The organism is Streptomyces sp. 2A115 (assembly GCF_052245575.1).
In the GTDB taxonomy this organism is placed as follows: Bacteria; Actinomycetota; Actinomycetes; order Streptomycetales; family Streptomycetaceae; genus Streptomyces.
In genome coordinates, this window is sequence record NZ_JBQQCG010000012.1 from 113439 (window position 1) to 171109 (window position 57671).

General features: G+C 69.8%; 47 protein-coding genes and 5 tRNA genes (1 of these 52 only partly in view). 38 read left to right on the forward strand and 14 right to left on the reverse strand.

The window, feature by feature from the left end:
* On the reverse strand, positions 1 to 1946 hold the 5' portion of the coding sequence (locus tag ACTWQR_RS13580; RefSeq protein ID WP_443227273.1) for a nitrate- and nitrite sensing domain-containing protein. The gene continues 1861 nt to the left of window position 1, outside the view; 1946 of the gene's 3807 nt are visible here — the first part of the coding sequence; its start codon is at positions 1944 to 1946; its stop codon lies off the left edge, out of view.
* Between the two features lie 600 nt (positions 1947 to 2546).
* On the opposite strand from ACTWQR_RS13580, the gene ACTWQR_RS13585 reads away from it, so the two are divergent.
* The 9 genes from ACTWQR_RS13585 to ACTWQR_RS13625 all read left to right on the forward strand — a co-directional run bounded on the left by ACTWQR_RS13585 (position 2547) and on the right by ACTWQR_RS13625 (position 6950).
* A complete protein-coding gene (locus ACTWQR_RS13585) occupies positions 2547 to 2744 on the forward strand; it encodes a hypothetical protein (protein WP_443227274.1) in 198 nt (65 codons plus the stop codon).
* A 172-nt stretch (positions 2745 to 2916) separates the two neighbouring features.
* The gene (locus ACTWQR_RS13590) at positions 2917 to 3717 is read left to right on the forward strand and encodes a fumarylacetoacetate hydrolase family protein (protein ID WP_443227275.1); all 801 of its coding nucleotides are present in this window, start codon (positions 2917 to 2919) and stop codon (positions 3715 to 3717) included.
* Positions 3710 to 5185, forward strand: coding sequence for a glutamate--tRNA ligase (gltX, locus tag ACTWQR_RS13595; protein ID WP_443227276.1), 1476 nt, complete (start codon positions 3710 to 3712; stop codon positions 5183 to 5185). Before ACTWQR_RS13590 ends, gltX begins: the two co-directional genes overlap by 8 nt.
* Positions 5186 to 5577: 392 nt before the next feature.
* Positions 5578 to 6348 carry an HAD family hydrolase gene (locus tag ACTWQR_RS13600; RefSeq protein WP_443227277.1) on the forward strand — a complete coding sequence of 257 codons (771 nt, stop codon included), beginning with the start codon at positions 5578 to 5580 and terminating at the stop codon, positions 6346 to 6348.
* Positions 6349 to 6439: 91 nt separating this feature from the next.
* Positions 6440 to 6511, forward strand: a tRNA-Gln gene (locus ACTWQR_RS13605).
* Between the two features lie 42 nt (positions 6512 to 6553).
* Positions 6554 to 6626 (forward strand) — tRNA-Glu (locus tag ACTWQR_RS13610).
* Positions 6627 to 6689: 63 nt separating this feature from the next.
* A tRNA-Glu gene (locus tag ACTWQR_RS13615) sits at positions 6690 to 6762 on the forward strand.
* A 23-nt stretch (positions 6763 to 6785) separates the two neighbouring features.
* A tRNA-Gln gene (locus ACTWQR_RS13620) sits at positions 6786 to 6857 on the forward strand.
* Positions 6858 to 6877: 20 nt separating this feature from the next.
* A tRNA-Glu gene (locus tag ACTWQR_RS13625) sits at positions 6878 to 6950 on the forward strand.
* A gap of 131 nt (positions 6951 to 7081) precedes the next feature.
* Here ACTWQR_RS13625 and ndgR read toward each other — a convergent pair.
* Positions 7082 to 7798: an IclR family transcriptional regulator NdgR gene (ndgR, locus tag ACTWQR_RS13630; protein WP_067027029.1), complete on the reverse strand. Its 717-nt coding sequence runs from the start codon at positions 7796 to 7798 to the stop codon at positions 7082 to 7084.
* 229 nt (positions 7799 to 8027) lie between these two features.
* Here ndgR and leuC point away from each other — a divergent pair, with 229 nt between their 5' ends.
* From leuC to ACTWQR_RS13650, 4 genes are all read left to right on the forward strand, one after another.
* A complete protein-coding gene (gene leuC, locus ACTWQR_RS13635; protein WP_443227278.1) occupies positions 8028 to 9458 on the forward strand; it encodes a 3-isopropylmalate dehydratase large subunit in 1431 nt (476 codons plus the stop codon).
* Between the two features lie 6 nt (positions 9459 to 9464).
* A complete protein-coding gene (gene leuD, locus ACTWQR_RS13640; RefSeq protein WP_443227279.1) occupies positions 9465 to 10058 on the forward strand; it encodes a 3-isopropylmalate dehydratase small subunit in 594 nt (197 codons plus the stop codon).
* A gap of 315 nt (positions 10059 to 10373) precedes the next feature.
* Positions 10374 to 10604, forward strand: coding sequence for a hypothetical protein (locus tag ACTWQR_RS13645; protein ID WP_055614012.1), 231 nt, complete (start codon positions 10374 to 10376; stop codon positions 10602 to 10604).
* 138 nt (positions 10605 to 10742) lie between these two features.
* On the forward strand, positions 10743 to 11381 hold the full coding sequence (locus ACTWQR_RS13650) for an HU family DNA-binding protein (protein WP_443227280.1): 639 nt from the start codon (positions 10743 to 10745) through the stop codon (positions 11379 to 11381).
* A gap of 93 nt (positions 11382 to 11474) precedes the next feature.
* Here the strand turns inward: ACTWQR_RS13650 and ACTWQR_RS13655 are convergent, their stop codons facing one another.
* Together ACTWQR_RS13655 and cofC are read right to left on the reverse strand one after the other, a co-directional pair.
* Positions 11475 to 11678: a hypothetical protein gene (locus tag ACTWQR_RS13655; protein ID WP_443227281.1), complete on the reverse strand. Its 204-nt coding sequence runs from the start codon at positions 11676 to 11678 to the stop codon at positions 11475 to 11477.
* A gap of 193 nt (positions 11679 to 11871) precedes the next feature.
* Positions 11872 to 12504, reverse strand: a complete 633-nt coding sequence (gene cofC, locus ACTWQR_RS13660; RefSeq protein ID WP_443227282.1) for a 2-phospho-L-lactate guanylyltransferase — start codon at positions 12502 to 12504, stop codon at positions 11872 to 11874.
* A 192-nt stretch (positions 12505 to 12696) separates the two neighbouring features.
* On the opposite strand from cofC, the gene ACTWQR_RS13665 reads away from it, so the two are divergent.
* From ACTWQR_RS13665 to ACTWQR_RS13675, 3 genes are all read left to right on the forward strand, one after another.
* Positions 12697 to 13536: a lysophospholipid acyltransferase family protein gene (locus ACTWQR_RS13665; protein WP_443227330.1), complete on the forward strand. Its 840-nt coding sequence runs from the start codon at positions 12697 to 12699 to the stop codon at positions 13534 to 13536.
* Positions 13533 to 14552, forward strand: a complete 1020-nt coding sequence (locus tag ACTWQR_RS13670) for an NAD(P)H-dependent glycerol-3-phosphate dehydrogenase (protein WP_443227283.1) — start codon at positions 13533 to 13535, stop codon at positions 14550 to 14552. Before ACTWQR_RS13665 ends, ACTWQR_RS13670 begins: the two co-directional genes overlap by 4 nt.
* Positions 14553 to 14688: 136 nt before the next feature.
* Complete coding sequence (locus tag ACTWQR_RS13675; protein WP_443227284.1) at positions 14689 to 15846, forward strand: D-alanine--D-alanine ligase family protein; 1158 nt, start codon at positions 14689 to 14691, stop codon at positions 15844 to 15846.
* A gap of 104 nt (positions 15847 to 15950) precedes the next feature.
* Here the strand turns inward: ACTWQR_RS13675 and ACTWQR_RS13680 are convergent, their stop codons facing one another.
* Both ACTWQR_RS13680 and ACTWQR_RS13685 read right to left on the reverse strand, forming a co-directional pair.
* Positions 15951 to 16460, reverse strand: coding sequence for a DUF3515 domain-containing protein (locus ACTWQR_RS13680; RefSeq protein ID WP_443227285.1), 510 nt, complete (start codon positions 16458 to 16460; stop codon positions 15951 to 15953).
* 20 nt (positions 16461 to 16480) lie between these two features.
* A complete protein-coding gene (locus ACTWQR_RS13685) occupies positions 16481 to 16714 on the reverse strand; it encodes an Lrp/AsnC ligand binding domain-containing protein (protein WP_443227286.1) in 234 nt (77 codons plus the stop codon).
* Positions 16715 to 16920: 206 nt separating this feature from the next.
* Here ACTWQR_RS13685 and ACTWQR_RS13690 point away from each other — a divergent pair, with 206 nt between their 5' ends.
* Positions 16921 to 17886, forward strand: coding sequence for a thiamine-phosphate kinase (locus ACTWQR_RS13690; protein WP_443227287.1), 966 nt, complete (start codon positions 16921 to 16923; stop codon positions 17884 to 17886).
* The gene (thiD, locus tag ACTWQR_RS13695; protein WP_443227288.1) at positions 17883 to 18719 is read left to right on the forward strand and encodes a bifunctional hydroxymethylpyrimidine kinase/phosphomethylpyrimidine kinase; all 837 of its coding nucleotides are present in this window, start codon (positions 17883 to 17885) and stop codon (positions 18717 to 18719) included. The genes ACTWQR_RS13690 and thiD overlap by 4 nt, the downstream gene beginning before the upstream one ends.
* A gap of 115 nt (positions 18720 to 18834) precedes the next feature.
* Here thiD and rpmB read toward each other — a convergent pair whose 3' ends face one another.
* Positions 18835 to 19020 carry a 50S ribosomal protein L28 gene (rpmB, locus tag ACTWQR_RS13700; protein WP_079164833.1) on the reverse strand — a complete coding sequence of 62 codons (186 nt, stop codon included), beginning with the start codon at positions 19018 to 19020 and terminating at the stop codon, positions 18835 to 18837.
* Between the two features lie 248 nt (positions 19021 to 19268).
* Here rpmB and ACTWQR_RS13705 point away from each other — a divergent pair, with 248 nt between their 5' ends.
* On the forward strand, positions 19269 to 21080 hold the full coding sequence (locus ACTWQR_RS13705; protein WP_443227289.1) for a DAK2 domain-containing protein: 1812 nt from the start codon (positions 19269 to 19271) through the stop codon (positions 21078 to 21080).
* A 69-nt stretch (positions 21081 to 21149) separates the two neighbouring features.
* Here the strand turns inward: ACTWQR_RS13705 and ACTWQR_RS13710 are convergent, their stop codons facing one another.
* Together ACTWQR_RS13710 and ACTWQR_RS13715 are read right to left on the reverse strand one after the other, a co-directional pair.
* Positions 21150 to 24155, reverse strand: coding sequence for a tetratricopeptide repeat protein (locus ACTWQR_RS13710; protein WP_443227290.1), 3006 nt, complete (start codon positions 24153 to 24155; stop codon positions 21150 to 21152).
* Positions 24152 to 25990 (reverse strand): HSP90 family protein, encoded by a 1839-nt coding sequence (locus tag ACTWQR_RS13715; RefSeq protein ID WP_443227291.1) that lies wholly within the window; start codon positions 25988 to 25990, stop codon positions 24152 to 24154. Before ACTWQR_RS13715 ends, ACTWQR_RS13710 begins: the two co-directional genes overlap by 4 nt.
* A 163-nt stretch (positions 25991 to 26153) precedes the next feature.
* On the opposite strand from ACTWQR_RS13715, the gene ACTWQR_RS13720 reads away from it, so the two are divergent.
* The 8 genes from ACTWQR_RS13720 to mutM all read left to right on the forward strand — a co-directional run bounded on the left by ACTWQR_RS13720 (position 26154) and on the right by mutM (position 34914).
* The gene (locus ACTWQR_RS13720; RefSeq protein ID WP_443227292.1) at positions 26154 to 29387 is read left to right on the forward strand and encodes a helicase-related protein; all 3234 of its coding nucleotides are present in this window, start codon (positions 26154 to 26156) and stop codon (positions 29385 to 29387) included.
* A 221-nt stretch (positions 29388 to 29608) separates the two neighbouring features.
* Positions 29609 to 30196, forward strand: coding sequence for a 16S rRNA (guanine(966)-N(2))-methyltransferase RsmD (gene rsmD / locus ACTWQR_RS13725; RefSeq protein ID WP_443227293.1), 588 nt, complete (start codon positions 29609 to 29611; stop codon positions 30194 to 30196).
* 26 nt (positions 30197 to 30222) lie between these two features.
* Positions 30223 to 30702, forward strand: coding sequence for a pantetheine-phosphate adenylyltransferase (gene coaD, locus ACTWQR_RS13730; protein ID WP_443227331.1), 480 nt, complete (start codon positions 30223 to 30225; stop codon positions 30700 to 30702).
* A 110-nt stretch (positions 30703 to 30812) separates the two neighbouring features.
* Positions 30813 to 31937: an ATP synthase F0 subunit B gene (locus ACTWQR_RS13735; protein ID WP_443227294.1), complete on the forward strand. Its 1125-nt coding sequence runs from the start codon at positions 30813 to 30815 to the stop codon at positions 31935 to 31937.
* Between the two features lie 166 nt (positions 31938 to 32103).
* Positions 32104 to 32748: a YceD family protein gene (locus ACTWQR_RS13740; RefSeq protein ID WP_443227295.1), complete on the forward strand. Its 645-nt coding sequence runs from the start codon at positions 32104 to 32106 to the stop codon at positions 32746 to 32748.
* A 2-nt stretch (positions 32749 to 32750) separates the two neighbouring features.
* Entirely contained in the window at positions 32751 to 32924 is a 174-nt protein-coding gene (rpmF, locus tag ACTWQR_RS13745) for a 50S ribosomal protein L32 (protein WP_033321093.1), read from the forward strand.
* Between the two features lie 19 nt (positions 32925 to 32943).
* Positions 32944 to 33846 carry a ribonuclease III gene (gene rnc, locus ACTWQR_RS13750; RefSeq protein WP_443227296.1) on the forward strand — a complete coding sequence of 301 codons (903 nt, stop codon included), beginning with the start codon at positions 32944 to 32946 and terminating at the stop codon, positions 33844 to 33846.
* A gap of 156 nt (positions 33847 to 34002) precedes the next feature.
* Entirely contained in the window at positions 34003 to 34914 is a 912-nt protein-coding gene (mutM, locus tag ACTWQR_RS13755) for a bifunctional DNA-formamidopyrimidine glycosylase/DNA-(apurinic or apyrimidinic site) lyase (protein WP_443227297.1), read from the forward strand.
* 160 nt (positions 34915 to 35074) lie between these two features.
* Here the strand turns inward: mutM and ACTWQR_RS13760 are convergent, their stop codons facing one another.
* On the reverse strand, positions 35075 to 35494 hold the full coding sequence (locus ACTWQR_RS13760) for a winged helix-turn-helix transcriptional regulator (RefSeq protein WP_443227332.1): 420 nt from the start codon (positions 35492 to 35494) through the stop codon (positions 35075 to 35077).
* Positions 35495 to 35588: 94 nt separating this feature from the next.
* Positions 35589 to 36677, reverse strand: a complete 1089-nt coding sequence (locus ACTWQR_RS13765; RefSeq protein WP_443227298.1) for a CAP domain-containing protein — start codon at positions 36675 to 36677, stop codon at positions 35589 to 35591.
* Between the two features lie 132 nt (positions 36678 to 36809).
* On the opposite strand from ACTWQR_RS13765, the gene ACTWQR_RS13770 reads away from it, so the two are divergent.
* From ACTWQR_RS13770 to ACTWQR_RS13785, 4 genes are all read left to right on the forward strand, one after another.
* Complete coding sequence (locus ACTWQR_RS13770; protein ID WP_443227299.1) at positions 36810 to 37091, forward strand: acylphosphatase; 282 nt, start codon at positions 36810 to 36812, stop codon at positions 37089 to 37091.
* Between the two features lie 403 nt (positions 37092 to 37494).
* On the forward strand, positions 37495 to 37695 hold the full coding sequence (locus tag ACTWQR_RS13775) for a hypothetical protein (RefSeq protein ID WP_121406195.1): 201 nt from the start codon (positions 37495 to 37497) through the stop codon (positions 37693 to 37695).
* 210 nt (positions 37696 to 37905) lie between these two features.
* Positions 37906 to 41556 (forward strand): AAA family ATPase, encoded by a 3651-nt coding sequence (locus ACTWQR_RS13780; RefSeq protein WP_443227300.1) that lies wholly within the window; start codon positions 37906 to 37908, stop codon positions 41554 to 41556.
* Between the two features lie 237 nt (positions 41557 to 41793).
* Entirely contained in the window at positions 41794 to 43212 is a 1419-nt protein-coding gene (locus ACTWQR_RS13785; protein ID WP_443227301.1) for a sugar porter family MFS transporter, read from the forward strand.
* Between the two features lie 101 nt (positions 43213 to 43313).
* Here the strand turns inward: ACTWQR_RS13785 and ACTWQR_RS13790 are convergent, their stop codons facing one another.
* Positions 43314 to 44288, reverse strand: coding sequence for an LLM class flavin-dependent oxidoreductase (locus tag ACTWQR_RS13790; RefSeq protein WP_443227302.1), 975 nt, complete (start codon positions 44286 to 44288; stop codon positions 43314 to 43316).
* 531 nt (positions 44289 to 44819) lie between these two features.
* Here ACTWQR_RS13790 and ftsY point away from each other — a divergent pair.
* Positions 44820 to 46028, forward strand: a complete 1209-nt coding sequence (gene ftsY / locus ACTWQR_RS13795; protein WP_443227303.1) for a signal recognition particle-docking protein FtsY — start codon at positions 44820 to 44822, stop codon at positions 46026 to 46028.
* A 92-nt stretch (positions 46029 to 46120) separates the two neighbouring features.
* Here ftsY and ACTWQR_RS13800 read toward each other — a convergent pair whose 3' ends face one another.
* The gene (locus tag ACTWQR_RS13800; protein WP_443227304.1) at positions 46121 to 46774 is read right to left on the reverse strand and encodes a bifunctional DNA primase/polymerase; all 654 of its coding nucleotides are present in this window, start codon (positions 46772 to 46774) and stop codon (positions 46121 to 46123) included.
* Positions 46775 to 47212: 438 nt separating this feature from the next.
* Between ACTWQR_RS13800 and nsdA the strand changes: the two genes are divergently transcribed.
* The 5 genes from nsdA to ffh all read left to right on the forward strand — a co-directional run bounded on the left by nsdA (position 47213) and on the right by ffh (position 54951).
* Positions 47213 to 48688 carry a transcriptional repressor NsdA gene (gene nsdA, locus ACTWQR_RS13805; RefSeq protein ID WP_443227305.1) on the forward strand — a complete coding sequence of 492 codons (1476 nt, stop codon included), beginning with the start codon at positions 47213 to 47215 and terminating at the stop codon, positions 48686 to 48688.
* Between the two features lie 395 nt (positions 48689 to 49083).
* Complete coding sequence (locus ACTWQR_RS13810) at positions 49084 to 50427, forward strand: ammonium transporter (RefSeq protein WP_443227306.1); 1344 nt, start codon at positions 49084 to 49086, stop codon at positions 50425 to 50427.
* The gene (locus ACTWQR_RS13815; RefSeq protein ID WP_443227307.1) at positions 50424 to 50762 is read left to right on the forward strand and encodes a P-II family nitrogen regulator; all 339 of its coding nucleotides are present in this window, start codon (positions 50424 to 50426) and stop codon (positions 50760 to 50762) included. The genes ACTWQR_RS13810 and ACTWQR_RS13815 overlap by 4 nt, the downstream gene beginning before the upstream one ends.
* A 25-nt stretch (positions 50763 to 50787) precedes the next feature.
* The gene (locus ACTWQR_RS13820) at positions 50788 to 53235 is read left to right on the forward strand and encodes a [protein-PII] uridylyltransferase (protein WP_443227308.1); all 2448 of its coding nucleotides are present in this window, start codon (positions 50788 to 50790) and stop codon (positions 53233 to 53235) included.
* Positions 53236 to 53397: 162 nt separating this feature from the next.
* A complete protein-coding gene (gene ffh / locus ACTWQR_RS13825) occupies positions 53398 to 54951 on the forward strand; it encodes a signal recognition particle protein (protein WP_443227309.1) in 1554 nt (517 codons plus the stop codon).
* A 128-nt stretch (positions 54952 to 55079) separates the two neighbouring features.
* Here ffh and ACTWQR_RS13830 read toward each other — a convergent pair whose 3' ends face one another.
* On the reverse strand, positions 55080 to 55946 hold the full coding sequence (locus ACTWQR_RS13830) for an SAM-dependent methyltransferase (RefSeq protein ID WP_443227310.1): 867 nt from the start codon (positions 55944 to 55946) through the stop codon (positions 55080 to 55082).
* 197 nt (positions 55947 to 56143) lie between these two features.
* Between ACTWQR_RS13830 and proS the strand changes: the two genes are divergently transcribed.
* Complete coding sequence (gene proS / locus ACTWQR_RS13835; protein ID WP_443227311.1) at positions 56144 to 57559, forward strand: proline--tRNA ligase; 1416 nt, start codon at positions 56144 to 56146, stop codon at positions 57557 to 57559.
* Positions 57560 to 57671 lie beyond the last annotated feature (112 nt).

Below are 57671 nucleotides of genomic sequence, written 5' to 3' on the forward strand. Positions count from 1 at the left end.
AGTACGCGGCCGTCGGGCAGCGCGTGTCCGGTGACCTTGACCTTGGTCTGCGGCGAGGAGAACGAGGTGGCGTTCTCCAGCAGCTCGGCGAGGAGGTGCACGAGGTCGTTGACGACCCGGCCGGCGACCTCGGTGGTCGGGACCGAGGACAGCTCGATCCGCTCGTACTGCTCCACCTCGGAGGCGGCGGCACGGAGCACGTCGACCAGCGGGACCGGGCGGGTCCAGCGGCGGCCGGGCTCTTCACCGGCGAGAACGAGGAGGTTCTCACCGTTACGGCGCATGCGGGTCGCGAGGTGGTCGAGCTTGAAGAGCGAGGACAGCTGGTCCGGGTCGGCCTCGCGGGACTCCAGTTCGGAGATCAGCGACAGCTGGCGCTGGATCAGGCCCTGGGAGCGGCGCGAGAGGTTGGTGAACATCGCGTTGACGTTGCCTCGCAGGAGGGCCTGCTCGGCGGCCAGTCGTACGGCCTCGCGGTGCACGTCGTCGAAGGCCGCGGCGACCTGGCCGATCTCGTCCTTGGAGTGCACACCGACCGACTCGACGGACGTGTCGACGTCCTGCGGGTCGGACTCGGACAGCTGCTTGACCAGCTCGGGCAGACGCTCCTGGGCGACCTTGGTCGCGGTGTCCTGGAGCCGGCGCAGCGAGCGGATCATGGAGCGGGCCACCACGAAGGCGCCGACCAGCGAGACACCGAGCACCAGCAGGATCAGCGCACCGGAGATGATCGCTTCCTGCTGGGCCTCGTTGCGCAGCTCACGGGCCTTCTGCTCCATCTGGTCGAGGAGCGTGAGCTCGATCTTCGACATTTCCTGGTACTTGGGGGTGTCGGCGTCCACCCAGTCCAGGTACGAGCGCTTGCCGCGCAGCTCGAGACCGCCCTCACGCCTGAGCACGCGCTCCGCGTAGTCGTCGGCCGCCTTGATGGTCGGGCTCGGCTCGTCGAGCGGCTTCGTCAGCTCGGTCGAGTTGCCCTCGTAGATGCTGGAGAAGCTGGTCAGTTCGGCCTTCTGGTTCTCGAAGGCCGAGAAACCGTACTGCCGGTCGTTCTCGGAGAGGTTGCCGTACGTGGCGTTGGTCTCCGGCAGGGCCGCCGCGATGACGGCACGCTGGATGGACGCGTACTCCTTGGCGGTGGAGAAGGCCGCCAGGGCACGTGTGCGCTGGATCATCTCCGGGTTGCTGGTCGCCTGGGCCATGTCCTGGGAGAGGCCGAGCAGCTGCTCGATGAGCCGGTGGTACGCCTCGACCGTCTGGGAGGAGTTGTCCTCGTCCTGGTAGGCGTTGTTGCGGACGCCGCTGAGCGTGTTCAGCTGGGTTGCGATGGCCACGACGTTGTCACGGACGCCGTCGAGGTTCTCGTCGTTGTCCGCGTCGTCGAACTGGTGGGTGCCCTCCATGAAGACGGCACGCGCGCGGTCCGTCTTGTCCCGGGCGCCCTTGACCGTGTAGTTGGACGCCGTCGCGCCGTGGGCGAGGGGACCGGCCGACTTGTCGCGCTCGTCCTGGAGCGCGGCGGCGAGCCTGGTCGCCTGCTTGGTCATGTCGGTCAGCAGCTTCATGTTCTCGAGCTGCTGGATCTCGTCCATGGTGTCGCTGATGCGCAGCGCGCCCAGCGAGGTCGCGGCGACGACGGGCAGCGCGAGCAGCGAGACCAGACGCGTGGAGATGCGCCAGTTGCGCAGGGCTATTCGCGAGCCTGGGCCGCTGCGGCCCTTCGCCTTCGGTGGCGCGGCGGGCGGGGTGCCGGGAGCACCGTTCACCGCGCTCGGGGCACCGTTGGTGCCCTTGGGCGCGCCGGGGCGCGAGGAGCGCTCACCGCTGTCGCCGGCCTGCGCCGGTCCCGGGTTCTGGGCGTGCTGGGGCGAGGAACCGCGGTCGGTCCCGCCGCGCGGCTCCGGCTCCGCCGAAGCGCTGCCATCCCTCTTGAAACGTCCCTGCACTAGCGTCGCAACCTCTGGACCAGGCGCCCCTCCGCGTGAACGGTGGGACGGTGTCGGCGTCTTGGGGGCGCCTTGAACGCGCCCCCATGGTGGTCTTGAGTGACCGGCGCAGATTCCCCTTTCCGCCGCCACTCGGCGCTGCGTTGCGCCCCCTGCGCGCCGGTTCGTTCCCGCGGCGGTCCGTGGAATTCCAGCACAGTGCAGGATCTCCAACAAGGCCCATTGGCCATGCTGTGACCACCGTGACACTTTGTGAGGGCTGAGTTACCACATGTAGAAAGTGATCCGACCCATAACGGATACATGGGTGCGAGTCGCCCGGGGGTAACCGGTGTCCCAGTCGAGATGATCAGGAGCGGAATGGTTGCTTCAGGGGGGCAATGTCCGTTTCGGTAGGGGTACTTGATGGTCAGAAATGACCGATTTGCCTATTAGTAAGTGAGAAAACTCACACGGTGATCACGGCGTCTTCACGGCTTCGACAGGGAATCACGCGTTTAGCCTGACGCTTTACATGTATGGCAAATCCGACAACCCGTGCCCGCGCGACGGTTATCCCCGACCCCGCGGCGCCCGTACCGACAGGATCCAAAACCGCAGATGAAGACGACGATGATGTTCCGCAACATAGCCAATCCGGAGCGCACCACGCTGGCGCACCTCGAGGACGCCGAGGAGCTGCGTACACCGGAGTGGCAGGAGCAGCCCGCCGAGTTCACCGCGCTTCCCGCCCAGACCGCCAACCCCCGCCGCACGGTCCTGATGGACATCCCGGTCGCGGCCACCCCCGCGGACTGATCTTCCCACGCCCCACCCGGCACAGTCCCGCGAGGCCGGGCCCTGAGGCGTGTGCCCGAGGATCCGGGCCGGGCCGGATCGGCGAGCGGCGTCCGGATCCTCGGGGCACCCTTCCCCGCGCTAGCCTGGAGCGTCAGACTCCGGCCAGTTCAGTGAGGGGCGCAAGGATCCCGTGCGCATCGCCAGGTTCTCCATCGACGGCAACGTCGCGTTCGGCGCGGTCGAGGGCGAGGGCCCTCCTGGATCGACGGACGGGCTCGTCCTCGACATCATCAAGGGCATCCCGTTCTCGGACTTCGAGCTCTCCGGTACGAAGGTCCCGCTGAGCAAGGTCCGGCTGCTGCCGCCCGTGCTCCCCAACAAGGTCGTGGCCTTCGGCCGCAACTACGCGGAGCACGCGAAGGAACTCGGCAACGAGGTGCCCGACGCCCCCTTCGCCTTCTTCAAGCCGTCCACCTCGGTGATCGGCTCCGGCGACGAGATCGCGTACCCCTCCTTCTCGAACGAGCTGCACCACGAGGCCGAGCTGGCCGTGGTCATCGGCCGTATGTGCCGTGAGGTCCCGCGTGAGCGCGTCAAGGACGTCATCCTCGGCTACACCTGCGCCAACGACGTCACCGCGCGCGACGTCCAGAAGCGCGAGAAGCAGTGGGCCCGGGCCAAGGGCTTCGACAACTCCTGCCCGCTCGGCCCCTGGGTGGAGACGGACCTCGACCTGGCCGCGATCGCCGAGGGCATCACCATCCAGTGCACGGTCAACGGCCTGCAGCGACAACTGGGCAGTACCAGCGAGATGATCCACTCCATCGAGGATCTGATCGTGAACATCACCGAGGCCATGACGCTGCTCCCCGGCGACGTGATCCTCACGGGCACCCCGGCAGGGGTCGGCCCGCTCAGTGCCGGCGACGAGGTCGCCGTCACCATCGAAGGCATCGGCACTCTCACCAACAAGGTGATCAAGCGTGGCTAACGCGAACGTCCGCGTACGTTTCTGTCCGTCCCCGACCGGCAATCCCCACGTGGGCCTGGTCCGCACCGCCCTGTTCAACTGGGCGTTCGCCCGGCACAACGAAGGCACCCTGGTCTTCCGCATCGAGGACACCGACGCGGCCCGCGACTCCGAGGAGTCGTACGACCAGCTGCTCGACGCGATGCGCTGGCTGGGCTTCGACTGGGACGAGGGGCCCGAGATCGGCGGCCCGCACGCCCCGTACCGCCAGTCGCAGCGGATGGACATCTACCAGGACGTCGCCCGCAAGCTCCTGGACGCCGGCCACGCGTACTACTGCTACTGCTCGACGGCGGAGCTCGACGCCCGCCGCGACGCGGCCCGCGCCGCGGGCAAGCCGTCCGGCTACGACGGCCACTGCCGCGTGCTGACCGACGAGCAGATCGCGACGTACAAGACGGAGGACCGCGAGCCCATCGTCCGCTTCCGCATGCCCGACGAGGCGATCACCTTCACGGACCTGGTCCGCGGCGAGTTGACCTTCACGCCGGAGAACGTGCCGGACTTCGGGATCGTACGAGCCAACGGAGCCCCGCTCTACACGCTGGTCAACCCGGTCGACGACGCCCTGATGGAGATCACCCACGTCCTGCGCGGCGAGGACCTGCTCTCCTCCACCCCCCGCCAGATCGCCCTCTACAAGGCGCTGACGGAGCTGGGCATCGCCAAGCGGACCCCTGCCTTCGGTCACCTCCCGTACGTCATGGGCGAGGGCAACAAGAAGCTCTCCAAGCGCGACCCGCAGTCCTCGCTGAACCTCTACAGGGAGCGCGGTTTCCTCCCCGAGGGCCTGCTCAACTACCTCTCCCTGCTCGGCTGGTCGCTCTCCGCCGACCAGGACATCTTCACGATGGACGAGATGGTCGCGGCCTTCGACGTGACGGACGTGAACCCCAACCCGGCCCGCTTCGACCTCAAGAAGTGCGAAGCGATCAACGCCGACCACATCCGCCTGCTCGACGCGAAGGACTTCGCCGAGCGCTGCACCCCCTGGCTGAAGGCCCCCTTCGCCCCATGGGAGCCGGAGGCCTTCGACGAGTCGAAGTGGACGGCCATCGCCCCGCACGCCCAGACCCGCCTCAAGGTCCTCTCCGAGATCACGGACAACGTCGACTTCCTGTTCCTCCCGGAGCCGGTCTTCGACGAGGCGTCCTGGACGAAGGCGATGAAGGAGGGGTCGGACGCCCTCCTCCGCACGGCGAGGGAAAAGCTGGAGACGGCGGACTGGACCTCACCCGAGTCCCTGAAGGAGGCCGTCCTGGCCGCCGGCGAGGCCCACGGCCTCAAGCTCGGCAAGGCCCAGGCCCCGGTCCGTGTCGCCGTCACCGGCCGCACGATCGGCCTGCCGCTCTTCGAGTCCCTGGAGATCCTGGGCAAGGAGCAGACACTGGCCCGTATCGACGCGGCGCTGGCGAAGCTGGCCGCGTAGTCGCACGGCACACGTACAGAGGGGCGGCGTCCGGTTCGGACGCCGCCCCTCCGGCATGGGTTCGGACCGTGTCGTTCTCGTCGACCAGGCAGTGGCTCTCGTCGAAGATTTCCAGCACGAGGATGACCAGGATCGCTTCGGCCGCCATGTACTCCAGCGTCACGCCAGGGGCCACGTACGCCTTGCGCAGATGCTCGTTCGGGTCCAGCCGGGCGGTCGAGTTCGCGGAACGGGTCACGCGCCAGGACGCGTACAGCCTTGTCCAACTGGGTTCGGCGTTCTTCGGGCGTCGTACGCCCCGCGACGCCAGGGCCCGGCCGACGCCGACCGGCGACCGGCAGACACCCGACGATCGACAGACACGGCCGAGGGCCCGGCGTTACCGTCGAGCCATGACGATCAAAGCCGTGGTGTGGGACGTCGACGACACGATCTTCGACTACACGACGGCCGACCGGGCCGGAATGCGCGGACATCTCGCCGCCGAGGGCCTGCTCGACGGGTACGCGTCCGTCGAGCAGGCCCTCGCCCGCTGGCGGGAACTCACCGACCAGCAGTGGGCGAGGTTCGCGTCGGGGGAGACGACGGACTGGGAGGAAGCGCGCCGGGACCGCGTACGGGCCTTTCTGGACGCGCCCCTGACCCACGAGGAAGCCGAAGCCTGGTTCCACCGGTACATGGGGCACTACGAAGCGGCCTGGGCGCTGTTCCCGGACGTCCTGCCCGTCCTCGACACGCTGGCCGGCAGCCACCGCCACGCGGTCCTCTCCAACTCCAGCATCCGAGTCCAGGACCGCAAGCTGAGCGTCCTCGGCGTACGCGACCGCTTCGAGTCGGTGCTGTGCGCGGCCGAGCTGGGCGTCTCCAAGCCCGCGGCCGAGGCGTTCCACGCGGCCTGCGACGCTCTGGCACTGCCGCCCCACGAGGTCGCGTACGTCGGGGATCACCCGGAGATCGACGGGCAGGGCGCGGCCGACGCCGGGTTGTTCTCGGTCTGGATCGACCGCGCGGGCGGGAGCGCCGTCGCGGTCCCGGGCGGGGACGCCGCGCCGGGCCGGCCGACGGATCGGCTCGTTGGCCTGCGCCGGATCGTCTCGCTCGGCGAACTTCCTGGGATCCTCCGGCCCGATACCCGTTTTGGAGCGCCGTCCACCTTCAGGTAATGTTCTTCCTGCGCCGCCGGAGAGTCGACCGTAAGGACAGGCCTCGAAGGCGCATACTAGAACAAGATCCCCAACAGGGGTTGCGTTTCAGTGGCCTATGGTGTAATTGGCAGCACGACGGTTTCTGGTTCCGTTAGTCTAGGTTCGAGTCCTGGTAGGCCAGCTCGCAGAGCTCATCTGCAACCGCGGAGATCCATTCCGCAAAGCCCCCGTTGTGTAGCGGCCTAGCACGCCGCCCTCTCAAGGCGGTAGCGCCGGTTCGAATCCGGTCGGGGGTACAGATCCTTCCCAGGGGGGACAGTCCGGGTCGCACCCGCTGACTCTCATGCAGGATCGCTAGGGCCCCCGTTGTGTAGCGGCCTAGCACGCCGCCCTCTCAAGGCGGTAGCGCCGGTTCGAATCCGGTCGGGGGTACTCAGGGTGGTCTAGACCACCATTGGGCTATGGTGTAATTGGCAACACGACGGTTTCTGGTTCCGTTGTTCTAGGTTCGAGTCCTGGTAGCCCAGCTGGATCACTTGTGGTCCTTGCCCCCGTTGTGTAGCGGCCTAGCACGCCGCCCTCTCAAGGCGGTAGCGCCGGTTCGAATCCGGTCGGGGGTACACGAAGAAGAAGCCCTCCCCAGTTGGGGAGGGCTTCTTCGTGCTGAGCTGGTTGAGCTGAGGGACAACGTCAACTCCAGCCGATCGCTGCGGCGTTGAAGCGACCGGCCGGCCGAAGTCGATGCGGGCGGTCAGCCCGTGCGGCGCAGCGCCTCCGACAGGCGGGCGGCCGCGTCGATGACCGCCTGGGCGTGCATCCGGCCCGGGTGGCGGCTGAGGCGCTCGATCGGTCCGGACACCGAGACGGCCGCGACAACGCGGTTCGACGGCCCGCGCACCGGCGCGGAGACGGACGCCACGCCCGGCTCACGCTCGCCGATCGACTGGGCCCAGCCCCGGCGCCGTACGCCCGACAGCGCCGTCGCCGTGAAGCGGGCGCCCTGCAGGCCGCGGTGCAGGCGCTCCGGCTCCTCCCAGGCCATCAGGATCTGGGCCGAGGAGCCGGCCTTCATGGTGAGCGTCGAGCCCACCGGGACCGTGTCCCTGAGGCCCGACAGGCGCTCCGCCGCGGCGACGCAGATGCGCATGTCGCCCTGGCGGCGGTAGAGCTGCGCGCTCTCGCCCGTGACATCGCGCAGGTGCGTGAGTACCGGGCCCGCCGTCGCGAGGAGGCGGTCCTCACCCGCCGCGGCGGCCAGCTCGGCCAGCCGCGGGCCGAGAATGAAACGGCCCTGCATGTCGCGCGCCACCATACGGTGGTGTTCAAGTGCCACGGCGAGGCGATGTGCCGTGGGCCGTGCCAGTCCGGTCGCCGCGACCAGTCCCGCGAGGGTGGCCGGACCGGACTCCAGAGCGCTCAGGACAAGGGCTGCCTTGTCCAGAACGCCGACGCCGCTACTGTTGTCCATGAAACGATATTCGCGTCTCACTCTGTGAAACGCAAGTTCAATTTTCCGTGGAACGCGCCACCCTGGTATACACAGCGGCCCGTAATTCATGGGCCCGGCGACCACATGCCCGAGAACAGCGGCGAGAGAGCCGGAGGGGCACGCCGGAGGCGAGCGGCCGAGCACGATCGGACCCTCGACACCGGCTGGAGCGCCCCGGAGGCGAACGAGCCAAACAAAGGGGAAAGCGATGGGTAGGACACTCGCTGAGAAGGTCTGGGACGACCATGTCGTCCGGCGCGCGGAGGGCGAGCCCGACCTTCTCTTCATCGATCTGCACCTGCTGCACGAGGTGACCAGCCCCCAGGCCTTCGACGGCCTCCGTCAGGCGGGGCGCCCCGTGCGCCGCCTCGACCTCACCATCGCGACCGAGGATCACAACACCCCGACCCTCGACATCGACAAGCCCATCGCGGACCCGGTCTCCCGCGCCCAGCTCGAGACGCTGCGCAAGAACTGCGCCGAGTTCGGCGTGCGTCTGCACTCCCTGGGTGACGTCGAGCAGGGCGTGGTGCACGTCGTGGGACCGCAGCTGGGTCTGACCCAGCCCGGCACCACGGTCGTGTGCGGTGACTCCCACACCTCCACGCATGGCGCCTTCGGGGCGCTGGCGTTCGGCATCGGCACCTCCCAGGTCGAGCACGTGCTGGCCACCCAGACCCTCCCGCTGGCCCGCCCGAAGACCATGGCCATCACGGTCGACGGTGAACTGCCCGAGGACGTCACGGCCAAGGACCTGATCCTGGCGATCATCACCAAGATCGGTACGGGCGGCGGCCAGGGCTACATCCTGGAGTACCGCGGCTCCGCCATCGAGAAACTCTCGATGGAGGCCCGGATGACCATCTGCAACATGTCGATCGAGGCCGGTGCCCGCGCGGGCATGATCGCCCCCGACGAGACCACCTTCGAGTACATCAAGGGCCGCGCCCACGCCCCCGAGGGCGAGGACTGGGACGCCGCCGTCGCGTACTGGAAGACCCTTAAGTCGGACGAGGACGCGGAATTCGACGAGGAGGTCGTCATCGACGCCGCCTCCCTCGCGCCGTTCGTCACCTGGGGCACCAACCCCGGTCAGGGTGCGCCGCTTTCGGCGTCCGTCCCCGACCCTGCTTCGTACGAGGACGCTTCGGAGCGCCATGCCGCCGAAAAGGCCCTGGAATACATGGGGTTGACCGCCGGGCAGCTGCTGCGCGACATCAAGGTCGACACCGTCTTCGTAGGTTCCTGCACCAACGGCCGTATCGAGGATCTGCGCGCGGCCGCATCGATCGTCGAGGGCCGCAAAGTCGCCGACGGCGTACGGATGCTGGTGGTCCCCGGCTCCGCGCGCGTCGGTCTGCAGGCCGTCTCCGAGGGCCTGGACCTGGTCTTCAAGGAGGCCGGCGCCGAATGGCGGCACGCGGGCTGCTCGATGTGTCTGGGCATGAACCCCGACCAGCTCGCCCCCGGTGAGCGCTCCGCCTCCACGTCCAACCGCAACTTCGAAGGCAGGCAGGGCAAGGGCGGCCGTACGCACCTGGTGTCGCCGCAGGTCGCCGCCGCCACCGCCGTGCTGGGCCATCTGGCCTCCCCGGCGGACCTGTCCGACGCCGACACCCGTACGCCCGCTGGAGTCTGATCAGTCATGGAAGCATTCACCACGCACACCGGCCGGGCCGTCCCGCTGCGCCGCAGCAACGTCGACACCGACCAGATCATCCCCGCCCACTGGCTCAAGAAGGTGACCAGGGACGGCTTCGAGGACGGGCTGTTCGAGGCCTGGCGCAAGGACTCGTCGTTCATCCTCAACCAGCCCGAGCGCGAAGGCGCCACGGTCCTGATCGCGGGTCCCGACTTCGGTACCGGCTCCTCGCGTGAGCACGCTGTGTGGGCGCTGCAGAACTACGGCTTCAGGGCCGTCATCTCGTCCCGCTTCGCCGACATCTTCCGCGGCAACTCGCTCAAGAACGGCCTGCTCACGGTGATTGTGGAGCAGGAGATCGTGGATGCGCTGTGGGAGCTCACCGAGAAGGATGCGCAGGCTGAGGTCACTGTGGACCTTGAGGCGCGCGAGGTGCGCGCCGAGGGCATCACGGCCGCCTTCGAACTCGACGAGAACGCCCGTTGGCGGCTGCTGAACGGACTGGACGACATCTCCATCACGCTCCAGAACGAGGCGGACATCTCCACGTACGAGGCCAAGCGGCCCTCGCACAAGCCGCGGACCGTTCAGGTCTGATCACCCTCAGGTTCGGTCGCCCTCGGGTCGGTTCACCTCCGAGTGTGGTCAGGCCCGAACCCGCAAGGCTGATTCCGGCCAGCTCAACAGGCCTCTGTACCCCCAATCGTGGACGGTTGGGGGTACATCTGTGTCTGCCTCCGCAAGAGGTCTCACGGCCTCGGTGATTGGCCTCAACTGGCCTTGTTTCAAGGGGGCTTGATGGGGTAGTCGAGCCTCGGCAGAGCCTTGTGGGGAGACGCGCAGGAGGCCCTCGGGAGGCGGTAGTTACCCCCTGCGCAGGCGACAACTCGCCCCAGATGGCACAATCTGTGCATGGAACACGACGGCCAACTCGAGCTCTATGCGGCAGTCGCGTCCCAACTCAAGGAAGCGCACACAAGGGTGCGCGCACTGCAAGTCCCGGAGGGCGTACGGATGGCGCTGACCCGGAAGCTGCTGGTCATTACGGCCGTGGCCAAGCACGATCTCGCCGATGCGACAAGGCGTCTGGAGCGGTTCACCACGGACCTCGACGAGGGCCGAATCCCCGAAGAGGAACGCTGAGGAACTCCGCACCGGCCCGAGTTCGTTGCGGCACTAGGGTGATTAGCCCGTTTCGTGTTTGATTTGCGGTATATATCTGCCTAATGTGCGAAAAAGCTTGAACACTTTCGTTCTGGCAATGTCTCCGAAGGGGAAGACGTGAACAAGGCGCAGCTCGTAGAAGCGATTGCGGACAAGGTCGGCGGGCGTCAGCAGGCCGCCGACGCGGTCGACGCCGTACTGGACGCCATCGTCCGCGCGGTTGTGGGCGGGGAACGGGTCTCGGTCACCGGCTTCGGTTCCTTCGAGAAGGTGGACCGCCCGGCCCGTTACGCCCGTAACCCACAGACTGGGGAGCGTGTTCGGGTCAAGAAGACCTCCGTGCCGCGTTTCCGCGCGGGCCAGGGCTTCAAGGACCTGGTGAGCGGCTCGAAGAAGCTCCCGAAGCACGATGTGGCGGTCAAGAAGGCGCCCAAGGGCAGCCTGTCCGGCGGGGCCACCGCCACGGTGAGGAAGGCCGCGGCCAAGAGGGCGACCACGGCCAAGAAGGTCACGCCGAGGGCGGCCGCGGCCAAGAAGGCCGCGCCGGCGAAGAAGACCACGGCGACGAAGAAGACGGCGGCCAAGAAGACCACCGCCAAGACGGCCACGGCGAAGAAGACCACGGCCAAGAAGGCGGCGGCGAAGAAGTCGACCGCCAAGAAGGCGACGGCCAAGAAGACCGCGCCGGCCAAGCAGGCGCCCGCGAGGAAGACCGCGGCGCGCAAGACCACCGCCAAGAAGGCCACCGCCCGCTAGGAGTAGGGGTGCTGGGTACTCACGCGCCGGGCCGGACTCCCTTTGGGGAGCCCGGCCCGCGGCGTGTCCGGCACGGCCGGAAGGTGTGCGCGCTCAGAAGGTGTGCAGTGTCACCAGGGTGATGCGGCGGTCGTCCTGCTCGCCCTCGAGCTCGATCCGCACCCGCTGGCCCGGGCGCAGCATCCTGAGGCCGCCCCTGTCGAACGCCGGGCCGTCGAAGGGCACGGGGGTGCCGTCGTCCAGCAGCACCTGGCCGCTGTGGGTCTCGGGGTCGTATGTGTACGCGGTCGCCTGCATGAGGTGAAGCGTATGCGCTCCGCTTGGGGCGGGTCTCTGAGGCCGGTGCGCGGAGTGCGGGTTGTCCGGGCTGAGCGCTCCCCCACTCTCGACTTCGCTCGAGCGGGGGGACCCCCATCGCGGCGGAGCCGCAAATGACACAGCCCCGCGCCTCTTATGGGGCGCCCGTTGTGCGGGCGTGCTGAGAGGCAGGTCAGGCGGCCTTCAGCCGCTCTACCGCCGCTGTCGTGCGGGGGCCCACGCCAAGGGTGAGGGCCGCTCGTAGGTCGGCGCCGGTGTCTACGTCCTGGCGTACGGAATCCACGGCGGTCAAGAGCAGTTCCATGGCTCCCGACGCGCGATGACGGGCGCGGGAATCGGTGCCGAATGCGGGGAGCAATTCGTGGTCTGCGGAAGCGGCCAGGAGAGTTGTGCCGATTCCGGCGGCGTCCGGGAGGAAAGCGCGGGGGAATTCGGCGGCCGCGGTGAGGACGCGGGCCAATTCCAGGGGACGCAGAGCGGGAAGATCGGCGTTCAGGGCCGCCAGCGGCCTTCGGGGGCGTCTGGTGCGTACCGCCGACGCCGCGTGCCCCAGGGCGGCGTTCAGGCCGCCTCCCGGCTCGTCCGGGATGATCCGGGCGCCCAGTGCGGCCAGTTCGCGCCCGGCCAGTACGTCGCCCGTGACGACCGCCACATCCCCGACCGCCGGGCAGGCCAGCGCCGCGGCCACGGTGTCCTGTGCGAACGCGAGGGCGAGCCCGGGGCGCAGGCCGTCGGCCGCGGTGTCCGAGAGCCTGCTCTTCGCCCGCGACAGGGCTTTGAGGGGTACGACCAAGGTCCACTGCACGAGCGCTCCGTCCCTCCCTTGTCGCGCCTATTGTGACCCGGACACCGTGGCGGGCAGGCGGCAGGGGGGATACGGCGAAGCTCCTTGTAAGGGCGGTGGTGGGAGACGGGCGGGCGTACGGTGTTCTCGACAGACAGGCGGCCTGGGGCGACACTTGTGCGGCCCCCCAGGCCCTAGAGGAAGGTGTCGCGCGTGCCCCGCCGCAGAATCGGCTTCTGGTACCGCTTCGCGGCGGTGCTCTGCAAACCGCCGTTGGTGGTTCTGATCAAGCGGGACTGGCGTGGAATGGAGAACATTCCGGCCGAGGGCGGATTTATTACCGCGGTGAACCACAATTCCCACGTGGACCCCTTCGCGTACGCGCACTATCAATACAACACGGGCCGTGTTCCGCGATTCCTCGCGAAGAGCGGGCTTTTCAGGAAGGGTTTCGTGGGGGCGGCCATGCGCGGCACCGGGCAGATCCCGGTGTACCGCGAGAGCACCGACGCGCTCAGTGCCTATCGGGCCGCGATCGACGCCGTGGAGCGCGGGGAGTGCGTGGCGTTCTATCCCGAGGCCACCCTGACCCGCGATCCCGACCTGTGGCCGATGACCGGCAAGACGGGGGCCGCACGGGTCGCCCTGCAGACCAAGTGCCCGGTGATTCCGGTCGCTCAGTGGGGCGCCAACCTGCTGCTTCCGCCGTACGCCAAGAAGCCGGACGTCCTTCCGCGCAAGACGCACCATGTACTCGCGGGCCCACCCGTGGACCTCTCGCGCTTCTATGACAAGGAGATGACCCCCGACCTCCTGAAGGAGGCGACAGAGGTCATCATGGCCGCGATCACCGCGCAGCTGGAGGTGATCCGCGGCGAGAAGGCGCCCAGCACGCCGTACGACCCGCGCCAGGTGCGCATCGATCAGCGGCGCAGGACACGGGCACACGAAAAGCGGAAAAAGGCAGAGCGGGAAAAGGCGGCGCGGGTACAAGCAGAGCAGGAAAAGGCAGAGCAAGAAAAGGCAGAGCGGGAAGAGGAGCACGGCAAGTGACGACATCCGGCAAGCCCGTCAAGGCGGCCGTCTTCGGGACCGGATCGTGGGGCACGGCCTTCGGCATGGTGCTCGCCGACGCCGGGTGCGACGTGACGCTGTGGGGACGGCGGGCCGAACTCGCCGAAGCGGTCAACTCCACGCGTACGAACCCGGACTACCTGCCGGGCATCGAACTCCCCGCGAACCTGAAGGCCACCACGGACGCCGCTCAGGCCGCGCGCGACGCCGACTTCACCGTGCTCGCCATTCCCTCACAGACGCTGCGCGGCAACCTCGCCGAATGGACTCCGCTGCTCGCTCCCGACACCGTTCTCGTCTCCCTCATGAAGGGCGTCGAACTCGGCTCCGCGATGCGGATGAGCGAGGTCGTCGAGGACGTGGCCAAGGTCGGCGCCGACCGTATCGCCGTGGTCACCGGGCCCAACCTCGCCCGTGAGATCGCCGCCCGCATGCCGGCCGCCGCCGTGGTCGCGTGCCGCGACGAAGCGGTGGCCCAGCGGCTCCAGGCCGCCTGCCACACGCCGTACTTCCGCCCGTACACCAACACCGACGTGGTGGGCTGCGAACTCGGCGGTGCCATCAAGAACGTGATCGGTCTCGCCGTGGGTATCGCGGACGGCATGGGACTCGGCGACAACGCCAAGGGCTCCCTCATCACACGCGGTTTGGCGGAGACGACCCGGCTCGGCCTCGCCATGGGCGCCGACCCGCTGACGTTCTCCGGCCTCGCCGGCCTCGGCGACCTCGTGGCGACGTGCTCCTCGCCGCTCTCGCGCAACCACACCTTCGGCACCAACCTCGGCAAGGGCATGACCCTCGAGGAGACCATCGCCGTCACCAGGCAGACCGCCGAGGGCGTCAAGTCCTGTGAGTCCGTACTGGACTTGGGCCGCCGGCACGGCGTCGACATGCCCATCACGGAGATGGTCGTCGGCATCGTCCACGAGGGCAAGCCACCGGTCGTCGCCCTCAAGGAGCTGATGTCCCGCAGCGCCAAGCCGGAGCGCCACTGAAATCCGGCCCGGCCAGTTCGCGGAACCACGCTGCGCAACAGCGGGAATGACGCTGAGCGACCATCCGAACGACGCTGGGCGACAGGGACCGTCGGGCGCTGACTCGCGCCCTACCAACGGGTACTCTCAAGCCGATATGAGCACCGAGAACCTGCCCCAGAGCCCCGAGCAGCAGCCCCGTAAGCCGCGTGTGGCCGTCGTGTTCGGCGGTCGCAGCTCCGAACACGGGATCTCCATCGTCACCGCCGGCGCGCTCCTGCGAGCCATCGACCGTACGAAGTACGACGTACTGCCGATCGGCATCACCCAGGACGGCCGCTGGGCGCTCACCGCGGACGAGCCGGAGCGGATGGCGATCGTCGACCGGCGCCAGCCGAACGTGGAACAGCTCGCGGAGTCGGACGAGGGCGGCGTGGTCCTGTCCGTCGACCCCGGTAACCGGGAAGTCGTCTACAGCGAGCCCGGTTCGGTCCCCAAGGCGCTCGGTGAGGTCGACGTCGTCTTCCCGATGCTGCACGGCCCGTACGGCGAGGACGGCACCCTCCAGGGCCTCCTGGAGCTTTCCGGAGTCCCGTACGTCGGCTCGGGTGTGCTCGCCTCGGCCGTCGGCCAGGACAAGGAGTACATGAAGCGGGTGTTCACCTCCTTCGGGCTGCCCGTCGGCCCGTACGTGGTGATCCGCCCCCGCGAGTGGGAGCTCGACGAGTCCGCGGCCCGCAAGAAGATCGTCGACTTCGCCGGCGAGCACGGCTGGCCGCTCTTCGTGAAGCCCGCGCGCGCGGGGTCGTCGATCGGCATCACGAAGGTCGACGACCTGGGCGGTCTCGACGAGGCGATCGCGACTGCCCAGCAGCACGACCCGAAGATCCTCGTGGAGGCGCTGCTGCGCGGCCGCGAGATCGAGTGCGGGGTCCTGGAGTTCGAGGACGGGCCGAGGGCCTCCGTGCCCGCCGAGATTCCGGCGGCGCAGTCGCACGCGTACTACGACTTCGAGGCGAAGTACATCGACTCGACGCCCGGCATCGTGCCGGCCCCGCTGACGTCCGAGCAGACCGCCGAGGTCCAGCGGCTCGCCGTCGAGGCCTTCGACGCCGCGTCCTGCGAGGGTCTCGTTCGCGCGGACTTCTTCCTCACCGAGGACGGGGAGTTCGTGATCAACGAGATCAACACGATGCCCGGCTTCACGCCCATCTCCATGTACCCGCAGATGTGGGAGGCGACCGGAGTGCCCTACCAGGAGCTGGTGGACCGCCTGATCCAGGCGGCGATGCGCAGGTCTACGGGGTTGCGCTAGATCGCGCTGCACTCTTCCCCAGGGCTGTGGGAGCCGCTTTTGGGGGCGCGGGGAACTGCGCGACCAGCCACAAACGACCCGCAGTCAACGAACAACCGGTCTTCTCAGTTGGCGATCCCCTCGGGGATCGCCTTCTTGATGGCCGCGGCCAGGTCGATCAGAACGGCGGACGTGTCCGACCCTTTGCGTACGGTCACCTCGACGTACGCGACGCGCGACGCACTGGTGAAGCGGTATGCCCCGTCGTCCCGCTCCTCCATCAGCCAGTCGACGCCGTTCACACCGCCGGCGACAGCGTTCGGGTCACGGCCCTCGGCCACCTTCGGATCGACCATCTTCGGCGGCCGCTCGACACCGCAGCGCAGTATGATCGCCGGGCTTCCCCAGCCCGCGGTCAACGCGGACCGGGGCTCGGGATCCTCCCGGTCGAGACCATCCACCTTCCGCGGCAGTGACTTGTCCAGGTTCCGGCACAGCTCGGTGACCTTCCCGTCCGGGCTGGGAACCACGGTCGAGGTGTTGTCGTCTGCTGAGGAGCAGCCCGCGGCCACGATCAGCAGGGCGAGGGCGGGCAGCCCGAAGTAAGAGGTGCGCCGGTGACGGGAGAAGTCCACCGGCCTAGGGTAGACGGGGGCTACAGGTGCACGACCGGGCAGGTCAGGGTACGCGTGATGCCGTCCACTTGCTGGACCTTGGCGACCACCATGCGGCCGAGCTCGTCGACCGTGTCGGCTTGGGCCCGCACGATCACGTCGTACGGTCCTGTCACATCCTCGGCCTGGATCACCCCTTGAATCTTGCTGATCGTTTCGGCGACGGTCGACGCTTTGCCGACCTCCGTCTGGATCAGGATGTACGCCTGTACCACGGAACCTCCAGGGCGGCCACGAGGATCATGTGGGGAAAAGGAACGCCACGGTATCGCGTCGCTGCTCGCCGCGGGGAGACCCGCGGGGACTGGGGCTTGCGTGCCGGGGTGCACGGACCGCGCAAGTTGACGGTCAACTCGACGGTACCCAGGTCGGAGACGGCTCGCGACTGGGCAGAAGCAGTAACAGAAGGGGACGTACGACGATGAAGGGCACCGTGGGAGAGTTGGGAGAGTTCGGGCTCATCAAGGAGCTCACCTCGCGGCTCACCACCACCCCGGCGGTACGCGTCGGGCCGGGCGACGACGCCGCCGTGGTGGCCGCCCCCGACCGCAGGGTCGTGGCGAGCACCGACATCCTCCTGGAGGGGCGGCACTTCCGGCGGGACTGGTCCACGGCGTACGACGTCGGGCGCAAGGCGGCCGCGCAGAACCTCGCGGACATCGCGGCCATGGGCGCCGTACCGACCGCGCTGCTGCTCGGCCTGGTCGTGCCGGCCGAACTCCCCGCCACCTGGCCGTCGGAGCTGATGGACGGCCTGCGGGACGAATGCCAGGTCGCGGGCGCGGCCGTGGTCGGCGGCGATGTCGTACGCGGCGACACGATCACCGTGGCGATCACCGCACTCGGCGATCTCCGCAACCACGAGCCGGTGGTCCGGTCCGGCGCCCAGCCCGGCGATGTCGTCGCCGTGACGGGCTGGCTGGGCTGGTCCGCGGCCGGGCACGCCGTGCTCTCCCGCGGCTTCCGCTCGCCGCGTGCCTTCGTCGAGGCCCACCGGCGCCCGGAACCGCCGTACCACGCGGGCCCCGCGGCCGCCGGGCTCGGCGCGACCTCGATGACAGACGTCAGCGACGGGCTGATCGCCGACCTCGGGCACATCGCCGAGGCCAGCAAGGTGCGCATCGACATCCGCTCCGGCGCCGTCGACATCCCGTCGCAGATGAACGACATCGGACAGGCCGTCGGCGTCGACCCGATCCAGTGGGTGCTCACCGGCGGCGAGGACCACGCGATCGTCGCGACCTTCCCGCCGGACGTGAAGCTGCCCGCCCGCTGGAAGGTGATCGGCGAGGTCCTCAACCCGTCGGCGCTGCCGCAGGTCACGGTCGACGGGGCGCCGTGGACCAGCAAGGGCGGCTGGGACCACTTCGCGGACATCGAGTCATGAGTGCCAGGGGCGCGGGGAGCGTCGGGAGCGCGAGGAGTGCTCCGCCTCGTGTGCTGACGGTCGCGGGCTCCGACTCCGGTGGCGGGGCCGGGATCCAGGCCGACCTGAAGACGATGCTCGCGCTCGGCGTGCACGGCATGAGCGTGATCACGGCCGTCACCGCGCAGAACTCCCTGGGCGTACAAGGCGCTTGGGAACTTCCGGTGGAGGCGGTGCGCGCCCAGTACCGCAGCGTGGTCGACGACATCGGTGTGGACGCGGTCAAAACCGGCATGCTCGCCTCCGCCGAACTCGTCGAGACCGTCGCCGAGTTGATCGGCGCCACGGACGCGCCCGCTGTCGTCGACCCGGTCGGCGTCTCCAAGCACGGCGACTCGCTGCTGGCCGCGTCCGCGCTGGATTCCGTACGGACGAAACTGCTGCCCGTCGCGACGGTGGCCACCCCGAACCTGGACGAGGTCGTCCAGCTCACGGGGGTGCGCGTCGAGTCGGAGGACGGGATGCGGCGCGCGGCGGCGGCCATGCTGGCGTACGGCCCGAGGTGGGTGCTGATCAAGGGCGGTCATCTCAGCGGTGACGCCGTTGACTTCCTCACCGACGGCTCCGACGAGCTCTGGCTGCGCGCGGTCCGGCTCGACAACCGGCACACCCACGGCACGGGGTGCACCCTCGCCAGCGCGATCGCCGCGGAGCTCGCGAAGGGGGAGGCGGTGCCGGGGGCGGTCGTGGCGGCGAAGGAGTACGTCACCGGGGCGATCGAGGCCGGCTTCGCGCTCGGGGACGGGATCGGTCCGGTGGATCACGGGTGGCGCTTCGGGGCGGGTGACGCGTAAGCGATTGCGTAAACGCTTACGCGCTCGGCCGCACCCGAGCACAGCAAAAAGCCGGTCCACCGAGGTGGACCGGCTTTGAGCAGCGAACCAGCAGTGGCCGCGCGCTAGCAGAGCGTCAGCGCGAGACCTTGCCGGCCTTGATGCACGAGGTGCAAGCGTTCACGCGCTTCGGCGTCCCGCCCATCACGGTACGGACGCGCTGGATGTTCGGGTTCCAGCGACGGGACGTACGGCGGTGAGAGTGCGAGATGTTGTTGCCGAAGCTCGGCCCCTTGCCACAGACGTCGCAGTTGGCAGCCACGGGTCACTCCAAAGACTTCAGATGCTCTTACGGTGGATCCCGGCATGCCGGGATCAAGATCTAGGATCTGAGTGGCGGTGCCAGGGAGAAGGCCCGATCGGATCGGGCAACCGGAGCAGCATACAACGACTGCGTCCGTACAACGAAACTACCATGGTCGGCCAGGGCTCCCGCCCGGCCCTCTTCCGGCGGGAACCTGACCTGGGTCTACGCTGCGTCCCACGTTCCGGCTGCTCAAGGAGGCGCAGGTGCCGCAGGTGCCGCACACATTGGACGCTCTCGTGGTGCGCGCCTGGTGCGGACTCGCGCTGGAGGCCCTCGGTCGCGCGCGCGAGGAGATCGACGCGATCAACGTCTATCCCGTGGCGGACGGGGACACCGGCACCAACCTGTACCTGACGGTGGAGTCGGCGGCCGCGGCCGTCGAGGCGGTCTTCGCGGCGCATGCCGCCGTTTCCGGCGAGCAGGAGGCCTCGGGCGGGCAGGAGGACTCCGCCGGACAGGGGGCTTCTGGTGGGCAGGTGGCCCAGCGGCCGGCTCTCGCTGACACGATGCGCGCGATGGCGCACGGCGCGCTCATAGGCGCCCGGGGGAACTCCGGGACGATCCTGGCGCAGCTCCTCCGTGGCATGGCCCAGGTACTAGCCGCCAAGAGTGACGCCATTCATGCCGACGGACCGGCTCTGCGGCTCGCCCTCCGGCATGCGGCCGACGCGGCCCGGCAGGCCGTCGCGCATCCGGTCGAGGGCACGGTCCTCACGGTCGCCTCGGCCGCCGCCGACGCGGCCTCCGGCGCCGAGGGCGACTGCGGCGCGGTCGCCCGGGCGGCCTACGAGGGAGCGCGGGCGGCGCTCGCGGCGACTCCGGGGCAGCTGGCGGTCCTGAAGCGGGCCGGAGTGGTCGACGCGGGCGGACGCGGGCTCGTGGCCGTGCTGGCGGCGCTGGTGGAGACGTTCACGGGCGAGGCGCCGGCCGCCGGGGCGGTGCCGGTTCTTGTGGGGCACGCGCGCGTGGGGGCGGGCCCGGACACGCAGGCACCGCACGCGCGCGTGCAGGCCGGTGTGCCGGAGTCCGTCGGAGACATGAGCGACGCGGGGGAGTGCGTCGACGGCGCCCCGGCTCTGGAAGAGGGCGGGCCCGCGTTCGAGGTGATCTACCTCCTGGAGGCGGAGGACGCGGCCGTGGTGCGCCTGCGGGAGCGGCTCGACTCGCTCGGCGACTCGCTCGTCGTGGTCGGCGGGGACGGGCTGTGGAACGTCCACGTGCACGTCGACGACGCCGGCGCCGCCGTGGAGGCGGGCGTCGAGGCCGGTCGGCCGTACCGGATCCGGATCACGCACTTCGGGCTCGGCGACGCGCACACGGCGGGCGCCGCCGGGCGGCCGGTCCGGGAGCGGGCAGCGCGCGCGGTCGTGGCCGTCGTCCCCGGAGAGGGGCTGGCGGGCCTGTACGCCGGCGCCGGGGCGACCATCGTCCTCGCGCGTCCAGGGGAGCCGCCCGCGAGCGGGGAGCTCGTCGAGGCGGTTCGGCGGGCGCACGCGCGCGAGGTGGTGCTGTTGCCCAACGACGCCGAACTGCGCCACACCGCGGCCGCCGCGGCCGAGCAGGCCCGCACCGAGGGCGTCAGGGTCGCCCTGATCCCCACGCGCTCCGCGGTCCAGGGGATCGCCGCGCTCGCCGTGCATGAGCCCGAGCGGCGTTTCGACGAGGACGTCGTCGCGATGACCTCGGCCGCCGGGGCCACCCGGTACGCCGAACTCGCCGTCGCGGAACGCCAGTCGTGGACCATGGCCGGCATCTGCCAGGCCGGTGACATCCTCGGCCTCATCGACGGCGACGTGGCCGTGATCGGCTCCGACATCACGGCAACGGCCGAGACCGTCCTGAACCGCATGCTCGCGGCGGGCGGCGAGATGGTGACCCTGGTGCTGGGCGACGACGCCCCCGACACGATCGCCGGACACCTGGAGTCCCGGGTCAGGGAGTCGTACATGGCCGTGGACACGGTGGTGTACCAAGGCGGACGCCAGGGAGCCCTGCTGCTGATCGGCGTGGAGTAGACGCGTCCCGCGTCCCGCGGGCAGGGGGCGGGCGCGGGGCGGGACGCCTCCCGCTCCGCGTGCCGCTTCCTAGTCCTTCGACTCCTGGTCCTTCGACTCCCGGTCCTCAGCTCCGGTGACCCGCAGCAGCCTCTCCGCCTCCGCCCGCCGGGCCGCCGCCGTCTCGTCGGCGTCGTCCGCCCCGGAGTACGCACCGAGCACCACGCGCGCGTGTGCCGCGGCCGCTTCGTGGCGTTCCAGGTCGGCCGCCAGCCAACCGGCGGCCAGCTCGGCACTCGCACGGCCGTGGAGGTGGTTCGGGCCGAGGGACGCGAAGACCGTGGCAGCCTGTACGACCTGGGCGAGGGCCTCCTCGAAGACGGCGTGGATCGCGTCGTCGTCGGCGTCGTCAACCACGGAGCGGGCGATCAGATCACCGAACTGCCGATGCGTCTGGCCGAGTTCGGCGACGAGCTGTTCCCGCTCGTCGTCGTCCTCCGGTGCCGCGGTCTCGCACTCCCCGAGCGCCGCCGTCATCAACTCTCGTGCCGCGTCGAGCCCCGCGCCGTCCTCGCGCACCGCGAGCCAGGCGCGGGCCCGCAGAGAGCGGATCAGCCCGTGGACGTTGCCGAGGGACCGCCACAGGTCACCGGCGCGTTCGTAGGCCTGCTCCGCCTGGGGGAGCAGCTCCGCGTGGCCGAGGGCCTCCGCTGCGAGATGGGCGAGCATCGCGTGGTCGCGCTGGTCGGGCCAGTGCCGGGCGATCTCGGCGGCTCGGAGCCAGCTTTCGGCGGCCTCGCGGTGCTCCCCGAGCTCGGTGTGACAGTCACCGAGCCACCAGTGGGTCTGCACGAGCGCACCGTCGCCGTGCGTCTCCGCGCTCAGTTCCGGCAGCGCCGACTCCAGGACCTCCGCGGCCTCGGCCCAGCGCCCCTGGCGCAGCAGGAAGCCGCCGAGCTGATGTCGTGCCCAGGCGCCAAGTGTGGGCCCTTCGCCGCCTTCGTCGGCCCAGTGTGACGCCTCCAGGGCATGATCCGCGGCAGGCCCGAACTGCCCGGTGGCGCCGAGTATTTCGGCCAGCTGAAGATGCAGCTGCGCCCGGCCGGTCGCCTCCATGAACGGCGTCCCGTGCTCCAGCGCGGCCCGGGCCGCCCGCTCCGCGGCCTCGGCGTCGCCCAGCCGCACGATACCGGTGAGCCGGGCCTCGTACTCCACCGCGAACCACGGCAGTCCGGCCGCGACGAACGCCTCAGAAGCCCGCGTGAGCAGCTCCGCGGCCGTCTCCGCGTCCCCGGCGTGCGCGGCGAGCTCCCCGAGCATGGCCTGCGCCTCCGCGGCCCGTGAGGCGACCAGGAGGTCCCCGTCCCCGGTGTGCGGCTCGGTGAGTGCCAGCAGCTCCCGAGCGGCGCTCTCCGCGGCGGCGAGGGCCTCGGAGCCGGTTCCGGCCTCGCCCCCCTCCGCCGCCTCGTGCACCCGCTGCAACAGAATCCGAGCCCGCCCCACCAGCACGGAAGCCGCCTGCCGGACCCCGGTACCGCCTTCGGCGAAGAGGGCGAGCACCTGCTCGTACGGCTCCGCGACCGCGGCCAGCGCCTCGCCGGTCCGCCCCGAGAGAGCCAGTACGAAGGCTCCACGCGCGCGTGCCGCCAGGGCCTCGCCCGGGTCGCCCGCCGCCACGTACAGCTCGGCGGCGCGCGCGAAGAGCTCCACGCCCTCCGGGCCGTGGCCCATCGCCTCGTGATCGGTCATCTCCGCGCGGTCGCGGATGTCCAGCTTCCCGGCCTCGTCCCCGACCGCCTGAGAGACCGCGGCCCACGCCGCGACGGACTCCGGGTGCAGGGAGTCCGAGAGCCGGCGGGCCTCGGCGAGCAGCGCGGTCAGGTCCGGCTCGGTGGCGGAGGCGTCGGCCGCGGTGGCCCTCGGTATGGGCGCGGGCTTCAACGGTGCGGTCACGGTCCGTGCGGCCCGTACGCCCAACGGCAGCCGCTCCACCAGGGGCAGCTGGTCCATGCGCTCCCGGACGCGGCCACTCACGTACGCCGTGCCGTTGCGCTCGTCGAAGCGCGCGGCCAGCGAAAGGGCCTCCACGCGCGCGTGGGCGGCGAGTTCGCCCGCGGTCCAGGTGCGGTCGGCCGGTCTGGGCACGGTCCCCGAGCCGAGCCCGAGCGAGGTCAGCCGGTCCATCAGCAGGGCGACCACAGCGAGGAAGTTCATCCGGCTGCGCGGCTCCCCGGAGTCCGTGAAGTACGCGGGACGCTCGGCCAGCAGCTCCAGGGCGCGCGCCTCGTTGCCGGTGAGCGCGCAGAACTCCACGTGGTCCGCGTACGCCCCGCGCATGCTCTCCATGGGCCGTACGAGCCGGAAGCCGCGCAGATGGTGGGCCCGGGCCTCGTCCAGGCGGCCCAGGCGCAGCAGGGGCAGCAGGGAGGACGCCAGGACCGCGTGCGGCTCGTGGGCGCACGTGTACTCGCCCGCCAGGACGGGCCGCCACAGCTCCAGCGCCTCGGCGTCCGCGCGCCCCTCGGCCTGCCACGCGCCCTGGTCGTGCAGTTCGCAGGCGTGGCAGTCGGCCATGCGGTCCCGGTCCGCGCCGAGCCACGCGGCGTACGCCCGCTCGGCCCGCTCCAGGTCACCGATGTGCCGGGCCACGCTGAACTCGGCGCTGCGCACGGCCCGTTCGGAGTGCCCGGCGAGCCGGTAGCGGTGCTCCATCTCGCCGAGCCACTTCTCTATGGAGGCGAGCGGGATGTGCGGCTGGCCCAGCATGCCCGAGGACACCCACTTGAAGACCCAGTGCAGGGAATGGGTCTCGTACTCGTCGAAGTCCTCGGGCCGTTCGTCCCACATGCGCAGCAGGCGCGCGAAGGGGACGAACATCTTGTCCTTCTCCGAGCTGTAGTTGTAGACCTTCAGCTGGTGGCCGAGCGCCTCGATCACGGCGAGCGGGATGTTCAGCTTCTCGGCCTCCGAAAGCAGGTGCTCCGCGCGCGCGTTGCGGGCGGGGCCCTCCGGCTGCTCGTAGTTCTCCTGCATCGCCCGGCGCAGCGTCTCGAAGTCCCTGTCCCTGTCCCTGTCCCTGTCCATGGACTGGCTCATCGGTGGCCCTCCTCCGGTGAGTTGCTGTGGGTGGCCCACTCCAGAAGGCCGATGAACGCGCGGTTCAGGAGCGCCGAGTCCGCGGGGCGCAGTGGCCGTTGCGCCATCAGCAGGGCCTGCCCGTACAGGGACTCCGTGGCCGTCCCGATCAGCTCCCGGTCGTCGAGTGAACTGATCCTCCGGATCAGCGGGTTGAGGTGGTTGAGCACCAGCCGCGCGCGGGGGGCGCTGCCGCGCAGCGAGCCGAGGATCCCCGCCCACAGGTCGTCGGCCTGCTCCTCGGCGTCCGCGCGCGCCTGCTCGTGGCGTGCGGACCGGTCGTCAAGGTGCAGCGCGGGCACGGAGAGGGGATGGAAGGCGCGCAGGACGACATCGCATCCCAGGGGGTCGAGTTTCGCCCGCGCGGCCCCCAGGAAGGCCGACAGGGCCAGCTCCTCGGCCGGGTCGACGGCGTCCAGATGTGCCGTCACGGTGTCGGCGTCCAGCTCCGCCACGACCGTCCCCGGCCGCACCGAGGGCAGCGCCTCGACCAGCTCGCTGTCGTACGTGTAACCGCCGTTGATGACCCCCACGCCCTGCGCGGACGCGATCGGCGCGACCTGCCGGTACTCCTCCACGGTCCGCGTGAAGTGCACCACCGGGTGCCGCTGGGCGAACTCCTCCAGGGACAGCTGACCGTCGGTCGTCTCGAAGGGCAGCCACGGCAGCATCGTGCGCAGCATCTCGCTGTCGTGCCGGGCCAGGGACTTCACGCCCAGGTGGTGCACCGAGAGGAAGGCGGCCAGCCGTTCCGGATCGCCGGCCGCGAGTCCGGTCAGCCAGGCCCGGATCCGCTCGCCCAGGGCGTCCCGTACGCCCGCCAGGGTCTCGTCCTCGTACAGCGACTCCCGCGACGCGGTGGGCCGCAGACTGTCCGTGTCGAGGACGCAGCGCACGAAGAACGCCCAGTCGGGCAGCAGCTGTTCGGCCCGCTCGGTGAGCAGCATGCCCTTCAGGTGCACGCGATGTCCGGCGCGCTGAGCGGGGCTGACGGCGGACGGCAGCACGTACGCCATCCCGCGGATCCCGGCGATCGGCACGTCCAGCTCGATCGAGTCCAGCGGCGTGAAGCCGAACAGGTCGTGGCAGTGCCGCGCCAGGGCCACCCTTCGGGTGGCGGGACTCGGGTACGAGCGGTCCCAGGGCGCCGGAAGGTCCGTGACCGTCTCGTCGCCCACCCGTACGTCGTACGGCAGCAGCGATCCGAAATCCCGGGCCAGCGACAGCACACGCTCCTCGGCCAGCCAGTCGGCGGCGCCCGGGCGGGCCACCAGGTGCACGGTCGTGCCCGGCTCGGTACGGGCCTCATGAGGGAGCGTCCGCACGGTGTACGAGCCGTCGTCCGTCGCCGTCCACTCCACGGGCGGGGCGTCGGGCGTACGCGCGCTGCGGCTGACGACCCGGATGCGCTCGGCGACCACGAAACACGCCAGCAACCCGATGCCGAACTGCCCGAGGAAGTCCGAACGCGCCGACTCCAGACCCTCGGCGCGCTTGGAGCTGCGGCCGATGGTCGCCAGGAGGCTGTGCACGTCCGTCTCGGTGAGCCCGATCCCGGAGTCCTCCACACGCAGGGTGCCGCCCTCCGTGAACAGCCGGACCAGGGCGGGCGCGTCGGGCTGCTCGGCACGGCGGGCGGTGATCGCGTCCACGGCGTTCTGCAGCAGTTCGCGCAGATAGACCTTCGGGCTGGAGTAGAGATGGTGGGAGAGCAGGTCCACGAGACCGCGCAGGTCGACCTGGAACGTATGGGGTGACTGGGATGCCTGTGATGACTGTGAGGTCTGGGAGTCCATCGTCGCAGCGCCGGTGGGGGGACTCGCGACGGCGCGGGGTCGGGCGGTCCCGCGAGAGGGTGACCGCGAACAAGGCCGGAGCGCGACATCCTAAGCCCGAAACGAACCGCCTGACCAGCGGATTTCCCGGACGTATACGGCATTGTCAGTGGCGTGGTGTGCAATGGATCTCGTGCCCGTGCTCGAAGAACCACTGAAGAAGGTACTCGGACCCGCCACCGCGAAGGTGATGGCCGAGCACCTAGGCCTGCACACCGTCGGCGACCTGCTGCACCACTATCCCCGCAGGTACGAGGAGCGCGGGCAGCTCACCCACCTCGCCGACCTGCCCATGGACGAGCACGTCACGGTGGTCGCCCAGGTCGCCGACGCCCGCCTGCTCACCTTCGCCTCGTCCAAGGCCCCCCGCGGCAAGGGCCAGCGCCTCGAAGTGACCATCACGGACGGCAGCGGCCACCTCAAGCTGGTCTTCTTCGGCAACGGCGTACACAAGCCCCACAAGGAGCTCCTGCCCGGCACGCGCGCGCTGTTCGCGGGCAAGGTCTCCGTCTTCAACCACCGCCTCCAACTGGCCCATCCGGCGTACGAACTGCTGCGCGGCGACACCGAGGAGAGCGCCGAGGAGACCATCGACACCTGGGCGGGAGCCCTCATCCCGCTCTACCCCGCCACCGCCAAGCTGGAGTCCTGGAAGATCGCCAAGGCGATCCAGACGGTGCTGCCGAGCGCCCAGGAGGCCGTCGACCCGCTGCCGGACGCCCTCCGGGCCGGCCGCGGCCTGGTCTCCCTCCCCGAGGCCCTGCTGAAGATCCACCGCCCGCACACCAAGGCGGACATCGAGGACGCCCGCTCCCGCCTCAAGTGGGACGAGGCCTTCGTCCTCCAGGTCGCCCTGGCCCGGCGCCGCCACGCGGATGCCCAGCTCCCGGCCGTCCCCCGCGAACCGGCCCCCGACGGCCTCCTCACCGCCTTCGACGCCAAGCTCCCGTTCACGCTCACGGAGGGCCAGCAGAAGGTCTCCAAGGAGATCTTCGACGACCTGGCCACGGAGCATCCGATGCACCGGCTGCTTCAGGGAGAGGTGGGTTCCGGGAAGGCTCAGCCCCTTGACTCTCTGGTGCTGACGCCTATGGGTTTCCGGCGGATGGGAGCCCTGCAGGAGGGCGACGAGGTTGTCGTGCCCAACGGAGAGATCGCCCTGATCGACGGGGTCTTCCCTCAGGGAGAGCGCGACGTCTGGCGCTTGGTGCTCTCCGACGGCAGTTCCGTGGAGTGCGACGACGAGCATCTCTGGATCGTGGGTACGAGCCGTGGCTGGCATCGTGGCCAGGTACCCAAGGTGATGACCGCTCGGGAGATCCGTCTCGACACGTTCAAGGCGAACGGGTCGTCGAAGTGGTATCTCCCTGCCGCAACTCCGGTCGACCTGGGACAGGATGTCGAGTTGCCGCTCGATCCCTATCTCTTCGGGTTGCTGCTGGGCGACGGTTCGTTCCGGCACGATCTGCGCCTGTCCACGATCGATGACGAGATCCGCGACGCCGCGGCAAGTGCCGTTGCACCGGATTGCCGACTGGTTCCGGTGAAGGGCTCCCGGTGTGACTACACCATCCAGTTGAAGCAGCGCTCCGGCGGTGAGCGCAATCCTGTCATCCAGGCCCTGCGCAGCCTGGATCTGTGGGGCATGACGTCCCACAGCACGTTCATTCCGGAGGACTTCAAGAACACGTCGATCAAGAATCGCCTCGCTCTCCTGCAGGGACTTCTGGACACCGATGGCACAGTGCACGCGGACGGGATGGGTGTCTCTCTCTGCCCCGCTTCACGCAGGCTCGCAGACGATGTCGCATGGCTGGTGCGCTCGTTGGGCGGCCGGGCGAGGGTGCTGCCCAGGAGGGCCGCGTTCAACGTGTCGGTGGCGCTCCCCGACGAGTACGCGCCCTTCAGGCTGTCCCGCAAGGCCGATCGTGTGCGCCCCCGGCCGAAATACAACACGTTCCGACGAGGCATTCGGGCAGTGGAGTACGTGGGCCGCAAACCGGTCCAGTGCATCCGCGTCGCTCATCCGAGCCGTGCCTACGTCACCGACAACTTCACCGTGACGCACAACACGATGGTCGCGCTGCGCGCCATGCTCGCCGTGGTCGACGCCGGTGGGCAGGCCGCCATGCTCGCGCCCACCGAGGTCCTCGCCCAGCAGCACCACCGGTCGATCACGGAGATGATGGGGGAGCTGGCCGAGGGCGGCATGCTCGGCGGGGCCGAGCACTCCACCAAGGTCGTACTGCTCACCGGCTCCATGGGCGCGGCCGGCCGGCGCCAGGCGCTGCTCGACCTGGTCACGGGCGAGGCGGGGATCGTCATCGGGACGCATGCGCTGATCGAGGACAAGGTGCAGTTCCACGACCTTGGGCTTGTCGTGGTGGACGAGCAGCACCGGTTCGGGGTCGAGCAGCGCGACGCTCTGCGCGGCAAGGGCAAGCAGCCGCCGCACCTTCTCGTGATGACCGCCACGCCGATCCCCCGTACGGTCGCCATGACCGTCTTCGGCGACCTGGAGACGTCCGTCCTCGACCAGCTCCCCGCCGGGCGCTTGCCCATCGCCAGCCATGTCGTACCGGCCGCCGACAAGCCCCATTTCCTTTCGCGCGCGTGGGAGCGCGTGCGTGAGGAGGTCTCGAACGGCCATCAGGCGTACGTCGTCTGCCCCCGCATCGGCGACGAGGATGACGACCCGAAGAAGTCCAAGAAGAAGCCGTCCCCCGAGGACGAGGCCGAGAAGCGCCCGCCCCTCGCCGTCCTCGACATCGCCGACCAACTGGCGAACGGCCCCCTGCGGGGCCTCAAGGTCGAAGTCCTGCACGGCCGCATGGCTCCCGACGACAAAGACGCCGTGATGCGCCGCTTCGCCGCCGGCGAGACGGATGTCCTGGTCGCCACGACGGTCATCGAGGTCGGTGTGAACGTGCCGAACGCCACGGCGATGGTGATCATGGACGCCGACCGGTTCGGCGTCTCGCAACTCCACCAGCTGCGCGGCCGCGTCGGCCGAGGCTCCGCCGCGGGCCTCTGCCTCCTGGTCAGCGAGATGCCGGAGGCGAGCGCGGCCCGCCAGCGCCTGAACGCGGTGGCGGCCACCCTCGACGGCTTCGAGCTGTCCCGCATCGATCTCGAACAGCGCCGCGAGGGCGACGTCCTCGGCCAGGCCCAGTCCGGTGCCCGCACCTCACTGCGGATGCTCGCCGTCATGGAGGACGAAGAGATCATCGCCGAGGCCAGGGACGAGGCGGCCGCGGTCGTCGCCGCCGACCCGGACCTCGAGCGGTTCCCCGGGCTGCGCACGGCTCTCCAGGCCCTGCTGGACGAGGAAAGGGAGCAGTACTTGGAAAAGGGCTGAGCACCAGGCGCCCCTTCAGGGGCGCGGGGCTGTGTCGATGTGCGGCTCCTCCCCAACTCTCGGCTTCTCCCCACTCTCGGCTTCGCTCGAGCGGGGGCCCATGAGCGGGGGACCCCCATCGTGGGGCGACCAGCCCCCACCAACCGGCAGCGGCCCACAACGCAAAGCACCCCCACCTGCCAAACTGAATACGTGACCATTCCCTCGAACAAGGACCCGAGATGACCCGCGTGATCGCCGGCCAGGCGGGTGGGCGCCGCCTGGCCGTCCCGCCGGGAACCGGTACCCGCCCCACCTCCAACCGGGCGCGCGAGGGCCTCTTCTCCACCTGGCAGTCCCTGCTCGGCGGTCCCCTGGACGGGGAGCGCGTCCTCGACCTCTACGCGGGCTCGGGTGCCGTCGGCCTGGAGGCGCTGAGCCGCGGCGCCGGACACACCCTGCTCGTCGAGGCCGACACCCGCGCGGCACGCACCGTCCGGGAGAACGTGAAGGCACTCGGCCTCCCCGGCGCCGAGGTCAGATCGGGCAAAGCGGAGCAGATCATCCGCGCCGGAGCGCCGGAAGCCCCGTACGACCTGGTTTTTCTGGATCCGCCGTACGCCGTCACGGACGACGATCTTCGCGAGATTCTGCTCACACTCCGCGCCCAGGGGTGGCTCACGGGCGAAGCTCTCGTCACCGTTGAGCGCAGTACTAGAGGCGGCGAATTCCGGTGGCCCGAAGGCTTCCTGGCACTGCGCTCCCGTCGCTACGGCGAGGGAACGTTTTGGTACGGTCGCGCCGCCTCTACGTGCGAAGACGCACGATGACCGGACCGGAGAGCGAGGGACCTCAGTTGCGCCGCGCCGTCTGTCCCGGGTCGTTCGACCCGATTACCAACGGACATCTCGACATCATCGCCCGAGCCTCCAAGCTGTACGACGTCGTGCACGTCGCGGTGATGATCAACCAGTCCAAGAGGGGCCTGTTCGAGATCGAGGAGCGGATCGACCTGATCCGTCAGGTCACCGCCGAGTTCGGCAACGTCGAGGTGGAGTCCTTCCACGGCCTCCTCGTCGACTTCTGCAAGCAGCGCGACATCCCCGCCATCGTCAAGGGCCTGCGTGCCGTCAGCGACTTCGACTACGAGCTGCAGATGGCCCAGATGAACAACGGCCTCTCGGGCGTCGAAACCCTCTTCGTCCCCACCAATCCCACCTACAGCTTCCTCTCCTCCTCGCTCGTCAAGGAGGTCGCGACCTGGGGCGGCGACGTCTCCCACCTGGTGCCACCGCTGGTCCTCGAGGCGCTCCGCAAGCGCCTCAAGAAGGACTGAGCGGCCCCCGGAAAGCTGACAGTGCGTCACCCGGTGTCGGGCGGGGCAGGAGTGGCCGTACAGTCGATCCGTCCGTCTCCATCACAGCTGTAGAGAGTGGCGAGCACACGGTGGACGTGCAGAAGAAGCTCGATGAGATCGTCTCGGCGGTGGGCAACGCCCGTTCCATGCCCATGTCGGCTTCGTGCGTGGTCAACCGCGCCGAGCTCCTCTCCCTGCTCGAAGAGGTGCGCCAGGCGCTGCCCGGCTCCCTCGCCCAGGCCCAGGAGCTGATCGGCGGCCGCGAGCAGCTGGTCGAGCAGGCCCGCCTGGAGGCCGAGCGGATCATCGAGTCCGCGCACGCCGAGCGCGGCAGCCTGATCTCCGACACCGAGGTCGCCCGCCGCTCCCAGAACGAGGCCGAGCGCATCCTCACCGAAGCCCGCCAGGAGGCCGAGGAGATCCGCGCGGAGGCCGACGACTACGTCGACTCGAAGCTCGCCAACTTCGAGGTCGTCCTCACCAAGACCCTCGGCTCCGTCGGCCGCGGCCGCGAGAAACTCCTCGGCACCGGCCCGGGCACCGACGAGCAGGGGTACGAGGACGAGGACGCCCCCGAGCGCAGCCACGACCCGGAGACGCTGCGCCGCAACGCCGACGAGTACGTCGACGTCAAGCTCGGCGCCTTCGAGGCCGTCCTCGCCAAGACGCTGGACGCCGTCGGCCGCGGCCGCCAGAAGCTGCACGGCAGGATCGCCAGCGACGACCTGGGCGATCTGGGCGGCTTCACGGACGACGGGACGCCCGCGCAGCACACCACCGACGCCGAGTACCTGGACGGCCTCACGGAGCTCGCCGGTCAGCCGGCCCAGCCCCAGGCCCCGGCGGCCCCGGCCCAGCCCCAGACTCCGGCGATCCCGGCCCAGCACCAGTACGGCCAGCAGGACGCGTACGCCTATCAACAGCAGCCCGACGCCTACGGCTACCAGCAGCAGTACGCCCAGCAGGACCCGTACGGCTACCAGCAGCAGGCCGACCCGTACGCCGCCTACCCGCAGCAGCCCGGCTACGACCCGAACGGTGAGCAGGGCGCGTACGACCCCGGCCAGGACCAGCAGGGCTATGCCCAGCCGCAACAGCACCAGCCGCAACAGCAGCCGCAGGCGCACGCTCTGGACGAGACGAGTCTTTTCGACACGAGCATGATCAGCGCGGAGCAGCTGCGGCAGTACGAGCAGGAGCGCGGCGGGCGCTGAGCCGGGGGCGTACGCCGGAGCGCGGGGGCGCGGGCGCACACCGGATTGGGCCGAGAGCGAATGGTCCAGTATCCTGGCTCTTCGGTCGCGTGTACGTCCGCGATCTGCGCTGCCCGGGGGACACTCAGGGGCAGCGTCCCTTTGAGCTTCAAGATCGAAAGCAGGAATGGCTCTGAACGCCCGCCTCGACCACCGCAATCCTCTCGTGTTCGACACACACGAGCTGGGGCGGCGTCCTGGCGCGCTGCAGCGCCTGACCCGTGAGATCGGCGCTCCCAAGGACCTCGGTCTGGCGGGAGTCATCGGAGTGCCGGAAGGCGCCCCGGTGGAGCTCGAACTCCGGCTTGAGTCGGTCATGGAAGGTGTGCTCGTCACCGGCACCGCCCGTGCGACGGCCAAGGGGGAGTGCGTAAGGTGTCTGGAGCCGCTTGAGCAGCAGCTCGAAGCGGACTTCCAGGAGATGTTCTCGTACCCTGACGCCGACGACCGGGGCCGTGTCAAAGCGGAACCGGCCGACGACGCCGAGGAAGACGAGGACAGGCTCTTCATCGAGGACGGTTTGTTCGACCTCGAACCCGTGCTGCGTGATGCGGTGGTGCTCGCACTGCCGATGCAGCCGGTGTGCCAGGAAGACTGCGAGGGACTGTGCTCCGAGTGCGGAGTGCGTCTCTCGGACGAACCGGGCCACCACCATGACGCCGTCGACATCCGTTGGGCGGCACTGCAGGGACTCGCCGGTTCACTCGAAGATGGCGAGAAGGACGAGATCAGCGGCGCCGAAGCCGGCGCCGACGAGAAGCAGGAGAAGTAGCCGTGGCTGTTCCGAAGCGGAAGATGTCGCGCAGCAACACGCGCCACCGCCGGTCGCAGTGGAAGGCTGCGGTCCCCAACCTGGTTGCGTGCGAGCGTTGCCACGAGCCCAAGCTGCAGCACATCGCGTGCCCCGCTTGCGGCACCTATAACAAGCGCCAGGTCCTCGAGGTCTGAGCGGCTGGTGAGAGGCTTCATGTCTGACGCCAAGGCGGACGTAAACGCCAAGAACAAGGCGGACACAGCCTCGTCCCACACGCTTCTGGAAGGGCGGCTCGGGTACAAGCTCGAGTCCGCCCTTCTGGTGCGTGCACTGACCCACCGTTCGTACGCGTACGAGAACGGCGGTCTGCCCACCAACGAGCGCCTGGAGTTCCTCGGGGACTCCGTGCTCGGCCTCGTGGTCACGGACACGCTGTACCGCACCCACCCCGACCTGCCCGAAGGCCAGCTGGCCAAGTTGCGGGCCGCGGTGGTCAACTCGCGTGCGCTGGCGGAGGTGGGCCGTGGGCTCGAACTGGGCTCCTTCATCCGGCTCGGCCGGGGCGAAGAGGGCACGGGCGGCCGGGACAAGGCGTCCATCCTCGCCGACACCCTTGAAGCGGTGATCGGCGCTGTCTATCTCGACCAGGGTCTCGAAGCGGCGGGCGACCTCGTCCACCGGCTCTTCGACCCGCTGATCGAGAAATCCTCCAACCTGGGCGCGGGCCTGGACTGGAAGACCAGTCTCCAGGAGCTCACGGCGACCGAGGGTCTCGGCGTGCCCGAGTACCTGGTCACCGAGACCGGCCCGGACCACGAGAAGACCTTTACTGCTGCTGCCCGCGTCGGAGGCGTCTCGTACGGCACCGGCACCGGCCGCAGCAAGAAGGAGGCGGAGCAGCAGGCAGCGGAGTCCGCGTGGCGGGAGATCCGCTCCGCCGCGGACGAGCGCGCGACGGCGGCGAAGGCCGCCGCGGACGCCGAACTGGCCGCGGACGCCAAGCTGGCCGCCGAGGCCGAACTGGTCGCGGACACCGAGCTGCCCGAGGGGGACGAACGTCCCGAGGGGGCCGTCGACACCCCCTCGACAGCGACGTCCGACACCGCTTCAGCCTGACTGACGTACGACCCACGGCCACGGCCGTCACCGATCGCCCGCCCCCGGCCAAAGGGGGCGGGCGATCGCGTTCGGTAGCGCCGGCGGTACGCTGCGGGCGCGAGGCCCCGGCTCGGGGCGCCCGAGTCGTCGGTCCATGCTTCCGGAGGAGAGACCGTGCCCGAACTGCCTGAGGTCGAGGTCGTACGGCGTGGACTGGAGCGCTGGGTCAGCGGGCGGATCGTCGCCGACGTACAGGTCCTGCACCCGCGTGCGGTACGCCGGCACATCGCGGGCGGCGAGGACTTCGGAGCCCGGGTCAAGGGACACCGCATCGGGCTCGCCCAACGCCGTGGCAAGTACCTCTGGCTGCCGCTGAGCGACCTCGGGGAAGTGGGGCAGGCCCCACTTCCCCGAGGCGGCTCAGCCGACTCCCCGAGCGCCGTCCTCGCGCACCTCGGGATGAGCGGACAGCTCCTCGTCCAGCCGCAGGACGCACCCGACGAGAAGCACCTGCGCATCCGCATCCGATTCGCCGACGACGTCCACACCGAGCTTCGTTTCGTCGACCAACGCACCTTCGGCGGCCTCTCGTTGCACGAGACGTCCCCCGACGGGCTGCCCGACGTCATCGCGCACATCGCCCGCGACCCCTTGGACCCGCTGTTCGACGACGCCTTGTTCCACGAGGCCCTGAGGCGACGGCGTACGACCATCAAACGCGCCCTGCTCGACCAGTCATTGATCAGCGGCGTCGGCAACATCTACGCGGACGAGGCACTTTGGCGCGCGCGACTCCACTACGAGCGCCCGACCACCGGTTTCACGCGCCCGCGCACGGCCGAACTCCTGGGCCACGTACGGGATGTGATGAACGAGGCTCTCGCTGTCGGCGGCACGAGCTTCGACAGCCTGTACGTCAACGTGAACGGGGAGTCGGGCTACTTCGACCGGTCGCTCGACGCGTACGGCCGTGAGGGCGAGCCATGCCGGCGCTGCGGCACCGTGATGCGGCGGCGGCCCTGGATGAACCGGTCCAGCTACTTCTGCCCGCGCTGTCAGCGACCGCCCGTCGCCCACCGCCCCTAGGGGGCTTCTGATGGATCCCCGCTGCGTCGCGACGCCCGGCACGCACTCTGGCGGCACCGGACAAAAGCCCAGCTAGCTCCGCTACATGGACTTCTGCCCGCATGCCGAGAGCACGCACCGAACGCCGCTCCTTCCTCCACGGAGATCCATCAGAAGCCCCCTAACCGAGCGCTCCGCGTGCCCCTCTTGATTCGCGCGCCCGGTCGTAGCGCTCACGCGCCACCAGCACGTCGTCCATGCGGTCTTCCATGAAGTGGATGAGGGCCAGCAACCGCTCGGCGACCTCGCGGCCCAGCGGCGTCAGCTCGTAGTCCACCCGCGGCGGGTTCGTCGGCTGCGCCTCACGGTGCACCAGGCCGTCCCGCTCCAGCGCGTGCAGCGTCTGCGACAGCATCTTCTCGCTCACGCCGTCGATGCGTCGGCGCAGTTCGTTGAAGCGGAACGAGCCCTCGTGCAGCGCCCCGAGTGTGAGCGCGCCCCAGCGCCCCGTGACGTGCTCCAGGGTGCCTCGGGACGGGCACGCCTTGGAGAACACGTCGTAGGCGAGGTCCGGAGGCTCGGTGAGATCCGGCTGCTTCATGAGGTCCATGCCTCAAGCGTACTCGGCGCAGCGCATACCACAGGGGTGCGCTAACTTTCCGTTAGCGTTCCGGGATCCTCACCTGCTGGTCCGGCTAGTAGCCGAAGTCCTGCGTCCACCAAGGGCCGCCCGACGCGAAGTGCGCGCCGACGCCCAGGGTCTTGAAGTCGCAGTTGAGGATGTTCGCGCGGTGGCCGGGGCTGTTCATCCAGGCCTCCATCACCGCCGCGGCATCGGCCTGGCCGCGGGCGATGTTCTCGCCGCCGAGGTTCGTGATGCCGGCGTCCTCCGCCCGGTCCCAGGGGGTGGCCCCGCTCGGGTCCGTGTGGTCGAAGAAGTCCCGCGCGGCCATGTCCTTGCTGAACGCCTCGGCCAGCGCGGCCAGCGAGCTGGACGCGGCCACCGGGCTGCAGCCCGCCTTGGCCCGCTCCTCGTTGACCAGCGAGAGCACCTCGGCCTCGGCGCTGGACGCCGTGGACCCCGCCTGCGACGGGATGGTCTTGGGTGCCTTCGTGGCCGTACGCGACGGGGTCGGCTTCGGCTTCGCCTCGGCGGCCGGAGCCTTGGTCGACGGCTTCGCGGAGGGAGTCTCGGCTTCCTTCTCCGGGGCCTTCGTGGGCGAGACCGAGGGTGAGGGAGAGCGCTCCAGGTCACGGCTGGTGCCCGCGTCGTCCTGGCGGTCGTCCGCCGCGCCGTTCGTGCCGCCCTGGGTCTCCACGTCGCTCGGCGTGTCGGCGGCCTGCACCTTGTCCGCGTTGCCGCCGATCGAGTAGTTGTCACTGCCCGGCATTAGCCCCGAGGCGACCGCTACGGCGCCCATCGCGACGGCGGCCGAGACACCGAGCAGACCGGTGCGTACGGGCGTCGCGCCCTTCTTCCGGCGGCGGTGGCCGCGCTGCGAACCACCGGGCGCGTAGCCGGCCGAGGCATGGGCGGCGTCGCTCGACTCGAAGAGGTAGGCGTCGCTCCTCGCGTAGAGGTCGCCCGTCTCGTGGATGCCGCCCGGCGAGTCGTAGAGGCCGGCGGTGGCGTAACCATCGGCGGTCGCGTAATCGCCCGCAGCTGGGTAGTCGCCCGCGTCTGCCGTCAGATAGCTGGCCGTATATGTTTCATACGTTTGCGTGACCCCGGTGGCGCGGCCTGTGGCGGCGCGGCCGGCGGCGGAGCGTCGGTGGCGTCCCATCTCCTTGGCCTTCCTCATCCTTGCGGTCAACGTTCCTCACTCGAACGAGTGAGGTGCATTGCGTCGGGACGGTACCCCATGGCGGAAGAGGAGGAAGTGCTCCGAGTGCAATTGGCCGGTTAGCGTGCAGCCATGAGCGAGGACGTACGACTGGTCGCCTGGGTGCGCGGACGCGTCCAGGGCGTGGGTTTCCGCTGGTACACGCGGGCCAGGGCCCTGGAGATCGGCGGCCTGAGTGGCTTTGCTCTCAATTTGGCCGATGGACGGGTCCAAGTGGTCGCGGAAGGCCCCCGCGGCGGCTGCCAGACCCTGCTCGACTGGCTCCAGGGGGACGACACGCCGGGCCGCGTCGACGGGGTCACTGAGATTTGGGACACGCCCCGCGGCGGCTACGACGGCTTCGCCATCCGGTGAGATCCACTGTCCTTCGTCGACGGCGACGCCCCGGGCGGGGGCGCGGGGCGTGCGCCGGGCCCCCGCCCAGGGCGGAAAGTACCTGGTGGTTGCCAAGAAACCCTTGCCGTGGAAGGCTCGGCGAGTAAGGATGATCTCCACGCCCTCAGGGCCCCGAGAGAGAGGCAGCGCCGCCCGTTTTCCGGCCGCGCGCCCCGGGTTGCCCCCCAATACGGGGCGTGATCGTGTTGACCGTCAAACTTTTTGGTGAGACGCTGAAAGCCCCGCGCACCTTAGCTGTTTGGCATGTAAGAGCGGCAGCAGGAACTGCAAGATTGCTGCCAGAGTGTCAGGCATCGCGGGTGCGATTCCCTCACGACCCACACCGCTTCGGTCGGTCACTCAGTGTGGAGGACCATCCATCATGGCAAAGGCGCTTCTCGGTTACGTCGGCGGCTCCGACCCTCGACTCATCGCCGAGATGCGACGGCTCCAGCAGCGTGTACAGGACCTGGAATCCGAGCTCGTACGGATCCAGGCCGAGAACGACGCGCTCGCGGCTGCCGCTTCTCACGACTCTTTCGAGAGCATCGACGTACCCCAGGCGGAGCCTGCGCTCACCTGATCACTGAACCGCAACGACGCCACCAGTGACAGGCTGTCCGTGTCAGCCGCTATCAGAGTTGCAAGGGACGCTTCGGCGTCCCTTCTTTCTTGTCTTACTTGCTCCCGCGCACTCTTTCACTCTCTTTAACGTCTGGTGTGCCCTGCACGTTCATGGGTGAAACCGCGCGTTCATGGAGTGAGACCGACCCGGAAGGTAGAGTCCGGCTGCGTGCACCTCAAGGCCCTGACCCTGCGCGGGTTCAAATCGTTCGCCTCGGCGACCACGCTGCGGTTCGAGCCGGGCATCACGTGCGTCGTGGGGCCCAACGGCTCCGGCAAGTCCAATGTCGTGGACGCGCTGAGCTGGGTCATGGGCGAGCAGGGTGCCAAGTCGCTGCGCGGCGGCAAGATGGAGGACGTCATCTTCGCCGGCACCACCGGGCGCCCGCCGCTCGGCCGTGCCGAGGTGTCCCTCACCATCGACAACTCCGACGGCGCGCTGCCCATTGAGTATGCCGAAGTCACCATCACGCGGATCATGTTCCGCAACGGTGGCAGCGAGTACCAGATCAACGGCGATACGTGTCGGCTGCTGGACATCCAGGAACTCCTCTCCGATTCCGGCATCGGCCGCGAGATGCACGTCATCGTCGGCCAGGGCCAGCTCGACTCCGTCCTGCACGCCGATCCGATGGGCCGCCGCGCCTTCATCGAAGAGGCCGCGGGCGTACTGAAGCACCGCAAGCGCAAGGAGAAGGCGCTGCGGAAGCTGGACGCGATGCAGGCGAACCTCGCGCGCGTGCAGGACCTCACGGACGAGCTCCGGCGGCAGCTGAAGCCCCTCGGCCGGCAGGCCGCCGTCGCGCGCCGGGCCGCCGTCATCCAGGCCGACCTGCGCGACGCCCGCCTCCGGCTCCTCGCCGACGATCTCGTACGACTGCGAGGGGCGCTCCAGACCGAGATCGCAGACGAGGCCGCGCTCAAGGAACGCAAGGAGGCCGCCGAGGCCGAGCTGAAGAAGGCGCTCCAGCGGGAGGCGCTGCTCGAGGACGAGGTACGGCGCCTCTCGCCCCGGCTCCAGCGGGCCCAGCAGACCTGGTACGAGCTGTCGCAGCTGGCCGAGCGGGTACGCGGCACGGTGTCGCTGGCGGACGCGCGGGTCAAGAGCGCGACCGCCCAGCCGCCGGAGGAGCGGCGCGGGCGCGACCCCGAGGACATGGAGCGCGAGGCCGCACGGGTCCGGGAGCAGGAGGCCGAGCTCGAAGCGGCCCTGGAAGCGGCCGAGCACGCCCTGGAGGACACGGTCGCGCACCGGGCCGACCTGGAGCGCGAGCTGGCGGTGGAGGAGCGGCGCCTGAAGGACGTGGCCCGCGCCATAGCCGACCGCCGTGAAGGGCTCGCCCGGCTGAGCGGTCAGGTCAACGCGGCCCGCTCGCGCGCCGCCTCCGCCCAGGCCGAGATCGACCGTCTCGCCTCCGCCCGCGACGAGGCCCAGGAACGCGCGGTCGCCGCCCAGGAGGAGTACGAGCAGCTCAAGGCCGAGGTCGACGGCCTGGACGCCGGCGATGTGGAGCTGGGCGAGCGGCACGAGGCGGCCAAGCGCGCGCTCGCGGAGGCCGAGTCCGCTCTGACCGCGGCCCGCGAGGCGCTGGCGCTGGGGCTGCGGCGCAAGGACGGCACGGGCGCGCTGCTGGGTGCGAAGGACCGGCTGACCGGGCTGCTCGGGCCCGCGGCCGAGCTGCTGTCGGTGACACCTGGCTTCGAGGTCGCGCTGGCCGCCGCCTTCGGCGCGGCCGCGGACGCCATCGCCGTGACGACACCCGCCTCGGCGGCGGACGCCATCCGCCTCCTGCGCAAGCAGGACGCCGGGCGAGCGGCCCTGCTGCTGGCGGGAGCGCCGGAGGCGGCGGGCGGTTCGGGTGAGAGCCGCCGGGGTGATGAGGTCGCGCGGCGGGCCGGTGTCGCTGACGGCGGCGTCGGTGTCCGTGTCGGTGGTCCGGCTGGTGGCGGTGGACAGGGTCGGTCCGGTACTGAGCAGGCGGGCGGCGCCCCCGGCGACGTAGTCCCAGAGCGCAGTGACCCTCCCTACGCCGCCGATCTGGTCCGTGGCCCCTCCGAGCTGATGCCCGCTGTACGCCGTCTCCTGCGCGGCATTGTCGTCGTGAGCACACTTGAGGACGCCGAGGATCTCGTCTACGCGCGGCCCGAGTTGACCGCGGTGACCGCGGAGGGAGACCTGCTCGGGGCGCACTTCGCGCAGGGCGGGTCGGCCGGGGCGCCGAGTCTGCTCGAAGTGCAGGCGTCCGTCGACGAGGCCGCGGCCGAGCTGGAAGAACTGGGCGTGCTGTGCGAGGAGTTGACCGAGACGCAGCACCGGGCGGGTGAGGTTCGCAAGGAACGGGCCGCCCTCCTCGAGGAGTTGGGGGAGCGGCGGCGGGCCGCCGAGCGGGAGAAGTCCGGGGTCGCGCAGCAGCTGGGGCGGCTGGCCGGGCAGGCGCGGGGCGCCGCCGGAGAGGCCGAGCGGAGCACCGCCGCGGCCGCGCGGGCACAGGATGCCCTCGACCGGGCCGTACAGGAGGCGGAAGAGCTGGCCGAACGGCTCGTCGTCGCCGAGGAGATGCCGGTCGAGGAGGAGCCCGACACCTCCGTGCGGGACCGGCTCGCGGCCGATGGGGCCAACGCGCGGCAGACCGAGATGGAGGCCCGGCTCCAGGTGCGTACGCACGAGGAGCGGGTCAAGGGTCTTGCCGGGCGGGCCGATTCGCTCGACCGGGCGGCGCGGGCCGAACGCGAGGCACGCGCGCGTGCCGAGCAGCGCAGGGCGAGGCTGCGGCACGAGGCCGCCGTCGCCGAGGCCGTCGCCTCGGGCGCGCGGCAGCTGCTCGCCCATGTCGAGGTGTCGCTCGGCAGGGCGGATCAGGAGCGTACGGCCGCGGAGAGCGCCAAGACGCGACGGGAGCAGGAGCTCGTCGTCGCCCGCAACGAGGGCCGCGACCTCAAGGCCGAGCTCGACAAGCTCACGGATTCGGTGCACCGCGGCGAGGTGCTCGGCGCGGAGAAGCGCATGCGGATCGAGCAGTTGGAGGCGAAGGCGCTGGAGGAGCTGGGGGTCGAACCGGCCGGGCTCGTCGCGGACTACGGTCCCGACCAGCTCGTGCCGCCCTCGCTCCCCGCCGAGGGCGAGGAGCTGCCGGACGACCCCGAACATCCGCGCAACCAGCCCCGCCGGTTCCACCGCGCAGAGCAGGAGAAGCGGCTCAAGTCGGCCGAACGGGCGTACCAGCAGCTCGGAAAGGTCAACCCGCTCGCCCTGGAGGAGTTCGCCGCGCTGGAGGAACGCCACAAGTTCCTCAGCGAGCAGCTGGAGGACCTGAAGAAGACGCGTGCCGATCTTCTTCAGGTGGTGAAGGAGGTCGACGAGAGGGTCGAGCAGGTCTTCACCGAGGCGTACCTGGACACGGCCCGGCAGTTCGAAGGGGTCTTCAGCCGGCTGTTCCCGGGCGGGGACGGACGCCTCATCCTGACCGATCCCGACAACATGCTCACCACGGGTGTCGATGTCGAGGCGAGGCCGCCGGGCAAGAAGGTCAAGCGGCTGTCGTTGCTCTCCGGTGGTGAGCGGTCCCTGACCGCCGTCGCCCTGCTCGTGTCGATCTTCAAGGCGCGGCCCAGCCCCTTCTATGTGATGGACGAGGTCGAGGCGGCGCTCGACGACACCAACCTGCAGCGGCTCATCCGGATCATGCAGGAGCTGCAGGAGGCCTCGCAGCTGATCGTGATCACGCACCAGAAGCGCACGATGGAGGTCGCTGACGCGCTGTATGGCGTGTCCATGCAAGGCGACGGGGTGTCGAAGGTGATCAGTCAGCGGCTTCGCTGACGAGCGTCGAGCATCCGCACGGTTTCCTTTCCTTCAAGGCTTGAACATGAATCTCTTACCTTGGTCTTGCATGGTTCACAACTGCCCTGTCTTGACTTCGAAACATGAAGGCATAAGCTCGGAAGCATCGTTTTTGCCTTCAGGTGAACAGTGGCGTGTCCCCCATGCCATTGGTAGGACCATCTGGAAGGGCTCATTTTCATGCCGGCAGCGTTGCCGGTGGCCCGAGGAGTTCACGTGACCAGCACAGTGCAGCCATCCAAGTCAGGAGCCCGAGAGGCTCATCCCGAACACCTCGGGCATGTCATCTTCATCGCGGCGGCGGCCGCGATGGGCGGCTTCCTCTTCGGCTACGACAGTTCCGTGATCAACGGCGCCGTCGAGGCCATCCGGGGCCGGTACGACATCGGCTCCGCGGCCCTGGCCCAGGTCATCGCCATCGCGCTGATCGGCTGTGCGATCGGTGCCGCCACGGCGGGTCGCATAGCCGACCGCATCGGCCGCATCCGCTGCATGCAGATCTCGGCCGTGCTGTTCACGGTCAGCGCCGTCGGTTCCGCGCTGCCCTTCTCCCTCTACGACCTGGCCTTCTGGCGTGTCATCGGCGGCTTCGCCATCGGCATGGCCTCGGTCATCGGCCCCGCCTACATCGCCGAGGTCGCCCCCGCCGCGTACCGCGGACGCCTCGGCGCCTTCCAGCAGGCCGCGATCGTCATCGGCATCGCCGTCTCGCAGCTGGTCAACTGGGGCCTCCTGAACGCCGCCGACGGCGACCAGCGCGGCAAGATCATGGGCCTCGAAGCCTGGCAGGTCATGCTTGGCGTGATGGTCGTCCCGGCCGTCCTCTACGGTCTGCTCTCCTTCGCGATTCCCGAGTCCCCGCGCTTCCTGATCTCCGCGGGCCGGGACGAGCGCGCTCGTGAGGTGCTCAAGGAGGTCGAGGGCGAGAACATCGACCTGGACGCCCGCGTCGCCGAGATCGAGCACGCCATGAAGAGCGAACACAAGTCGGTCTTCAAGGACCTGCTCGGCGGGAGCTTCTTCTTCAAGCCGATCGTCTGGATCGGCATCGGGCTGTCGGTCTTCCAGCAGTTCGTCGGCATCAACGTCGCGTTCTACTACTCCTCGACGCTGTGGCAGTCGGTCGGCGTCGACCCGACGGAGTCGTTCTTCTACTCGTTCACCACGTCGATCATCAACATCGTCGGCACCGTGATCGCCATGATCTTCGTCGACCGGATCGGACGCAGGCCGCTCGCGCTCATCGGCTCCGTTGGCATGGTCGTCGGCCTCGCCCTGGAGGCCTGGGCCTTCTCCTTCGACCTCGTCGACGGAAAGCTGCCGGCGACCCAGGGCTGGGTCGCCCTCGTCGCCGCCCACGTGTTCGTCCTCTTCTTCGCCCTCTCCTGGGGTGTGGTCGTCTGGGTCTTCCTCGGTGAGATGTTCCCCAACAAGATCCGCGCCGCCGCCCTCGGCGTCGCCGCCTCCGCGCAGTGGATCGCCAACTGGGCCATCACCGCGAGCTTCCCGTCGCTGGCCGACTGGAACCTCTCCGTGACCTACGTGATCTACACGGTCTTCGCCGCCCTCTCCATCCCCTTCGTGCTCAAGTACGTGAAGGAGACCAAGGGCAAGGCCCTGGAGGAGATGGGCTAGGCCTCGAAGCCTCCCCCGAAGCTCGGGGAGAAGGGCCAAAGCCCCCGCTGCCCCTCTCCTCGTACCCGTAAGACGTACTGCCCCGGCGCAGCCTCGAAGACCTAGAGGTCCTTGAGCCGGGGCAGTACGTTTTCGCAGAACAGGTGCATGCTCCGCCAGCCCTCGTCGACCGGCATTCCGCCGGACAGCGGATGCAGTACGTAGTTGTCGAGGCCCTGCGCCAGGCACTCGTCCGGCGTCACGATCCGGTACACCCCCTCGGCGCGCAGCTCGTCGACCGTGGTGGCCGCCGACTTCACCGCCGAGCGGATGTCCGAGGACTGCCAGGAGGCGTACGTCCGCGCCTCGTGCAGGAAGTGCTCACCGTGCTCGGCCCAGACGCGGTCCGGGTCCTCGGCGAGGTGCAGCAGCGGGGTGACCGCCGGGGGCATCATGGTCCAGCCCTCCGTGCCGTACTCCACGAGCAGCTCCTTGTAGTACGCCTCCAGCTCCGGCAGATGCGCGCTCGGGAAGAACGGCAGCCCGAGCCGCGCCGCACGCCGGGCCGCCGCTTTCGATGAGCCGCCGACCAGCAGCAGGGGGTGCGGATCCGAGAACGGGCGCGGAGTGACCCGTACCGTACGGCCGCGGTACTCGAACTCCTCGCCCGACCAGGCCTTCAGCACAGTCTCCAGAAGCTCGTCCTGGAGCTTGCCCCGCCGCTTCCACTCCACGTCGAAGAGCGCGTACTCCTCGGGCCGGTAGCCGATCCCCGCGACCGTGACGAGCCGGCCGGCGCTGAGCAGGTCCAGTACGGCGATGTCCTCGGCCAGCCGCAGCGGATCGTGCAGCGGACCGATGATCGCCGACACGGTGACCGCGATCCGCCGGGTCGTGCCGAAGACCGCGCCCGCGAAGGTGAAGGGCGAGGGCAGCCAGTTGTTGGCGGCCCCGTGGTGCTCCTCGGTCTGCACGGTGGTCATCCCGCGGTCGTCGGCGTACGCGGCCATCTCCAGCGCGGCCTGGTAGCGGGAGCTGAGCGAGGCGGGCGTGGCGTCGGGCTCCACGAGGTTGAAACGTACGACCGTTACGGGCATGGGAAAGTCCCCCTTCGCCGAGCGGGTGGGGTGTCGGTGAAGGGGGACGGTAGCTGACGGTGCGTCAGACGGCCATAGTCGCGGGACACCCAGGACGACGGCTGTCGGCACCGCCGGCCGAATGTCCGGCCATCCCCTCCGAGGAGGCCGTGCGCGACGGACAGTGAGTGACGTCGGGGAGAGTGCCCGGCTGATGCCGGCCGCCGAGAGCAGGCCGACGTTCGTGATCACCGGGAGGGTCAATCCCGCGGCCTGCCCGAAGACCCTCCTGTCAGGCTCGCGTCCTTTGGAGTAGTAGACGCTGATGTGCGAGGGCGTGTCACGGCCCACGTCATGGGTCGTGACACGCCATGGGGGCGCTGCTGCGCGTTCCCGACGCGCCCGGCCGCACCGGACTCGTTGTGACTCCGCCCCGAGGGCTTCACCGCCGACGGTGAGGTCGGGTGGCGGGCCGGGCCGGTCCGTAGGCCACACAACCCCGACGCACGCAACGAACGGCCGGGCGGCAGGTCACGCCATACTGGACGGGTTATGGAAATCGTCATCCTTGCTGTAGTCATCGCCCTGGTCGTGATCGGCGCGCTCGGCGGGCTCGTGATCGGCAGTCGCAAGCGGAAGCAGCTGCCCCCGCCGCCCCCAGCCGCCCCCGACATCACCGCCCCGCCGGCCGAGCCGCATATCGGCGACGAGGCCGAGACGCCGCGCGACGAACCGCGCCGCACGATAGAGGAGGTGGATCTCCCGGACGCCTCGGCGACCGCCCCGGTCGCCGTCGAGGAGCCGCCGCTTGTCGAGGCTCCCCCGATCGAGGTCCCGGAGCCGACCGCCGGTCGCCTGGTGCGCCTGCGCGCCCGGCTCTCCCGCTCGCAGAGCGCGCTCGGTCAGGGGCTGCTCACGCTCCTCTCGCGCGAGCACCTCGACGAGGACACCTGGGAGGAGATCGAGGACACGCTGCTCACCGCCGACGTCGGCGTGCAGCCCACCCAGGAGCTGGTCGAGCGGCTGCGCGAGCGCGTGAAGGTGCTCGGCACGCGCACGCCCGAGGAGCTGCGCGGCCTGCTGCGCGAGGAGCTGCTCACCCTCCTCGTGCCCGACTTCGACCGCACCGTGAACACCGAGTCGGGTCTGGACACCCCGGGCATCGTGATGGTCGTCGGGGTCAACGGCACCGGCAAGACCACCACCACCGGCAAGCTCGCGCGCGTGCTCGTCGCCGACGGCAAGCACGTGGTTCTCGGCGCGGCCGACACCTTCCGTGCCGCCGCCGCCGACCAGCTGCAGACCTGGGGCGAGCGCGTCGGCGCCCGCACCGTGCGCGGCCCCGAGGGTGGCGACCCGGCTTCCGTCGCCTTCGACTCGGTCAAGGAGGGCATCGAGGAGAGCGCCGATGTCGTCCTCATCGACACGGCCGGCCGTCTGCACACCAAGACCGGCCTCATGGATGAGCTCGGCAAGGTCAAGCGCGTCGTCGAGAAGCACGCCCCGCTCGACGAGATCCTGCTGGTCCTGGATGCCACCACCGGTCAGAACGGGCTTGTGCAGGCCCGCGTCTTCGCCGAGGTCGTCGACATCACCGGCATCGTGCTCACCAAGCTCGACGGCACGGCCAAGGGCGGCATCGTCATCGCCGTCCAGCGAGAACTGGGCGTACCCGTCAAGCTCGTCGGTCTCGGCGAGGGCGCGGACGACCTGGCGCCGTTCGAGCCGGAGGCGTTCGTTGACGCCCTTATCGGAGAGTGAGCACCTGGCAAATTTCCTAGGTGCTCGAAGAAGGACCCCGCCCCATGGTGCAGATGCGGCGGGGTCCTTCGCTGTTGCCGCCCGGAAGCCCTCTAGGCGCGTGACCGGTGCGCCACGTAGGCCAGCGTCCCCAGCAGCAGCCGGGCGGCGGGCGGCTTCGTGGCCGAGTCGAGGGCGGGGGAGCGGAGCCAGCGGACCGGGCCCAGGCCGCCGCGGTCGGAGGGCGGGGCCGTGATGTGCGTGCCGGGGCCCAGGCCGTGCAGGTCGAGTGCCGCGTCGTCCCAGCCCATGCGGTAGAGGAGTTCCGGTAGGGCCTCCGCCGCACCCGGGGCGACGAAGAAGTGGGCGCGGCCGTCGGGGGTGGCGGTCACGGGGCCCAGCGGGAGGCCCATGCGTTCCAGGCGGAGCAGTGCGCGGCGGCCGGCGGGCTCGGCCACTTCGATGACGTCGAAGGCGCGGCCGACCGGGAGCATCACCGCGGAGCCGGGGAACTCGCCCCAGGCCTCGGTCACTTCGTCGAGTGTGGAGCCGGCCGGGACGACCGGTGCGAAGTCGAGCGGATGCGCGCCGGATGCCGGGCAGTCGCCGCGGCCGCACGAGCAGGCACCGGCGGCGGAGCGGGCGCCGGGGACCACGTCCCAGCCCCACAGGCCGGTGAACTCGGCCACGGCGGTGCACTCTGACGAGCGGCCGCGGCGACGCGTGCCGGACCTGATTTCGCGGATGCCGCCGATCGTGAAGCCCATGCCCCCTCCAACGGGTCCAGCGAGCGGGTGGTTACGTGACGGAACGGGAACGTAACTCTCCGTTCCCAAAGCTGTGTGGTCCATGCGGCGCCCAGGTGCGCTACGGGGGGTGCGCCCGACTTCGCGCGCCCCGGTGTGCATCGCTGCGCCCACTCGCGGCCGTCATGTGTCAAGTGAATCGTGAACGGGTCACCGGGAGTTCATTCGAAGGGGTGGCGAATGGTGGCGTTTCCGGGATCGCCATGGTCGTGAGCGTGATCGTAGGATTACCGTGTGTGCACGGGTCCTGGGGACGCACGCACTCGTGGGTATGCCGGAGGCAACTCGGCTTCCCGTTCGACGGGTGAGAACCGCCGGACGGGCGACCACATGTACCGGCATTCTGGTAGGGCTTGGCGCACACAGCGCACAAGTGGTTTGAGGGATGGGGGCGTTCCAGTGGGCGGCAACGGCGGAAGCGGTACGAACGCTGACAAGCGCCCCAATGAGCTGCTGGGCTCGTGGTTCGTGCGCAGCGGCTGGTCCAAGGGCGAGCTGGCGCGCCAAGTGAACCGCAGAGCACGCCAGTTGGGAGCCAACCACATCTCGACGGACACCTCGCGCGTCCGCCGCTGGCTGGACGGGGAGAATCCGCGCGAGCCGATCCCGCGGATCCTGTCCGAGCTGTTCTCCGAGCGCTTCGGTTGTGTCGTCGCCGTCGAGGACCTCGGTCTGCGCGCCGCGCACCAGTCACCGTCCGTGTCCGGGGTCGACCTGCCCTGGACGGGCCCCCAGACCGTCGCCCTGATCAGTGAGTTCTCGCGCAGCGACCTGATGCTGGCGCGGCGCGGCTTCCTCGGCACGTCGCTGGCCCTCTCCGCGGGACCGACACTCATCGAGCCCATGCAGCGCTGGCTGGTGCCCAGCCCTGCCGCCCCGCGCGAGGAGCCCGAGTCGCCGGCCGCCGCGCGCCGCCCCGGCCGGCTCTCCCAGCCCGAGCTGGACCTCCTGGAGTCCACCACCGTGATGTTCCGGCAGTGGGACGCCCAGTGCGGCGGCGGCCTGCGCCGCAAGGCGGTCGTCGGCCAGCTGCACGAGGTGACCGACCTCCTCCAGGAGCCACAGCCCGAGGCCACCACCAAGCGTCTGTTCAAGGTCGCCGCCGAGCTGGCGGAGCTGGCCGGCTGGATGAGCTACGACGTCGGGCTCCAGCCCACCGCGCAGAAGTACTTCGTGCTCGCCCTGCACGCCGCCAAGGAGGCCGCCGACAAGCCGCTGGGCTCGTACATCCTGTCCAGCATGAGCCGCCAGATGATCCACCTGGGGCGGCCCGACGACGCGCTGGAACTGATCCACCTCGCACAGTACGGAAGTCGCGACTGCGCGAGCCCGCGCACCCAGTCCATGCTGTATGCGATGGAGGCCCGGGCCTACGCCAATATGGGCCAGCCCGGCAAGTGCAAGCGCGCCGTCCGGATGGCCGAGGACTGCTTCCAGGACGCCGTCGAGTTCGACGAGCCCGACCCCGACTGGATCCGCTTCTTCTCCGAGGCCGAGCTGCACGGCGAGAACTCCCACTCGTACCGCGACCTCGCCTACGTCGCAGGCCGCAGCCCCGCGTACGCCTCGCTGGCCGAGCCCGTGATGCAGCGGGCCGTCGACCTCTTCGAGAAGGACAGCGAGCACCAGCGTTCGTACGCACTCAATCTCATCGGGATGGGCACGGTGCACCTGCTCCAGCGCGAGCCGGAGCAGAGCGCGGTCCTGGTGCGCAGGGCCCTCGGGATCGCCAAGAAAGTGCGGTCGGAACGGGTCAACACTCGTATCCGAAAAACCGTCGACGCGGCCGTACGCGATTTCGGGGATCTCGCGGAAGTCGTGGACCTGACCGAGCAGCTCGCCGTCGAACTTCCCGAGACCGCAGAGGCGGTCTGACCCCAGTGCCCCGGTCGTGGCCTCCGTCCCGAACAGCCCGACTCGGCTCCCCCGTGCCAGGTCATCGGACGGCAGGCCGCGGCCGGTTCCAGGCATCCTTCGCGCCTGGACCGGTGCCGCTCTCGTGGACGGGGCCGGTCGCCGTTGGGGCTTTCCCGGGCGATGGTTGCGGTAGCCACCATTTGAAGGTTGCGCCACGATAACGATCGATGTCGCCACTATCCGGCGGTTCATCAAGGCGTAACACGTAAGGCCTCTTCGTCACTTCGGTGAAACATTCAGGGGTGCCGGTCGAAACGGCGCTGCGCCAATCTCTGGCCCATAACCGGCCCACCCCGCATACACCGCTCATGGCTTCGCCCGCACGGGGCCGTACTTACGACGAGGAGACGCCGATGGCACCAGCCGCCATCACGCTTGCCGCAGAGACAGAGCTCTCTGCCGCCAACACGGGGTTCATGCTCATCTGCTCCGCCCTGGTGCTGATCATGACCCCCGGTCTGGCCTTCTTCTACGGAGGCATGGTCCGGGTCAAGAGCACCCTCAACATGCTGATGATGAGCTTCATCAGCATGGGGATCGTCACCATCCTCTGGGTGCTCTATGGCTTCTCACTCGCCTTCGGCACCGACTCCGGCAGCATCATCGGCTGGTCCTCCGACTACGTGGGCCTCAGTGGGATCGGTCTCACGGAGCTCTGGGACGGCTACACCGTCCCGATCTACGTCTTCGCCGTGTTCCAGCTGATGTTCGCGATCATCACGCCCGCCCTGATCAGCGGCGCGCTCGCGGACCGCGTGAAGTTCACGTCCTGGGCGCTGTTCGTCGCCCTGTGGGCCACAGTCGTCTACTTCCCGGTCGCGCACTGGGTGTGGGGCACCGGCGGCTGGGCCTTCGACCTGGGCGTCATCGACTTCGCCGGTGGTACCGCGGTCCACATCAACGCGGGTGCCGCGGCACTCGGCGTGATCCTCGTGGTCGGCAAGCGCGTCGGCTTCAAGAAGGACCCGATGCGCCCGCACAGCCTGCCGCTGGTCATGCTCGGCGCCGGTCTGCTGTGGTTCGGCTGGTTCGGATTCAACGCCGGCTCGTGGCTCGGCAACGATGACGGTGTCGGCGCGCTGATGTTCATCAACACGCAGATCGCCACCGCCGCGGCCATGCTCGCCTGGCTCGCCTACGAGAAGATCCGTCACGGCGCGTTCACCACGCTCGGTGCCGCCTCCGGTGCGGTCGCCGGTCTGGTCGCGATCACCCCGTCCGGTGGTGCCGTGTCCCCGCTCGGCGCGATCGCGGTCGGCGTCGTCGCCGGTGTGCTCTGCGCCATGGCCGTGGGCCTGAAGTACAAGTTCGGTTACGACGACTCGCTCGACGTCGTCGGTGTCCACCTGGTCGGCGGTGTCGTGGGCTCCCTGCTCATCGGCTTCCTCGCCACCGGTGGCGGCCAGTCCGACGTTGAGGGTCTCTTCTACGGCGGCGGCCTCGACCAGTTCTGGAAGCAGTGCGCCGGCGTCTTCGCGGTCCTCGCCTACTCCCTCGTCGCCTCCGCGGTGCTCGCCTTCCTGATCGACAAGACGATCGGGATGCGGGTCTCCGAGGACGAAGAGGTCGCGGGCATCGACCAGGCGGAGCACGCCGAGACCGCGTACGACTTCAGCGGTGCCGGCGGCGGCGCGTCCTTCAGCGCCGCACCCCCCGCCCCGTCTCAGGACGCCCCGGCCAAGAAGGTGGACGCATGAAGCTCATCACCGCCGTCGTGAAGCCGCACCGGCTCGACGAGATCAAGGAAGCCCTGCAGGCCTTCGGCGTGCACGGCCTGACGGTGACGGAAGCCAGCGGCTACGGTCGGCAGCGGGGACACACCGAGGTCTACCGTGGCGCCGAGTACACGGTCGATCTGGTCCCCAAGATCCGCATCGAGGTACTGGCCGAGGACGACGACGCCGAGCAGCTGCTCGACGTGATCGTGAAGGCGGCCCGTACCGGCAAGATCGGTGACGGCAAGGTCTGGTCCATCCCGGTCGACACGGCCATCCGGGTCCGGACCGGCGAGCGCGGACCCGACGCGCTGTAGACAGTAGAAGAACAGGAGCCACTGGGTGACGAGTACGGATGTGCGTACGGAAGCAGAGGACTCGGGACCCAGCGGCTATGCGGCGGCCCGGCTGCGCCTCCTCCAGGAGGGGGTGCAGTCCGGGCCGCCGCGCCGTTCCGCCCTTGCCGATCTGACCGACGACTGGCTGTCCGGCCTGTTCGACGCGGGCGCCGAGGAACTGCACGGCATCTCACTCGTCGCCGTCGGCGGCTACGGCCGCGGCGAACTCTCCCCACGCAGCGATCTCGACCTGCTGCTCCTGCACGACGGCAGCGCCGACTCCGGCGCGGTGGCCGCCCTCGCCGACCGCATCTGGTACCCGATCTGGGACCTCGGCCTCGCCCTCGACCACTCCGTACGCACGCCCGCCGAGGCACGCAAGACGGCGGGCGAGGACCTCAAGGTGCAGCTGGGTCTCCTCGACGCCCGCCATGTCGCGGGCGACCTCGGCCTCACCGCCGGACTGCGCACCGCCGTCCTCGCCGACTGGCGCAACCAGGCGCCGAAACGTCTCCCCGAACTCCAGGAACTGTGCGCCGAACGCGCCGAGCGCCAGGGCGAGTTGCAGTACCTCCTCGAACCCGACCTGAAGGAGGCGCGCGGCGGACTCCGCGACGCCACCGCGTTGCGCGCCGTCGCCGCCTCCTGGCTCGCGGACGCCCCGCGCGAGGGCCTCTCGGACGCCCGCAGGCGGCTCCTGGACGTCCGCGACGCCCTGCACCTGGCCACCGGCCGCGCCACCGACCGACTCTCCCTCCAGGAGCAGGACCAGGTCGCCGCCGAACTCGGCCTGCTCGACGCCGACACCCTCCTGCGCCAGGTGTACGAGGCCGCCCGCGTCGTCTCGTACGCCAGTGATGTCACCTGGCGCGAGGTGGGGCGCGTGCTGCGTTCGCGCGCCGTACGGCCGCGTCTTCGGGCCATGCTGGGCGGCGCCAAGCCGACCGCCGAGCGTTCTCCGCTGGCGGAGGGCGTCGTCGAGCAGGACGGCGAGGTCGTCCTCGCCCGCGCCGCCCGCCCCGAGCGCGACCCCGTACTGCCGCTGCGCGCCGCCGCCGCGGCCGCCCAGTCGGGCCTGCCGCTCTCGCTGCACGCGGTCCGCCGCATGGCCGCCGCGGTGCGTCCGCTGCCCACGCCCTGGCCCGCCGAGGCGCGTGAACAACTCGTCACGCTGCTCGGCTCCGGCCCGTCGACCATCGAGGTCTGGGAGGCCCTGGAGGCGGAAGGCCTGATCACCCGGCTGCTGCCCGACTGGGAGCGCGTCCGCTGCCGCCCCCAGCGCAACGCCGTACACATCTGGACCGTGGACCGGCACCTGATCGAGACGGCCGTACGCGCCTCAGAGTTCGCCCGCCGCGTACACCGCCCCGACCTCCTCCTGGTCGCCGCGCTGCTGCACGACATCGGCAAGGGCTGGCCCGGCGACCACTCCGTGGCCGGCGAGATCATCGCCCGGGACGTGGCGGCCCGCATCGGCTTCGACCGCACGGAGGTGGCGGTGCTCGCCACCCTCGTACGCCATCACCTGCTCCTCGTCGAGACGGCGACCCGGCGTGACCTGGAGGATCCGGCGACCGTGCGTTCGGTCGCCGAGGCGGTCGGCTCTCAGGGCACGCTGGAGCTGCTGCACGCGCTGACCGAGGCCGACGCGCTGGCCACCGGGCCCGCCGCCTGGTCCTCGTGGCGGAGTTCCCTCGTCACCGACCTGGTGAAGCGGGTCTCCGCCGTGCTCGCCGGGGACGACCCCGAGGAGCCCGAGGCGGTGGCGCCCACCGCCGAGCAGGAGCGGCTCGCCATCGAGGCGTTCCGCACGCGCGGCCCCGTGCTCTCCCTGCGCGCCCAGACCGAGCCGCCGACCGAGGAGCCCTCCGGCGACCCGGAGCCCCTCGGCGTGGAACTGCTCATCGCGGTGCCGGACCAGGAGGGCGTACTGCCCGCGGTGGCAGGCGTGCTCGCCATGCACCGGCTCACCGTGCGGACGGCGGAGCTCCGGGCACTCGAACTGCCCGACGACGTCCAGGGTTCCGTTCTCCTGCTCGACTGGCGTGTCGCCGCCGAGTACGGCTCCCTGCCGCAGGCCGCCCGCCTACGAGCCGATCTCGTACGCGCCCTCGACGGCTCCCTCGACATCGCCGGAAAGCTCGCCGAGCGGGACGCCGCCTACCCGCGCAGGCGGGGAATCGTGGCGCCGCCGGCCCGCGTGACCGTGGCATCCGCCGGGTCCCGGCGCGCCACCGTCATCGAGGTGCGCGCCCATGACGCCCCCGGGCTGCTGCACCGGATCGGGCGCGCTCTGGAGAGCGCGGACGTACGGGTACGCAGCGCGCACGTCTCCACGCTCGGCGCCAACGCCGTGGACGCCTTCTACGTGACCGATCCGGAAGGCGCACCGCTGCCGGGGGAACAGGCGGCTGCCGTCGCCCGTTCCCTGGAGGAGACGTTGCGGGGGTAGCCGCGAGGAGTGCCCCCGCCGTTTCGTGCTGCGAGGTGCCTCCCACTTCGTACGAGGCGCTTCCAGCTTCGTACGAACGGGGTGGAGACCCTATCGAGCGCAGCCAGATACCCTGGAGGGCGACCTGTCCCCCTGCCCCCTACCCGAGGATCCGCGACCGCCGTGTTCGACACTCTCTCCGATCGCCTCGCAGCGACATTCAAGAACCTCCGCGGCAAGGGGCGCCTGTCCGAGGCGGACATCGACGCCACCGCGCGCGAGATCCGTATCGCACTGCTGGAAGCGGACGTCGCGCTGCCGGTCGTGCGGGCCTTCATCAAGCAGGTCAAGGAGAGGGCCCTCGGGGCCGAGGTATCACAGGCGCTGAACCCCGCCCAGCAGGTCATCAAGATCGTCAACGAGGAGCTCGTCGGCATCCTCGGCGGCGAGACCCGGCGCCTGCGCTTCGCCAAGCAGCCGCCGACCGTGATCATGCTCGCGGGTCTCCAGGGTGCCGGTAAGACCACGCTCGCCGGAAAGCTCGGCAAGTGGCTCCAGGGTCAGGGACACACCCCGCTGCTGGTCGCCTGCGACCTTCAGCGTCCGAACGCCGTGACTCAGCTGAGTGTCGTCGCCGAGCGCGCCGGCGTCGGCGTCTACGCACCCCAGCCGGGCAACGGCGTCGGTGACCCGGTCCAGGTCGCCAAGGACTCCATCGAGTACGCCAAGCAGAAGTTGCACGACGTCGTCATCGTCGACACCGCGGGCCGGCTCGGCATCGACGCCGAGCTGATGCAGCAGGCCGCCGACATCCGTGACGCGGTCTCGCCGGACGAGGTCCTCTTCGTCGTCGACGCGATGGTCGGTCAGGACGCGGTCAACACCGCCGAGGCCTTCCGCGACGGCGTCGGCTTCGACGGCGTGGTCCTCTCGAAGCTCGACGGTGACGCCCGCGGTGGTGCGGCGCTCTCCATCGCGCACGTCACCGGCCGCCAGGTCATGTTCGCCTCCAACGGCGAAAAGCTGGACGACTTCGACGCGTTCCACCCGGACCGCATGGCGTCCCGCATCCTCGGTATGGGCGACATGCTCACGCTGATCGAGAAGGCCGAGCAGACCTTCTCGCAGCAAGAGGCCGAGAAGATGGCCGAGAAGCTGGCCTCCAAGAAGGGCCAGGACTTCACGCTCGACGACTTCCTGGCCCAGATGGAGCAGGTCAGGAAGATGGGCTCCATCTCCAAGCTGCTCGGCATGCTCCCCGGCATGGGCCAGATCAAGGACCAGATCAACAACCTCGACGAGCGCGACGTCGACCGCACGGCCGCCATCATCAAGTCGATGACCCCGGGCGAGCGCCAGGAGCCGACGATCATCAACGGCTCGCGCCGCGCCCGTATCGCCAAGGGTTCCGGTGTCGACGTCAGCGCGGTCAAGGGCCTCGTCGAGCGGTTCTTCGAGGCCCGCAAGATGATGTCCCGCATGGCCCAGGGCGGCGGCATGCCGGGTATGCCTGGCATGCCGGGTACGGGCGGCGGCCCCGGCCGGACGAAGAAGGCACCCAAGAAGGCCAAGGGCAAGCAGCGCTCCGGCAACCCGATGAAGCGCAAGCAGCAGGAGGAGGAGGCCGCCGCGCGCCGCGAGGCCGCGGGCCAGGCCGGCGGTGCGTTCGGCCTGCCGGGCGGCCAGCAGCCGCAGGACTTCGAACTGCCGGACGAGTTCAAGAAGTTCATGGGCTGACAGCGACTGGCAGCGGCTGACGGGTTTTCGGGTTTCAGGTTCTCGGTACGAGGCTGGGGGCGCCCTTCATATGAAGGGCGCCCCCAGCCTCTATGGGTAGGCCCGACGGGGGCGGAGTCCCCGTGCCCTCAGGCCGTACGTGTGATCAGGTACCGGAAGACATTCGGCATCCACACCGTCCCGTCCCGCCGCCGATGCGGGTGCAGAGCCTCGCGGACCTCCTTGTCGACCTGAGCCTGATCCGTGGCCGCGACGGCAGCGTCGAAGAGCCCGGTGGAGAACAGCCCCCGTACCGCGTTGTCCACGTCGGCGTACCCGAAGGGACACGCGACCCGCCCGGACCCGTCAGGCCGGAGCCCGACCCGCTGGGCGACCTCCTCCAGGTCGTCACGGAGGGCCGGACGCCAACTCCCCGCGCTGCGCAGCGGATCCGCCAACTTTGTGGCGACCCGCAACACCGAGGACGTGGCACAACGCTCAGGCGGCCCCCACCCGGCGAGCACCACGGGCACCCCACGCCCGACGAGCGGAGTCACCGCCGACAGCGCCTCACCGAGCCCTTCGGAGTCCCCGGCCACACACCCGATCGGCTCGAACGCGGTCACCAGGTTGTACGCGGGCACCTCCGGACCGGCGGCGTTCGCGGCGTCCTCCGGGGACCCGTCGACGAGCCGAGCCCCGGCACGCGCGCGCGTGCCCCACGCCTCGGGCAGTAAACGCTCCCGGGCGAGGGCCAGCCGCTCGGGAGCGCGGGCATCGACACCGGTGACCGCGGCACCCCGGGACGCCGCCATCAGAAGGGCCAGGCCGGACCCGCAGCCGAGTCCCAGCAGCCGGGTCGAGGAACCCACTTCGATTCGCTCGTAGACGGCCTCGTAGAGCGGAACGAGCATCCGCTCCTGAATCTCGGCCCAGTCACGCGCGCGTGCCCACGGATCCACCCGGGGCGCCGCCCCCGCGTGAGGTAGGTGCTGCCGCACGAGCGTAGGTGTCATGGAAAGCGCCCCAATCGCCGAGAGTTGCTTTTGTGCCCCGTTTATCCGCCCCCGTGCAGTGCGCTCGCACTCCCCCCGTATGCCAGGAAACTCCGCGCTCGTCGTGGCGTCCAGGGGTTACGGGGTCCGTTTTGCGCGCCACCGGTGTACGCCGCGAGATTTCACATTCCGGCAACCTGGGCCCGTACCATCGCGCCATGGCAAAGGCACCCGTTCTCACGCCGCGGGCTGACGATTTCCCGCGCTGGTACCAGGATTTGATCAACAAGGCCGAACTGGCCGACAACGGTCCGGTGCGCGGCACCATGGTCATCCGACCGTACGGGTACGGGCTGTGGGAGCGGATGCAGCAGGAGATGGACGCCCGGATCAAGGAGACGGGAACGCAGAACGCGTACTTTCCGCTTCTGATCCCGCAGTCGTACTTCACCAGGGAAGCCGACCACGTCGAGGGCTTCGCGCCCGAGCTCGCCGTGGTCACGCACGGCGGTGGCAAGGAGCTCGAGGAGCCCGCCGTCGTCCGTCCCACCTCCGAGATGATCGTCAACGACTACTTCTCGAAGTGGGTCCAGAGCTACCGCGATCTGCCGTTGCTGATCAACCAGTGGGCCAACGTGGTGCGTTGGGAGCTGCGGCCGCGTCTCTTCCTGCGTACGACCGAGTTCCTGTGGCAGGAGGGGCACACCGCGCACGCCACGTACGACGAGGCGCGCGACTTCGCGGCCCGCATCCATCGGGACGTCTACGCGGACTTCATGGAGAACGTCCTCGCGATGGACGTCGTCCTCGGCCGCAAGACCGCCAAGGAGCGCTTCGCAGGCGCCGTCAACACCCTCACGCTCGAAGGCATGATGGGCGACGGCAAGGCCCTCCAGATGGGCACCAGCCACGAGTTGGGCCAGAACTTCGCCAAGGCTTTCAACACCCAGTACCTGTCGAAGGGAGGCAGGCAGGAACTGGTCTGGCAGACCTCCTGGGGCTCGACCACCCGCATGATCGGCGCCCTCGTGATGATGCACGGTGACGACAACGGTCTCCGCGTCCCGCCGCGCCTCGCCGCCATCCAGGCCGTCGTCCTCGCGATCAAGGGTGACGGCGCGGTTCTGGCCAAGGTCCACGAAATCGGCGATCAGCTGAAGGCGGCGGGCGTACGGGTCCAGGTGGACGACCGCACGGACACCCCGTTCGGCCGCCGCGCCGTCGACTGGGAACTCAAAGGCGTACCCGTACGCATCGAGATCGGCCCCCGTGACCTGGAGAACGGCACCGCGATGCTGGCCCGCCGCATCCCCGGGGGCAAGGAACCGGTGGCCATCGACTCCCTCGTACATCTGCTGCCCACTGTCCTCGAAGAGGACCAGGCCCTGCTCCTGAAGCAGTCGCGCGAGCGCCGCGAGTCCCGTACGTCGGAGGTGTCGACGATCGACGAGGCAGTCGAGGCGGCCGCCGCCGGCGGCTGGGCGCGCATTCCGTGGGCCACCCTCGGCGAAGAGGGAGAGGCCAAGCTCGCCGCACACGCGATGACCGTACGGTGTCTGGTCGCCGAGGACGGGTCGGTGCCCGAGGCCGACGACTCACCCGGTAACGTCGCTGTCGTGGCCCGCGCCTACTGAGCCCCGGCATTCCGCCGCGAGAAGGACCGAAACGCCTCTTGCGCAACTGATGACCACAGGTGCCCCGGCGTGCGGACATCGGCTACGTGCCGGGGCGTACGAGCCTCTACGT

Coding starts and splice junctions, on each gene's coding strand:
- ACTWQR_RS13715 (WP_443227291.1), bottom strand. CDS start 25,990: ATGGACTCCCAGACCTCACAGTCATCACAGGCATCCCAGTCACCCCAT.
- ACTWQR_RS13675 (WP_443227284.1), top strand. CDS start 14,689: ATGAGCACCGAGAACCTGCCCCAGAGCCCCGAGCAGCAGCCCCGTAAG.
- leuD (WP_443227279.1), top strand. CDS start 9,465: ATGGAAGCATTCACCACGCACACCGGCCGGGCCGTCCCGCTGCGCCGC.
- ACTWQR_RS13740 (WP_443227295.1), top strand. CDS start 32,104: ATGGCTCTGAACGCCCGCCTCGACCACCGCAATCCTCTCGTGTTCGAC.
- rnc (WP_443227296.1), top strand. CDS start 32,944: ATGTCTGACGCCAAGGCGGACGTAAACGCCAAGAACAAGGCGGACACA.
- ACTWQR_RS13770 (WP_443227299.1), top strand. CDS start 36,810: ATGAGCGAGGACGTACGACTGGTCGCCTGGGTGCGCGGACGCGTCCAG.
- ACTWQR_RS13765 (WP_443227298.1), bottom strand. CDS start 36,677: ATGGGACGCCACCGACGCTCCGCCGCCGGCCGCGCCGCCACAGGCCGC.
- ACTWQR_RS13690 (WP_443227287.1), top strand. CDS start 16,921: ATGAAGGGCACCGTGGGAGAGTTGGGAGAGTTCGGGCTCATCAAGGAG.
- thiD (WP_443227288.1), top strand. CDS start 17,883: ATGAGTGCCAGGGGCGCGGGGAGCGTCGGGAGCGCGAGGAGTGCTCCG.
- ACTWQR_RS13760 (WP_443227332.1), bottom strand. CDS start 35,494: ATGAAGCAGCCGGATCTCACCGAGCCTCCGGACCTCGCCTACGACGTG.
- leuC (WP_443227278.1), top strand. CDS start 8,028: ATGGGTAGGACACTCGCTGAGAAGGTCTGGGACGACCATGTCGTCCGG.
- ACTWQR_RS13775 (WP_121406195.1), top strand. CDS start 37,495: ATGGCAAAGGCGCTTCTCGGTTACGTCGGCGGCTCCGACCCTCGACTC.
- ACTWQR_RS13815 (WP_443227307.1), top strand. CDS start 50,424: ATGAAGCTCATCACCGCCGTCGTGAAGCCGCACCGGCTCGACGAGATC.
- ACTWQR_RS13720 (WP_443227292.1), top strand. CDS start 26,154: ATGGATCTCGTGCCCGTGCTCGAAGAACCACTGAAGAAGGTACTCGGA.
- rsmD (WP_443227293.1), top strand. CDS start 29,609: ATGACCCGCGTGATCGCCGGCCAGGCGGGTGGGCGCCGCCTGGCCGTC.
- ACTWQR_RS13645 (WP_055614012.1), top strand. CDS start 10,374: ATGGAACACGACGGCCAACTCGAGCTCTATGCGGCAGTCGCGTCCCAA.
- proS (WP_443227311.1), top strand. CDS start 56,144: ATGGCAAAGGCACCCGTTCTCACGCCGCGGGCTGACGATTTCCCGCGC.
- ACTWQR_RS13830 (WP_443227310.1), bottom strand. CDS start 55,946: ATGACACCTACGCTCGTGCGGCAGCACCTACCTCACGCGGGGGCGGCG.
- ACTWQR_RS13710 (WP_443227290.1), bottom strand. CDS start 24,155: ATGAGCCAGTCCATGGACAGGGACAGGGACAGGGACAGGGACTTCGAG.
- ACTWQR_RS13655 (WP_443227281.1), bottom strand. CDS start 11,678: ATGCAGGCGACCGCGTACACATACGACCCCGAGACCCACAGCGGCCAG.
- ndgR (WP_067027029.1), bottom strand. CDS start 7,798: ATGGACAACAGTAGCGGCGTCGGCGTTCTGGACAAGGCAGCCCTTGTC.
- ftsY (WP_443227303.1), top strand. CDS start 44,820: ATGGAAATCGTCATCCTTGCTGTAGTCATCGCCCTGGTCGTGATCGGC.
- ACTWQR_RS13600 (WP_443227277.1), top strand. CDS start 5,578: ATGACGATCAAAGCCGTGGTGTGGGACGTCGACGACACGATCTTCGAC.
- ACTWQR_RS13800 (WP_443227304.1), bottom strand. CDS start 46,774: ATGGGCTTCACGATCGGCGGCATCCGCGAAATCAGGTCCGGCACGCGT.
- ACTWQR_RS13790 (WP_443227302.1), bottom strand. CDS start 44,288: ATGCCCGTAACGGTCGTACGTTTCAACCTCGTGGAGCCCGACGCCACG.
- ACTWQR_RS13810 (WP_443227306.1), top strand. CDS start 49,084: ATGGCACCAGCCGCCATCACGCTTGCCGCAGAGACAGAGCTCTCTGCC.
- ACTWQR_RS13585 (WP_443227274.1), top strand. CDS start 2,547: ATGAAGACGACGATGATGTTCCGCAACATAGCCAATCCGGAGCGCACC.